Below are 57,671 nucleotides of genomic sequence, written 5' to 3'. Positions count from 1 at the left end.
TGGCGGTAAAAATCTTAATCAGAGCCGTCGCCCAACTTCCTCCTCCGATAACTGATATTTTGGTTTCCACAATTGTTAGCTATTATTATTTTGGGGCAAAGATACGAAAATAATGCTGTATTACCAAAAAGTGCCTACTAAAACCACAGACCAAACACACCAAAAGAGGAAATATAGCTTATGCTATATAAATTATGTGAAAATCAATTAAATCTGTTCCAATTTCTGTACCGCCAGGTGTATTTCTTTTTTTTAAGAAAATTTCGAGCCTTTGATTTAAGTTGTTACTTATTTTAAGTACAACAAATCTAACCAGTAGAACCAGTGATATGAGCAGATAATAGCACTATAAGTCCAATCAGTATTCAGTTAGTATTCCATTAATCTTCGGTTAGTCTTCATTGTAGAGCCACTGTAGAGCCACTGTAGAGCCACTGTAGACCCACTATAAAACCACTGTAGTTCCGCTTAAGGTTTGTTAAAAGTCCGTCATACGCCCCGCAGAGCAACTGCGCAAAATTATGAAGTATAGGTCAGTTCGAGACTTTCAGGTAGCTTGCTACTTATTTGTTTGATTTGTAAGATTTCTGTAGCGTAAGCTACACTCTCCTTACATCGAAAGTACTTCTTTTTTAAAAAATTTCTTGCCTTTGGTCTAAAAACCTCACATTTGTCAATTGTCAATTCTCAATTGTCAATTGAGCAATGTATTCTCCGTTTTTTTCTTCGATGTTGTATTGATGTTTTTTAGGATAAAGAAGTGTTAGGCGTTTCTTTAAGTTTTCAATGCCAATACCTGAGTTATACAAACTTTCTTGTTTAGGAATTATAGTGTTCTCACTTCTAAATATTACCTTATTCTCTACCACTCTCAAGCTAAACGACAATTCTGTTACCTCAGTCGCCGATACGCCGTGCTTAAAAGCGTTTTCCACCAAGCTGATAAACAGCAAAGGCGCTATGGTGAGTGGGGGTACTTGCTTCGGGAAATCTACCCGTACAGTAGTTTTATCAGTCAGGCGCAACTGCATTAAGCTGATGTACTGTTGCAAGAAATCTACTTCCTCTGCAAGGCTAATTTGCTTTTGGTCACTGTTTTGCATAAAGTGACGCATCAGCTTGCTAAGGCTATGCACGCTCTGTTGTGCCTTTTGAGAGTCAAACTCTATAAGCGAATAGATATTGTTGAGCGCATTGAAAAAGAAATGCGGTTGAAGTTGGTATTTCAGTTGGGTAAGGTCGGCTTGTAGTTTGTGCGCTTGGGCTTCTTTCTGAGCGATTTCCAAAGAAAAGTTGCGTTGTGCATAGCGTATTGCCATTGCAAAGACTACCGGCAATAGGTTTGAAAGGAAATCAAAATAGACAAAAGCGTGGAAAGGAGGCATCCTACGTCCATCTTTGCGGGGATTAAAGTACGAAAAAAGCTCATATTTGCTGTACGAAATACATAAAATGAGTGCCACTGCTACCAATATAAAAAGTATATATCGTTTTTTAAACCACAGTTTATCAATAAGCCAATAGAAACTGATGTAGAACAAAAACATCAAGAAAGGCAATGATATGAGCGAACGGTAAAGTGCCTCCTCAAATCGGTGATTGCCTTCGGAGATAAAAATAAGGGCAGGCAAAATACAAACCACTGCCCAAGCAGCTATGTGTGTTAAAAATTTCATTCTTTATACTTTGATATTATTTTTAAATAACTTTCTGCAAAACTCTTGAAGATTTCAGAAGAATAGTCTCCTCCTTTGGCATAAGAGATACCCATAACTTCTAAAGCTATAGTTTGGCACTGCTCATCATTAATAGTAATGGCTTTGCTATCTAATATTTCTCTAACAATAACCATACATTTTTGCAGGTCTTCTGTTGTAGCATAAGGAGGTAAAGTTATATTCATCTGTTTTTATTATTTCTAATTGCCTGTGCGGCTCGCATTATTCGTATCTAAGGGCGCTAATAGGTTCTAACTCGGCTGCTTTTCGGGCAGGATACCAACCGAAGAATACCCCTGTAATGGTACATACTAAAAATGATATTACAATAGAATACAAGGTGATACTCACTGGCCAACCTATAAACAGCGATACGCCTACGGTGGCTAATAAACCAATCACTACCCCTAATACCCCCCAGTGATGCTAATAAGCACCGACTCGATGAGGAATTGCGCCAAGATATCCTTGCCCTTAGCCCCAATAGCCATACGCAAGCCTATTTCCTTAGTGCGCTCTTTTACTGATACGTACATAATGTTCATAATGCCTATACCGCCCACGATGAGCGAAATGCTGGCAATAGCTACCAATAAAATAGTGAGCATCTCGCTGGTAGAGCTAAACGTACTGATAAGTTCTTGTTGCGAAAACACATTGAAATCATTCTCTTGTGTAGCCGAAAGGTTATGCGTGCGCTCCAAAATTTTCTTTACTTGGTTTACTGCATTCTCCGACTGACTTTCATCTATAACCGAAGCCACAATACTTTGCAAGAACGTTTGCGCCAAAATACGCTTTTGTACCGTAGTATAAGGGGCAATAATCACATCGTCTTGGTCTTGACCAAAGTTGCTTTCACCTTTTTTGGTAAGGATACCAATCACTTTAAAAGGGATATTCTTAAAGCGTATGGTTTGCCCAATAGGGTTTTCGCCATTAGTGAAGAGGTTCTTAGCCACCGTTTGCCCTATCACGGCTACTTTGGCAAAGTTAGTAATTTCATCTTCGCCAAACATACTCCCCTCAGCCACACTCCACTCCCGTATGGGCAAATATTCGGTATTCACTCCGTAGATAGAGGTAGGCCAGTTATTACCACCAGCTATACTTTGTCCGTTGCCACTGACTACCGGCGATACATATTTCAGTAGGGTACCTTCTTTTTTGAGGGCTTCGTAATCTGTCATTTTCAGCGATTGCATATCGCTCATACTCATACGCACACCACCCATCATACCCGCACCTGGACGGATATTGAGCATATTAGTACCCATTTTAGAGATATTCTCCTTGATGCTCTTTTTAGAGCCTTCTCCAATGGCAAGCATTGTAATGACTGAGCCCACCCCGATGATGATGCCCAACATTGTAAGCATCGCCCTTGTTTTGTTGAGCAAGAGGGCACGCCACGCTATTTTAAAAAGGTTTTGTATATTCATAATATTAATTAGTGAATTAGAAAATTAGCAGATTAGCAAATTCTGTGAGACTAGAAAGGTTCTCCTATGATACGCGTTTTGTACTCGCCTTTTACTATTTGCCAGCAGACCTCATAATGTATCAAAAACAAAGCGGGATAAAGTTATTTTAAGTTCTTCTTACTTTTACCTCTCTCTTTCAGTAAAATTAGCTTGCGACTTGTTTTTATACTTTATTTTATTGAAGATTCTCACTAAAAAACGCTTCTAACTTATCAAACGGAATTACTCCAGCTTGATTGTCGTAAAAATCGGTGTGACGTGCATTAGGAACAATCAACAGTTCTTTTTTCTCGCTTCCAATTAACTTATAGGCATCTTCACTCATATAGCGCGAATGAGCATTTTCTCCTGCAATCATAAGGGTTGGCACTTCTATTTCGTTCGCATAGGCTAACAGAGGGAAATTCATAAATGAAAGCAGTGTAGTAGCTGTCCAAACGTGATTAGAAACTGAACGCTCGTGGAACCCTCGTGGCGTTTTGTAAAACTCAATATAATCATTCAAGAATTCAGGAACTTTATCGGAAGGGGTATCGGGCATAGGGTAACCTGGAGTAGGGGTTCCTGTCTCGGCATCTTTCCAACGGATAGCATTGAGTGAACGCTTCATTTCCAAACGCATTTCGGGCGTATTGGCATCAAAATAGCCTTTGCTAAAAACACGCGACATATCGTACATTACCATCGTTGCCACTGCCTTAATACGTGTATCAATAGCCGTAGCATTCAGTGCAAAGCCTCCCCAACCACAAATACCGATGATTCCTATTTTTTCTCTATCTACAAAAGGTTGAGTTCCTAAGCAATCTACCGCAGCCGAAAAGTCTTCGGTATTGATATCAGGTGATGCTACATTGCGAGGTTCTCCACCACTTTCTCCCGTATAAGAAGGGTCGAAAGCTAAGGTTACAAAGCCTCTTTCAGCCATCGTTTGGGCGTAAAATCCTGAGGCTTGTTCTTTTACAGCTCCAAACCCACCGCAAACAGCAAGGGCAGCAAGTTTTTTATCTTCGCTGTTCTTTGGGAAATACAAGTGGCCAATAAGGGTGATACCATAGCGGTTTTTGAATGACACTTTTTTGTGTTCAACTTTATCGCTTTTAGGGAAAATCTTATCCCAAGAAGCAACATTTACAGGGTTTTCAGTGTTTGAACTCATATTATTGAAATTTTAGTTTATACGATTTATTCATTATGAATGAAGACACTCTTTACTTTTGCGTATTCTTCTTAAATACAAGCCTATAGCCAAATATATCAATGTTGGAATAAGACCAAAAAGAGGGGATACTAAAAGTGTTTTATCGGGTGAAATAACAGTAAATCCTTCTGAAATGAGAGGGTTAAGAGCGTCTTTCATTGAGTGCATCAAAACTACCAATAAAAGTGAACGCGAGAGAAAGAAAATTTCGGTGTACATTATTGTCCAAACAGCAATAACCACAAAACTCACGAAAACAAATAACACTTTGCTATAAGAGAAAAAGGTTGCCTGATAAGCATCGTCTAAGAATATGAGATTGTATGGCAGGTGCCATATTTGGCAGACGAATGCCACCACTACATAAATCACCCATTCGTTTTTGGTGAGTTGTTCCATTTTCACTGTAAGATACCCCCGAAAAGCCGTCTCTTCTAAGATATTTTTGATAAAAATGGGTAAGAAAGCAGTAGCAAAAACAGGGAGATAGGCAGCAATACTAAACTTGCTCACATCTACCCAACCTAATAGCTTGCCAACAAACAGTGTTATACCAACAACCACGGGATAGACTACAATAGCAAAGATATACCAGCGAGTGTTTTGCTTGAAACGAGGTTTTAAAGAGAAATCTTTCCAACCATCGCCACCGAAAAGGCGGAGCAAAATCATACACACAATAGGTGTAGCAATAAAAATCAACGACCCTAGTGACTCTAAATTAGAAGGCTCACCAAGTATCTGGTTTACCCCAACGCCTATCCATCCGCAAGAGATGGCTACCAAGCTAAATAGGATTACATTGCGTAGTGTTTTTTTATTGGTTCTCATATTCAAGGTAGGTTTATTTTAATATTTCTAAAATTTTATCTTCGTCGTAAACAAGCATACCAACTGCAACCAATGAGGCGATACCGTGTGCCAACATCCAACCTTTAGCAATGTCATTCTTCAGCTCTTCATCAGGTAGGTTTTGGCATTCCTCGCTATTTTTCATTATTTCTACAACTCGCTCACTTTCGGGAAAAATGTCAGTAAGTTTTACATTGGTAACATTATCCATATAAAAAGCCTTGAATAAGGCGGGTTCGGTGTGTGCCATCCGCACATACCCCAGTCCTAAATCTAAAAGAGTATTACCTGTTTTTGAGTAACTGAGCACTACACTTTGCAGGAAGGGCAGTGCTTTTTTGCAGATTTCAGCTTTAAGGTCATCCATATTTTTATAGCACCAATAGATGGGCTGAGTGGAACAACCTATTTGCTTGGCAATATTTCGGGCTGAAAGCACTGCAAAGCCTTCTTTTCGCACCATTTCAAAAGCGGTTCCTATAATTACTTCTTGCGTTATTATTGTTGATTTCGGCATAAAACTTTGTTATAACATATGTAATATAACATCTGTTATTTTTACAAAAGTAGTACATTTTTTTTAACCTGCAAATTTTTAATTAAAAAAGATTCAATCTGCGTCATTCGTATTTTGTCATTCATCACTTGTCATTCGTAATTGTGCCAGTTCTTCCTTTGCATTCAGTCTATCGGTTACTTCCTTATCACTGATGATATGTCCGTCTTTGAGTACAACCGTGCGCTTGCTGAAAAGGGCGATGTCGTTCTCGTGGGTTACAAAGCCTATGGTACTACCTTGGTCGTTAAGGCGTTGGAAAAGCTCCATTACCTCATAAGAGGTTTTAGTGTCAAGGTTACCGGTAGCCTCATCGGCAAGAAGTATCACCGGGTGGTTCACTAAGGAACGCGCAATGGCTACCCGCTGCTGCTGTCCCCCCGACAGCTCGCTGGGCAAGTGGTTCAATCGGCTTTCCAAACCTACGCTGATGAGAGCTTCAATAGCGCGCTCGCGACGTTCTTTAGCCGAGATTTTAGAGTTGTACATCAAAGGGAGCTCTACATTCTCGATAGCTGAGGTACGCGCCAAAAGGTTGTACGACTGAAAGATAAATCCTATCTTGGTGTTGCGTACCGTTGCGAGTTCGTTCTTGCTCATATCTTTCACCGAGATGCCGTCCAAAATGTAATCGCCTGACGACGGACGGTCTAAACAACCTAATATGTTCAATAAGGTTGATTTACCCGACCCACTGGGTCCCATAATGGTTACGAACTCCCCCTCGTGAATAGTGAGGTTAATGCCTTTCAGGGCGTGAACGATTTCGTTGTCCATCTTAAACTCGCGTTTCATATCGCGTATGTCGATGATTGCTTTTTTCATTTATTTAGCTTTTGAGTTATCACGACGAGGGCGTTTAGGCATAAACGGACTACCGCTGTCGTCGTTATTTTTGTCACCTTCTGCTACTTGAGGGCGATTGCTTTGCAGGTTGGTAGCTACTTTCTCTCCAACACTGAGTCCGCTTACTACTTGCACGTTGATACCATCATTACTGCCTATGGTTATCGCTTTTTGGGCAAGACTACCGTCGGTGTTTACCACCCACACGTGTTTGTTTTTACCGCGGGAACGTTCTGCTTTTGGAGTGGGGGCGTTAATGCCTTTCTGAGCGTAGTACTGCATCAGTAGGTCGATGTCTGGGGTGAAATTCATCGCTTTTGCAGGCACTATGGTTACGCCTTTCAGCTCATTAGTATAGATAGCGATGGTCGCAGTAAGCCCAGGTTTGAGCTTCTCGTCGGGGTTTTCAGCCTCTACTATCACCGTATAGGTCACCACGTTCGAAGTCGTAGTAGGTGATAGACGCACTTGGGTTACCTTCCCCGAAAACTCCTCTTGGGGGTAAGCATCTACGGTAAAGCTCACACGTTGCCCTACTTTCACTTGTCCTATATCGGCTTCGTCTACATCGGCTTCCACCTGCATACGCTTGATGTCTTTGGCTATCTTAAAAAGTGTAGGCGCACTCATCGAGGCGGCTACCGTTTGCCCTTCTTCTACCTCTTTGCTGAGGATAATCCCATCGATAGGCGAATAGATATTGGCATACCCCAAATTGGTTTTTGCTTGATTGAGGGTCGTAAGGCGTTGTGCTACATTTGTTTTCGCGTTGTTGAACTGATACAATGCCTGCTCGTAGTCCGATTTGCTAATCACTTGGGCATTGTACATTTTCTGTTGTCGTTCGTAATTCTGACGGTAGTAATTCAGTTCGTTGAGTGCCGATTGGTAATTGGCAGTAGCATTTACAACCATTTCTTGTAGGTTCGTCTTGTCGAGTTCCGCCAGTAGCTGTCCTTTCTTCACTTGGCTGTTGTAATCTACGTAAATCTTGCTTACCAATCCCGATACTTGGGTACCTACTTCCACCTCGTCCACTGGCTGTACGCTACCAGTAGCAGTTACTTCGGTAGTAACGTCACCTTCGGTTACCTTATCGGTTTGCAAGACGATAAAAGTAGGTTTTTCCTTCATAAAGAAGTGATACACCCCAAAAGCCACTACGGCTAATAGTACGATAATGATGATTTTCTTAATGTGCTTTTTCATTGTATTTAGTTGTTAGTTTTTAGTCATTATTTGTTAGACAATATTTTATAGATTAGTTTTTAGAAAGATGAGCATCGCTACATTCCCCCTCCTTGGGAGGGGGTTAGGAGGAGGACTCCCATATAAAACTTCAGCAACTGTACATACAGCGCCTGCATATACTTATTTTGCAAATAGGTTTGTTCCACGTTGAGGTAAGCGTTTTCGCTTACGAGAAGCTCGGTATTGGTAAGTCCACCGAATTCGTGCTTTTTTACTGCCAAATCGTATGCCAATTTAGCATTGTCACGAGCCGTGCGCGAAGCTGCTTGTTGTGCTTGGTAAGTGGTAGCATTCTGCCAAGCGGTTTCTATTTTGGTATAGAGGTCTTTTTCCGCTTGTTGTTCGTCGAGCACCGCTTGCTGTTGGGTAACCTTAGCCAGTTTCACATTGTTCTTATTTCTGAACTGCGAAAAGATAGGAATATTGAGCGATGCTCCTATGGTTTGACCGAAATTGCTGTCCAACTGCGTGCGATAGCTCAAATCGTTGAAGTTTGAATATCCTGTATTTACCCCTGCTTGTAGCGATAGAGTAGGGGCATAGCCCGCTTTGGCTATCTTGATATCCTTTTCGGCTATCTTTTGTTGTGATTGATAGATTTTTAGATTGGGAAGCTTTTGTTTGGCTTCCGCAAATACCACATCTTTATTAGGGATAATCGCTGTTTCATCATCTGCGGGAAGGTCGAGCGCAATAGCGAAATCACTATTAGGAGGAAGCTCCAACAGTTGTTTGAGGGTCAGTACCCTACTTTCGTATTCATTTTCTGCTTTGATAATAGCATACTCGTTGTTGGCGTGACGCGTTTCTATCTCAGCTAAACTCAGTTTAGCAATAGACCCATTGGCAAACTTTCCCTGTGCTTGCTTGAGTTCCTCACCCGAAGAGCGTGCCGTATTCTTAGCTACCTCTATGCCCTCATAGCTGTAAAGGGCTTGCAGATAGGCTTCAAGCACACTCAAAGTGATGTTATTTTTCGCCTCTTGCACGTACAGTTCATTCTGTTCGAGCAATAACTTACTGCGGTCTACTTGTAGGTTCAGTTTATTGCCCTGATAGAGTGGCATAGATGCCGATACCCCAAAGTTGTTGGAGAACGTACGGCGCGACACCCGCTCGTTAGAAATCTGATTGATTGCCGAACCGTAATTCTGGTTTGCCGAAGCCGAGCCACTTACCGTAGGCAAGCGGTTGCTCTTCGCCTGACTGTAATTGATTTCAGCCGTCTGCTGGTTCAGTTCCGTCTTCTTTACAGAAATATTGTTCTGTACCGCATAGTTGATACAGTCAGCCAGCGACCATTGTTTCGCTTGAGCCCCTGCTAACAAAGGACAGAGACACAAAAGAGATATGTACAAAGTTCTTTTCATCGTTTTTAGTTTTTAAGCAACTTTTTGTCATTTAGTTGCGACAAAGGTAGTGCAATACAGCCGGAGTCCGCAAAAATAATCGACGAAAAGCCTTATTTTATCGACGAAAAGCAATATTTAGCAGTTAATTTTTAGTTATAAGGGGTTAATTTTAGTCGTCAGAAACGTCCAATTGCTCTGCCTTATCCACCTTGTCCGCTCACTTCATCTTGTCTATCCTATCTATCCCGTCCTTCTTCTCCGCCCCATCAGCCTCGTCCAACAACTGCCCGTACATCTCCTTCCTCTAATAACTCTCGCAAGTTATCTTCCTTTTATCTCTATGTATTGTTCATTCAAAAATCTGTTATTCGTCATTTATCACTCGTCATTTGTCCCCCTGTCATTCCTCATTTCTTCGCCTTTCCGTCACCCCATTCCCCCTTTGAAGATAGCCAGCGACAGCTGGGTATGTGCCCCGCCAGAGCGGAGCTTCTGAATATAAAGAAGTTTTCATCATTTTTCAGTCGCTACACTCCCCCTTTGAAGGGGGCTAGGGGGATGTTTCATTATTTTTTCCGTCACCACATTCCCTTTTTTCCGTCATACTCCCCCCCTAGTGCCTATGGCCTAAGGCCTATCACCTCTTCCTCTTTCTTTCGCCTCGAAACCCCATTTTTACCATTTTTATACTCGCTGTATCATATTATGAATCAACTACTTATATACTCTTCCTATACCAATCGTCCAAGATTCGTATAAGCTTCCTATAAGCTCTCTATAAGCTACCCCCACCCTTCTCATAGCCTTTTTTCATCAAAATTCTTCTCAGCCCTCTTCCGTTCTTCTCCGTTTCCTTCCGATAGCTCCGATGTGTCACTTTTAGTGGCACACACTTTGCCAAAGATTTGAAACCAAAACTGTAAGGAAGATTTATAAAGTACTGATTTTTAACTATGTTTTTTTGTAGGAATACTGTGTAAGTATTATCTTTGCAAAAAAAAAGTTATGACCACTATAATAAAGAATAGAAAAAGAATTTCAAATATCTTTTCTAAGATAGAAGATAAAGAGTTAGAATTTCTTGTAAAAGAAACAGGAGTCGATAAATATAGCAAAAAACTTAAAGGAATAGAAATATTTAAGTTACTAATTTTCGGTACTTTGACAGATGATAGAGCTAGTCTAAGAACCTTTGAAAACTTTTATATCACGAATTTCTTTAAAATGATTGCTAAGATATCACTTACTAAAGTCATATCACACAGTAGCATTGCAGAAAGGATTGCTAAAATAAATGTAGTTTTCTTTGAAAGACTTTTTGCTTATTGCGTAAAGAAGTATGCACCTTTTTTAGAAGAAGGAATTACTTCTAAAATAAGTAGTTATGATTCTACAATAGTGAGTATCTCATCCAAACTACTCCATTTAGGAATGCAAAATGGACAGAAGAATAAAAAAGATGAGCAAGGAAAGCTAAGCTTAAAATTCACCATAGGATTTTCAAACTTACCATTCAAGTGTAAAATTCATCACCAGCAAGAAATGATAAGTGAAGATTTAGCACTTGGTGATATTCTCAAGGAACATACTGCTAATAAGGAAGATATAGCAGTGTTCGACAGAGGAATGAAAGACAGATTTGATAGAGGGTAGACTGCTAAAGAAGGATGAGAAGAGAGGAGAAATTAAAGAAGAGAAGATACTGTTTTTAAGTAACTTAACCGATGATTTTAGTGATGAGCAAATAGCCGGAATTTATAGAAATCGTTGGAAGATAGAGCAGTATTTTCGTTTTATAAAGCAAAAGCTTAACTTTAAACATTTCTTTTCAAGAAATCTCAATGGCATACAAGTAATGATGTATGTGATATTAATAGCATCAATATTACTATTGACATACATAAAAGAAGAAGGATTGAAAGGCTATAAAATCCCTAAAAGGCGATTTTGTTATGGTTTACAAGATGAAATAATTAAAGAAATTGTAATCCATTGCGGAGGAGATCCTTCAAAAATGTATTCTTATTCAGATAGTTAAAAATGTTCCTTACAACCTTAGTTTGAAACTTTGGCAAAGTTGATTGTTTGATATTATTGGCATTATTGGTATTTACCTCATTCCCAAATTTTCTCATTTTCTAATTCTCCCATTTTCTCATTTCCAAATTTCCAAATTTGTCCATTTGCTAATTACTTCGTACCTTTGCACTTTCATTACCTGTCACCTAATTAAAATGAACACTCTTAAACAATATAACACGGTTATTGAACAATGCCGTACGCTCTTTATCAACAAGATGAAAGACTATGGCTGTGCCTGGCGTATCTTGCGCCTCCCTTCTCTTACTGACCAGATTCTCATCAAAGCACAACGCATTCGAGGGCTACAAGAGAATACCGAGCATAAAATCGATGAAGACGAGACAGCCGAGTTTATAGGCATCATCAACTATGCCCTGATGGCTCTTATTCAAATAGACAAAGGAGTAGCTACCCAACCCGACCTTAGTCTCGAAGAGGCAACGGCTCTATACGACGCCAAAGTTGCCGAAGCACGCTCCCTTATGGAAGCTAAAAACCACGATTATGGCGAGGTGTGGCGCGAAATGCGGGTGAGCTCTCTTACCGACCTTATCCTGCAAAAGCTCTTGCGTGTAAAACAAATTGAAGATAATAAAGGAAAAACATTAGTTAGTGAAGGCATTGATGCTAATTATCAAGATATGATAAACTATGCAGTGTTTGCTCTCATACATTTAAACAATCAACATAACAACTAAATAACAACTTATATGAAATATCTTATCCAGCTTTGTCGCATATTATTAGGCGTTACTTTTATCATCAGTGGAATGATAAAACTCAATGACCCTATGGGTTTTTCATTTAAATTGGAGGACTATTTTGCTCCCGATGTGCTCAATATGCCCTTTTTTGTACCATACACTTTAACTTTTGCCATTTTGGTATGTATTTTCGAAGTAGTTTTGGGGGTAACCTTATTGGTAGGCTATAAAAAGAAGCTCACTTTGTGGCTTTTGCTGGCTATGTTAGTATTCTTCGGCTTCCTTACCTTCTATTCGGCTTATTTTCACAAAGTAACTGATTGTGGTTGTTTTGGTGATGCTATCAAATTTACACCTTGGCAATCGTTTACCAAAGATATGGTACTATTAGTTTTAGCTCTCATCGTCTTTTGGGGGCAAAAATATGTACAACCCATTACCAAAGGCAATTTACCTTTATTAATTACAGTAATCTCTGTGCTTTTCTGCATATGCTTTGTATATTACGTCTACAATCACTTACCCATAAAAGATTTTCGTCCATATAAGATAGGAACAAATATCCCCAAAGGTATGGAATTACCACCCAATGCCGTTACTTATTATTGGACTTTCAAAGTAAACGGCAAAGAAAAAGTGATTGTAACTAAAGATGCAAGTTTCCCAAAAGTAGATGGTGAATATGTAAGCTCTACCTCTACTACCGAATTGCCTCCTATACACGATTTTTATATTCAAGATAAAGATAGAGAAACAGACTATTTGCCACAATTTATGGCAGAAGAAAAGCTCTTGATGGTAGTTTCTTATCGCCTTGACCTTGCTAACCAAGAGGCTTTTAAGGCAATCAAAACAGTAACCGATAAAGCTCTTAAAAACGGATATACCGTGATAGGTCTTACCTCACAAATGGAGAAAGCTCCTTATATTGTAAAGAAATACGAACTCAATTTCAACTTTTATTATAACGATGCTACTACCCTCAAAACAATGATACGTTCTAATCCTGGACTTATAGTGCTTTCCAAGGGTACTATCATCGATAAAAAGCATTATAACGACAGCGAAAAATTATCAATTGATAAATAACACACCTTTTACTCACATTTCCAGCTATCGCTGGTTTTACCTTTTACCTCTTATCTTTTACCTAAAAACGTGTGGCGTAAAGTAAATACCGATTATCAGAATTATTTGCGATTACAACGTGGTTTATCGCAGAATACTGTTGTGTCTTATGGCTTAGATATTGAGAAACTCATAGGGTATTTGGAAAAATACAATATCACTGAACCCCCCGATACTATTCAAGTAGATACCTTGCGCCAGTTCGTATACGAAGTCTCCAAAGAACTCAATGCACGTTCACAAGCCCGACTCATATCGGCTTTAAAGAGTTTTTTTAAGTTTATGATTTCTGAGAAAGGACGTGAAGACTTCCCTATGAGCCTTATCGACAGCCCTAAAATAGGTGTAAAACTCCCCGATACACTTTCCTTAAAAGAAATAGATGCTATGCTCGCCTCCATAGACCTCAGCACCGATGAGGGGCATCGTAATAAAGCTATTATAGAAACGCTTTACGGTTGTGGATTGCGAGTGTCGGAATTGGTCTCTCTCCGTCTATCCGACTTGTTTTTTGAAGAAGATTTCATTAGAGTAATGGGGAAGGGTAGCAAACAGCGCTTAGTGCCTATTGAAAGCTATACGCAGAAACAAATTAACAATTATATCAATAACCAGCGCAAACAATTAAAGATAGCAAAAGGTCACGAAGATTACGTTTTCCTAAACAGAAGAGGAAAACAACTTACTCGCGCAATGATATTTACTATTGTAAGACAAGTAGCTGAAAACATAGGATTACAGAAGACCATTAGCCCACATACTTTCAGACATTCTTTTGCGACACACCTATTGGAGAACGGTGCGAATCTGCGTGCCATACAGATGATGTTAGGTCACGAGAATATTACTACCACAGAAATATACGTACACGTAGAGAAGTCATATTTGAGGGAAGCTTTGGTGAAATACCACCCACGCCATAAAATGAACTTTACCCAATAGCCTATTATGTCATCACTCTATTACAAACAGATGAGTGAAGTTTTACCTTATTAGTTTTTTAGCTATAGGTCTTCAAAATCAAGGTCTTTGTAAACACCATTACTATTGCTTACGCCTTCCAATCGTTCATTGTAATAGTTCTTTTTAAAGTCTTTTTGATGACGTTCAGAAATTACTTCCTCTCCTTTTTCATCAAAAACATAGTTAGTCATTTCGTTTAAAATATCTTTAAACATTTCAAAATCCTCTTTATACAGATAGATTTTGTGCTTTTTGTAGTGAAATGAGCCATCATCGTGAGTAAACTTCTTACTTTCAGTAATAGTCAAGTAATAATCATTAGCGCGCGTTGCTCTCACATCAAAAAAATAGGTGCGTCTGCCTGCTCTTAAAACTTTTGAGAATATCTCCTCATTGTCTAATATTTCTTTTTCTTCCATCGTTATGTACGTATTTTTAAATTATTCTGTCGGCAAAAGTCTTCATTTTTTATAGCAAGTGCAAATATTTATAGTATGAATTTTACTTTATTTCCTTATTTTAGTATAATTTTAAGGTTTCATACTTGAAAAAGACTACTAACCATAATTTTATCAAAAGAATATCACTTAAAATTTACCAATTAACTTCGCCAACACCTTCTCCTTCATCTTAGCTTCGCTTTACCTTCGTCTTAGGTTCGAATAAGCCTTATCTTTCAACCTAATTAAGTGCTACTTCCTTATCCTATTACGACTTCTCTCCCTTCAAGTACTATTTCAAAATCTCCCTCTGGACGCTCTTTCACGTATTGTATTTTACGAATTTTGGTGAGGTAACTATGCTGTGCAATGGCGCGCTTCTCGTCATCGGTGATAACGGATACCATTTCACGTTCAGGATAAGTGAGCAATAACAAAAAATCTAACTGACCATAATCATTGGTGATATGCAAAATACGCGTTTTTTCGGGTAATGAATGCACGAGTTCGTGATAGTGTTCGCGATGCTGCTGGTAATCTCCTTTTACAGCATTCACTACGTAATTTTCCTTGTATAAATAGTTTAAAAACAGTTTCTTCTTTAGGTAATCTACTCCTTCCAATCGCTTGCGCAAAGCGAGGAATTGCTGGCGGTAGAAAGCACCTATCTGTTTGGCTCGTTCGCGCGGAGTGTTGCCAAAACGTTCATCATCAGGTGTTATAGGGTCGCCTACTACTACCGTAATAGCACCATCGTAGATAATCACATCGCCTTTAGGTTGCACTTCCGAACAACCGTGAATATACACGGGCACGAGAGGCGTTTGGAAATGTTCGGCTATCAGGAAAGCACCTTTGTGAAAACGGTGTATTTGGTTAGTATCAGAGCGTTTGCCTTCTGGGAAAATCATTACTGAAATACCATTTTTCAAATTCTTTTCGAATAAGGGCATTCCTTTTTCTATACCTTCAGAGGCTGGAAAGAAGCCCATTGCCTGCACATAACGTCCAAATACTACCGAGTTATACACCCAATCATTTACCATATAACTAACGCGATGTGTGAAAAGCCCTATTGCCAAAGTATCAAGCCACGAGGTATGATTGGCAATCACTACCGAAGGAGTTGTAAGCTGTATATGGTGTGGGTTCTCTACCTTTTTACGCACAAAAGGATCGGCATAAAGCACTGAAGTAGTGAGCGAAGTAGCCAAACGTCTGAGCCACATAGTGTGTTTAGGAGTTATTTTAGCAAGTAGCCAACCTATATTGGAGAGAATTATAGACGATAGTGCATAATAGGTAGTTAGCAGTATGGATTGCAATAAAAGACGCAAACTCACTGGGGAACGACCCTTATCAGGACGGCGGAAGATACAAAACTTAAATATCGTAGGGTAAAATACAAAAGTTATTGTCAAAGCAGTGAAAATACCTATCACCGATACCGATGCAATTGACTTTAAGGCAGGGTGTTTGGCGAAAATAAGCGTACCGATAGCCAAAAAGGTAGTAATAGACGCCAAAAGTACTGACACTTTGTACACAGGAAGTTCATTTTTACCATCGGTATAGTCTTTTTGCAGTGCACAAGTCATAAAAATACTAAAATCTACCGAATGTCCTAATACCAAAGTGCAGACAATCATACTAAACACATTGAACTCTATGCCAAAAAAGTTCATTAAAGCGGACGTAACTATCCCTGTAACACCAATAGGGATAAGGGTGAGTAACACCAACTCTATCCGCTTAAAGAACAAGAGCAGTATGAGGAAAATAGCGATAGACGAATAGTTTACTAACAGCAATATATCATCTTTGAGTTTGCCTAAAAACGTTTCACTTAGGTTCTTGCGGTCGATAACAACAGTAGGCGTGTGTTTTTCTACTGAATGGATAAAAGGGTCACGCTCGGCAACAGTGAGTTTTACGAGATTGGCAATAGTATAAAAACCTTCTTTTTCGGTGATAAAATCTTCTAACGGAATAGCTGAAAGAGTTTTATAAGTATCAAGGTTTTTTATCACTTCAAAATCACCTGCTATACTTTGGTAGAAAGGTGCGTAGGTTTCTTCTTTAAAACCGACCTCATTTCCTTTTCCTATCAGTTGTTGTTTTAGAAATTGCTGTCTTTCGGCATTCCAAAAATCTTTCCATCGTTGTAAACGCGCTTCTTGTTCTTTTTTAGGCAATACAATCCCCCGATAGAACTGAATTGCTTGATACTATCGTGTGCTTTATAACTTTGTAACTGCTGATATAGTGTATAATTGCGCTCTAAGGCTTCCTCTAAAGAGTTGCCATAAGCAGCAGCGTAAAGTGATTTGTATTCACTATCGGTGATGTTCTCTAATTGATGTTCGGCTGCCTTATAACGTTCGTTTATATAGTTGATATTGGCAATATCGCCATTGAAACGGACATTATGAAAAGTAAAACAACTCACCGCTATCAGCAGTAAGCAAGCCCCTACTACCCACTTGTTGTGATGAAATGGATAAGCCCCTATACGGTCTAAAAAGGTTTTGCGCACCTCGATAGTGCGATTGCCACGATAAAAATGAGGCACGAGCACCAACGACAATATGGCTGATACCATTATGCCCACGAAAGCAAACACGCCTAAATCTTGCATCACCTCAGAATGCACAAAGAGCAAGCAGAGGAAGGAAATGGCGGTAGTGATACTGCTGAGCAAGATAGGCACGGTTACAGCACGGTACAACTCGGCGGTGTTTTTAGCTACCTTGTAATGAGTGAGGATATGCAGCGAATAGTCGATAGTAACTCCTAAGAGTACCGCTCCTAAACTGATAGAAATTGCCGAAATACTACCTTTGAGCACATAGAGTGTTGCCAAAGCGGAGAGCACCCCAAAAGCTGAAGGGATAAAGGCAATAAACGGGATATAGACACTTCGATAAAAGAAGACAAGCAATAAATAAAGTGCTGATAGTGAAATGAGTACTGTGGTGAGGATATCGGTTTTGATTTGAGAGGCATTACTCACCGAGATAAAGGGAGCCCCAAAAAAATCTACGCGCACTTTTCCTTGATACTGAGCGTTGAGATGGTCTTGCAACTTATCTAAACTTGCGACGAAAGCGGCATTGTGCTCACTGTCGTTGCCATCGTACTTAGGGTTAATAAAGAAGAGGATATGCTGCTCGTCGTTAGTAGTGAGGAAACCATTGGCAATCTTAAAATCGTTACCTGTATTGAGCTCTTGAAGTTTGCGCAAACCGCGAAAAGTGAGACCAAAAGGGTCTTTACGGATAAACTGTTGTGCCACCATACCCGCAGGAGTGAGCATCGTTTTGTACTGACTCTCCACCATTGATTTGAGACTATCGGGGGCTAAACGGCGTTCTAAATAAGCGTAATCTTCATCGTTTAGAAAAAGAGGTAGGTGGTCGTTTACAAACTGCCAAGTCTCGTCTATCTCTTCTTCGTTTATAATCCCCTGAATACTGGTGATATACTTCGTCATAGAAGCGTTGAGCGTATCTTGCAGATTTTCGGCAACTGTCTGCATATCGGTGAGTGTTCCGCCTTTTTCGGCTGTTACCATTACCGAGATTTTATCGGCGAAATTGAGTTGCTTAAGTACCTTGGAAGTGAGGTTCGTCTTATCGTTTTGAGGGAGTACTTTGGTGATATCCTCTTCAAACCGCAATTGACTCAAACCATAAATGGCAATGAGCGCCCAAGCGGTGAAGAATGAGAAGGTTGCGAGTTTATGAGTGGTGATATATTGGTAAATTCTGTTTAACATCTGCGCTTATTTATCGGACAAAAGTATAGAATAATTAGCAAATAGACAAATTTGGAAAATGAGAAAATTTGGAAATTTGGAAATGAGAAAATGGGAGAATTAGGAAATGAGAGAATTAGAGAATTAGAGAATTAGGAAATGGGGCGCGAGCTACAATAAATGACAGCGAAAAGATTGTCAGTTTATTCAACTTTGCCAAAGTTTCAAACTTTGGCAAAGTGTATACCCCTAAAAGTGACATAGCTGAGTTTTCGGAAGAAAACGGAAAATTTCATAAGGAGACTAAGAAAAATTTTGGTGAAAAAATGCTATGAGGAGGGTGGGGGTAGCTTATAGAGAGCTTATAGGAAGCTTATACGAATCTTGGACGATTGGTATAGAAAGGGTGTATAAATAATTGATTGATAATATAATACAACAGCGCTAAAAATGTTAAAATCGGGGTTTCGAGGCGAAAGAAAGGGAAAAGGCACTAGGCCTTAGGCCATAGGCACTAGGGGAAGTATGACGGAAAAAAGGGAATGTGGTGACGGAAAGTCGGAGAAAAAGAGGCTGATGAATGAAGAGATAATGAGCGGTGGGTGAAGGTAAGGCAGTGGAAAATGCTGTGAATTTTGAGATTTGATTTTAGTGATTGGGGATTTTTTGCGAAGGGTTGTACTGATTTTACCTAATAATTAGGCATTATTTATTGCTAATTACTTATAGTTTTGTACTTTTGCGCCCGAAATAACGAATATCATATGCTGAACGTTCACAACCTATCTGTTTCTTTTCAGGGCGAGTACCTCTTTGAGGACGTTGCTTTTATGCTCAATGCGGGCGACCGTGTGGGGCTTATTGGCAAGAACGGAGCGGGGAAATCGACGATGCTCAAATTGCTTTCACGCGAACTTAAACCCGATACCGGAGGCATTGCTACCGATAAAGATGTACGCATCGGATTTCTGAAACAGGATATTGATTTTGTGAAAGGACGTACCATTTTAGAAGAAGCCTATCAGGCATTTACTGAGATTAAGGCTTTGGAACGTCAGTTGGACGATATTCATCACCAGATAGAAACCCGCACTGATTACGAGAGCGAGGCGTACCACGATTTGCTTGATAAACTCAGCGACTATACGCATCGTTTCGACCTTATAGGAGGATACCAATACCAAGGTGAAACCGAGAAAGTGCTATTGGGGTTGGGCTTTCAGCGGAGTGATTTCGACAAGCTCACCGATAGTTTTTCGGGTGGGTGGCGTATGCGTATAGAATTGGCAAAACTGCTGTTGCAGAACAACGATATATTGCTATTGGACGAGCCTACGAACCACTTGGATATAGAGTCGATTATTTGGCTAGAACAGTTCCTCTCTACTTATAGCGGGGCGGTGGTAATTGTGTCGCACGACAGAATGTTTTTAGACAATGTGACCAATCGGACGATTGAGATTTCGGTAGGCAAAATATACGATTACCCGAAGCCTTACACTCAGTTTTTGGAACTGAGAAAAGAGATGCGCGAACTGCAACTCGCCTCACAAAAGAACCAAGAAAAGAAGATACAACACACTGAAAAGCTCATCGAAAAATTCCGCGCCAAAGCTACCAAAGCCTCAATGGCACAGTCGCTTATCAAGAAGTTGGACAAGATAGAGCGCATAGAGGTAGACGAGGAAGACAATGCGGTGATGAACGTGCGTTTCCCCGTATCGGTAACGCCAGGGAAGGTAGTGCTGGAAATAGACGATGTATCGAAAAGTTATGGTGAAAAAGAGGTGCTCAGCCACGTGAGTTTGCTTATAGAACGAGGCAGCAAAGTAGCTTTTGTGGGACAAAACGGACAGGGGAAAACGACCCTCGCCAAGATGATAGTGGGCGAAATACCCTATGAAGGAACTATCAGGCTGGGGCACAATGTACAGTTGGCTTACTTTGCTCAGAACCAAGCCGACTACTTAGATGGAGAACTCACCGTGCTTGATACGATGTTTAATGCAGCTAACGACAGCAATCGCACTAAAATACGCGACATACTTGGGGCTTTTCTCTTCCGTGGCGATGAGGTAGACAAGAAAGTGAAAGTGCTTTCGGGAGGGGAGCGCAACCGTTTGGCATTGGCAAAGATGCTCCTTTCGGACTTTAACGTAATGGTGATGGACGAGCCTACGAACCACTTGGATATCAAATCGAAGAACGTACTCAAACAAGCCTTACAGCAATTTGAAGGGACGCTCATCATTGTGTCGCACGACCGCGATTTCTTGCAAGGGCTTACCGATAAGGTATACGAGTTTAAGAATAAACATCTGAAAGAATATCTTGGGGACATTGATTTCTTCCTCGAACAACGTGCTGCCGTTAATTTTAGAGAGATAGAACAGCAGAGCAAAAGCACTCCTGTGCAGGTAGAAAAAGAACCGCAGAAAGAAGAAAAACTCTCGTTTGAGGAGCAGAAACAGCAGAAAGCCATTCAGAATAAGCTCAACAAGATAGAGAAGAACATTACCGCTCTTGAAGAAGAGCTTAAAGCGATGAATGAGCAGATGGGACAAGGCGTACAGAACGATGCTTTTTACAAGGAATACGAACAGAAAAAACAGCAGTTGGAGGATTTAATGACCGAGTGGGAATTATTAATGAGTTAAGTTATGCAACCTAAAAAAATCTTACTCTTTATTGTGGGGGTGCTAGTAGCCCTCTTTACAATGACCCTTTTCAGCAGTTATCACACCACCGCCAAAGGAATGGTGCGGGAGGGTATAGTGTTTGGTGACGCGATGTTGCGCTATCCGACCCCTGATATATTGGGAATGCTCTTTAAAGGGGAAGAGGAAAATAATAAAGTAGACGAACTTATTAAAGATACTAAAACCATTGTAGACGAAAAAACCGAAAATTTAGCAAAAAAGGATACTATTGTTAAGGACACGGTACAAACTTCGGAAACTAATATAGAAGGGAAAATATATTACCCGGGGAATCATACGGATTATATCAGAAGACTTAAAGAGAAACTGTGTCAGCCTACCTGCCAAATAGTGCATTATGGTGATTCGCAAATAGAAGGAGACCGCATCACCGGCTATGTGCGCAACCGATTGCAATTGGCATATACTGGCGGAGGACCGGGTTTTATCCCTATAAAAGTAGTGTATAGCCAGAACAGTGTGGACATTATTGCTTCGCCTAACTGGACGCGCTACGCTTTCTTCGACCGCAAACAACGCAAAACGGTAGCGCACGATAAGTATGGTTTGTTCTCTACCTTCTCACGTTTTACTAATTATGTGAGCAATACTGCTGATACGACTGCCTTACCCGTAGCAAAAGCCAGCTTTACGATTAAGCCTTCGGATAAATCGTATGCACGTTTAAGAAACTACACGCGCTTTGGGTTGCATTATGGCAATGCGATGGCAAAAGTGAAGATACGTGTGTATCAGGACGGGAATATTTTAAGAATAGATACTCTTATCTCAGATGGTAAATACCATAATTATAAGCTCAATTTCGCATCTACTCCTAAGGAGCTAAAAGTGGAATTGGAAGGCAAGGTAAGTCCGGATTTTTATGGGATTACTCTTGATGCGTCCTCAGGAGTGCGAATGGATAACGTAGCGATGCGCGGTGAAGCAGGACGTATATTTACACGAATGAATTACGAGCATTTCAGACAAATGAGTGCAGACCGCAAGCCTGATATATTTATCTTTCAGTACGGAGGAAATACAATCCCCTATATGAAAACAGACCAACAGCTTCAGGAGTATGTAAACGCGTTGATATTTAATATCAAATGGGTAAAGCGAGCCAACCCCAATGCAATGTTTATGCTTTTAGGTCCTGGAGATATGACAACTTCGCATAACGGGCAACTTATTACTTACCCTTTTGTACCGAAAATGAACAAGCTGATGAAGGAAGAAGCCTTGAAAAATGGGATTGCTTATTTTAGTATCTTTGAAGCAATGGGAGGAGAAAACTCGATGACAGCGTGGGTGAAGAAAGGAATGGCTGTTTCAGATTACGTACACTTTACGCCACAAGGGACTAAACTAATTTCGGAAGTGTTTTACCAATGCCTACTTAACGACCTTGCGACGGTGCAATAATAGCTATGATAGATTTCTTTAAAAACTTCTTTACCTTTGAGTCGGCTCACCCACTTACTTTTGTACGGATAGACTTTTGGATATTCTTTGCTTTAGTATATGCGGTGTTTGTGCTCATCTATAAGCGTAAGCACGTGCGCAACTTGTTTTTGTTGCTTGCCAGCTTTTACTTCTATTACAAGGCAAGTGGGCTTTTTGTATTGTTATTGGTATTTAGTACTGTTACTGACTTTTATTTAGGGCATTATATCTATAATCAACAAGAAGAGCGCCGACGCAAAATAGGGGTTACTATTAGCGTTTGTGTGAACTTATTGGTACTTAGTTATTTTAAGTATGCTTATTTCTTTACTGATACTTACAATGCGCTGTTTCACACTCATCACCAAACCTTTAACTATTTAGCCTATTGGGCAAACGGGTTTGACTATAACGGATACTTTTCAGTTGATAAAATTATATTGCCCGTAGGTATTTCTTTCTACACTTTTCAGACCATTAGCTATACAGTGGATATTTACCGCAGAAAGGTTGCACCACTGAAATCGATATTAGACTTTGGTTTTTATGTGAGTTTCTTCCCTCAGTTAGTAGCAGGTCCTATTGTACGTGCAGAAGAGTTTGTACCTCAAATTCTCAAAAAAACAGAGATTAGCAAAGAAGAGTTTAATAAGGCGATATTCCTTATCCTTAAAGGACTTATCAAGAAGATGATATTTGCTGATTTTATTGCGTTGCACTTTTTGGATAAGGTATTTGATGCTCCTGAAATGCACTCGGGCTTTTCTAACTTATTAGCTCTGATAGGTTACTCGCTCCAAATATACGGTGATTTTTCTGGCTATACCGATATAGCCATAGGGGTAGCGCTATTGATGGGCTTCCATTTGCCTGTAAACTTCAATTCACCTTATAAGGCTTTGAACTGTGGAGACTTTTGGAAACGCTGGCACATCTCGCTTTCTACTTGGTTGAAGGACTATTTGTACATTCCGTTAGGAGGTAACCGCAATAGCACCTTAGGAACTTTTGTGTTTTCCTTGCTTTTTGTAGTGATATTGGTAGTAGCGATTGGTAACCTCGCCTTTACTTTTATCACAGGGGGATTGCTGATAGCAGGTGCGGTAGTAGCTTTTTATTACAAACCTTTTGAGCGTTACTTGACTACCAATATCAACATTATGCTCACGATGCTCATTGGAGGATTGTGGCACGGAGCTTCGTGGAAGTTTGTTATATGGGGTGGATTGAACGGTTTGGGTGTGGTAGCTTATAAGTATTGGCGCAAGGTGAGTCCGTACGAGCAAAGTAAGCTGTGGATTACTCGCGCTTGGAAGATAGCCTTTACCTTTGCTTTTATTACCTTTACACGCATATTCTTCCGAGGTAATGATATGGAGAGTATAAACTTATGGTTCGCACAAGTGGCGAACAATATGAGTTGGGATACTGCTACCGAAGTGATTAGGCATAACAATATTCCATTAGGCGTTATCTTGATTGGTTATATTACCCATTGGCTACCACAGCATTGGAAAGACTATGTGGAACACGTGTTTGCCGAGAGCCATTACGCTGTGAAAATAGCGATAGCCTTAGTAGTAGTGCTTATTTGCTATCAGGCTTATTCTACCGATATTCAGCCGTTTATTTACTTCCAATTTTAGTTAGGTAAAAGGTAGGGGTAAAAGATAAAAGGGGGAGAAAACCTATTGGGAATTAGTGGCTATGAACACGATACAAGCAATAATGACTATGAGCACCAATGAAGTTACTACTGAAATAATAAGCCCTGCGACGGCTAATGTTTTAGGCTTCTTGCTCATTCCGATAATAGATAATATCAATCCGGTGAGCCATATGATAATGTTCACAATAGGGAGCAATACGAGGAATATTGCCACTACAGACGTTATGAACCCCACCAGACCTATGAGATTGTTATTTACGTTGTTATCGTTATATTGCCTATTGTGAATAAACGACCAGTCGTTTGGGGTATTTTGCTTGAATTCTTCCATCTTTATAAAACAATAAATACTCGATTTTAATGCTACAAATATACAACAAAGAATTTATACTGCAAGTTAAAAAAACTTTTTTATAGGTAAAAGACACAAGCCACGCGAGTAGATGTAATTAGCAGATTTGAGAATTAGCAAAAGGGAAGTAAGGCTTGAAAAGTTTTTATAGGAAAGAGAAGAGTTTAATAATTAAGAGCTGTTTGAAAGATGAGCGAAAGAATAGCTAACCTAAGGCGAAAGTAAGACGATGGAAACCTATGAAAAGTTTATGACAGAACAGTGTAAGAAGTGAAAAACAATTAGAGATTTAGCCAAACTCCTTTGTTATTTATTGAAAAGTTATTACTTTTGCCGTCAGAATTAGATAAGAAATAAGACGCGTTATGTATTCTATTAAAAAATTATTACAAGACGGAAAAAACATACAAGGAGAAATCACCCTTAAAGGTTGGGTGCGCACCTTCCGCAGCAACCGCTTTATTGCCCTGAACGATGGTTCTACAATCGACAATTTACAAGTAGTAGTAGATTTTGAAAATACCGACCCTGAATTGCTTAAACGCATTACCACGGGAGCAGCTATTGAAGTAAAAGGACGACTTGTGGAGAGTCAAGGTAAAGGGCAAAACGTAGAGTTACAAGCAAGTAACATCAGTATATTAGGCGATAGCAACCCTGAAGAATACCCTATCCAACCTAAAAAACACTCACTTGAATTCTTGAGAGAAAACGCTCACTTACGCGTGCGCTCTAGTACTTTTAGTGCGGTGATGCGCGTGCGTTCTACTTTAGCTTTTGCTATTCACAAATACTTTCAAGACAATGGTTTTTTCTACGTGAATACCCCTATTATCACGGGTAGTGATGCCGAAGGGGCTGGAGAGATGTTTCGTGTAACGACCTTAGATGCTAAAAATCCACCACTTAATGAAAACGGCGAAGTAGACTACAAGAAAGACTTCTTCGGTAGGGAGACAAACCTTACCGTATCAGGTCAGTTAGAAGGTGAGACTTTTGCGATGGCGCTTGGTAAGATTTACACCTTTGGACCTACTTTCCGTGCTGAAAACTCCAATACCTCACGTCACTTAGCTGAGTTCTGGATGATAGAGCCCGAAATGGCGTTCTATGACCTTATCGACAATATGAATTTGGCGGAAGATTTTATTAAATACGTATTGCAATATACCTTGGAAGTACGTCGTGACGACCTTGAGTTCTTGAACAAAAGATTTTTAGAAGAAGAGAAGACTAAACCACAGAACGAGCGTAGCACAATGTCACTCATCGAAAAACTTGAATTTGTAATTCACAATCGGTTTAAGAGGGTGAGCTATACTGAAGCGATAGATATTTTAAAGAATAGCAATCACAATAAAAAGAAGAAATTTCAATACCCTGTAAACGAATGGGGTGTAGATTTGCAAAGCGAACACGAACGCTATTTGGTGGAAAAACACTTTGAGTGCCCTGTAATTCTGTACGACTATCCAGCAAATATCAAAGCGTTTTATATGCGCTTAAATGAAGACGGTAAAACGGTGCGCGCGATGGATATTCTCTTCCCAGGAATAGGTGAAATTGTAGGAGGCTCACAACGTGAAGAACGTTACGATGTGCTCAAACAAAAAATAGCCGACCTTCATATGGACGAGGCAACTCTTTGGTGGTATTTAGACCTCCGTAAGTTCGGTACAGCAGTACACAGTGGCTTTGGTTTAGGCTTTGAGCGCTTGGTACTCTTTGCTACTGGAATGACCAATATCCGTGATGTGATACCTTACCCACGCACACCACAAAGTGCAGAGTTTTAATGTAAGTTACATCAGGAAATATAAAAACCGAGTTATTTTCGTAACTCGGTTTCCTTATGTAATTTTAAAAAATAAAACAATGACTAAGTTGCCATTTGGTATTTGTTTACTTTTTCTTTAGCCTTGATAAGGTCGAGATTCAAGCTGTTAATCTTTTGTTCTTTATTGAGGATTCTTCCCTTGAACTTAGCATCGTCTTGAGGAGACAGAGCTCCTTTGGCTTTCTTTAAATTATACTTGTTTTGTTCCTTAGCTAAATCAGTTTTAGCTTTGGTAATTTTAGCCTCTATTTTAGAAACCTCAGAGTTAGCTTTGGACAAGCGTTCTTGGTTCTTTTTAGCACGAGCAGCAGCTTTTTGTTGTTCTTTAGCGGCTTTTTCTTGCTCCTTAGCGGCTTTTTGTTCAGCTTTCACAGCCTTTTCCTGCTCTTTTTGTAATTTTTGTTGAGCCTTTAACTGCTCTTTTTGAGCTTTAAGTTCTGCTTGAGACTGAGCTTGAGTAGCTTCAACAGGAGCGGGAGCAACTACCGGAGTAGTGGTATCGGTCATAGTTCCCATTTCGTCTACTTGAGCAAATGACACTTGAGCTATGAATAGCCCAGCGAACAAAGTGAGTGTGTGTAATTTCATATCTGTTAAATTATTTAGTTTTCTTATAGGGTGCAAAGATAAGGAAAATATGCTTACTATTTGCATTTTTACAAAAGTTTAACACCAAAAAAGTCGCCTGCAAAGGAAAGAAGCGCAGGCGACTAAGGAGTAAATTAAAATATAAATAGTTATGGATTATTGAACATTTCCTCTGATACGTAAGCCTTTTACAGGGCTTGATTTGGCATTGGAGGTAACAGTAATAGTTTTGCTGATAGGTCCAACACGATTAGTATCGTATTTTACTTCAATTTTTCCTTTAGCTCCTGGTGCTACGGGTTGGTTTGTCCAAGAAGGAACGGTACAACCGCAAGAAGAAGCTACGTTAGTAATTACGAGGGGTGCTTTACCAGTGTTAGTAAACTCGAACACACGCACACCGTCTGCACCTTGTTTGATGTTACCGTAATCAATTTCTTCAGATTTAAAAGAAATCTCAGCGTCTTGGGCATAAGCCATTACACCAAAAAATGCTAAAAATACAAATGTTAAAAACTTTTTCATAGTATAAAAAATTAAAAATATAAGTTTGTTTTTACGGTTATAAATAGTACAACAACCGTGCCAAAGAGTATTTTTTAAGGTAAAAATTAAGATTTAATAGTGTAGAGTAAAAAAGGGTTTGAGCGAAGAGAAAACATTGTAAGTCACACAGATAAATTATTAGTAGATTGGTGGATTTGGATATTACGGTTAGCTTATACAAGTTTTATACGATATAACGGGCAATGAACTATGGGGGAGTGAAGCTAAGGTGAATCTGAGTCCAAGAAAAGTATTAGATTTTGAAAAACCTAAAGATTTATTCTATCAGAAAGTAATCTGAAAAATTGCACTTGATGGTGGAATGGGCGTTGTGTTAAAATTATCAATGGTTAATTGCTAATTGTGAATTGTTTTGTATCTTTGCCCTCTCACTTTAAATCTCAATAAAACTCTTACATACATATCCAGCTAACGCTGGCTTTACCTAAAAAATGTACTTAATATTCGATACTGAAACTACGGGGTTGCCCCGCCGTTGGGATGCCCCCCTTACCGATAGTGACAACTGGCCTCGTGCCGTGCAGATTGCTTGGCAATTGCACGACCAGTGGGGCGAGCTCATTGAGCATCAGGACTTTTTGATAAAGCCCGATGGCTTCGATGTGCCTTATGATGCCGAAAAAGTACACGGTATTTCTACCCAATTAGCAGAAGCACAAGGAGTGCCTATCGCTGAGGTGTTCAAAGCTTTCAACGAAGCACTCAGCAAGGCGCAATATGTGGTGGGACAAAACATCGGCTTTGATATCAATATTATGGGGGCTGAGTTTTACCGCTATGGGGTGGAGAGTCCGCTTACGCAGATGCCTGTAATCGACACTTGTACTGAGGCAACTGCCAATCTCTGCCAGATAGCTGGTGGAAAAGGAGGTCGTTATAAGTTGCCTACCCTCACCGAGTTGCACTCTTTCCTCTTTGGCGTACCCTTTGCCGAGGCGCACAATGCCACTGCCGACGTGGAAGCAACTACACGCTGTTTCTTTGAATTGATACGTCGTGGTGAAGGCTTCCAAGAAGGTACTTTCAGTAGCGACTATATCAAAGAATTTCAAGGGCATCACACCTCACCTATAGGGCTTATCGGACTCAAGCACGTGAACCTCAAAGAGGCTTCCGATGCCTTGCGAAAAAGCAGTAGCACTGCGCAAACTACAGAACCTCACGCCGATGCTTCATTGTTAGAAAATGCGGTGTTTGCTCACCTGCACAACCATACACAACACTCTATATTACAATCTACTACGTCTATAAAAGACCTCGTAAAAATTACTGCCAAAGAGAAGATGCCTGCCGTGGCTCTTACCGATAGCGGCAATATGATGGCTGCCTTCCACTTTGTGCAAGCCGTACAAGGACATAACAAAGAGGCGGAAGCTAAAAACAAAGAGGCTGAAGAAAAGGGCGAAACCCCTACCGAAACACTCATCAAGCCTATTATAGGTTGTGAGTTCAATATCTGCGAAAATCACTTAGATAGAAGCCGACAAGACAACGGCTACCAAGTGGTGATTTTAGCTAAAAACAAACAGGGCTATCACAATCTTACCAAGATGGCTTCTATTGCTTCTACCAAAGGGTTTTACTATGTACCTCGTATCGACAAAGCGATTGTAGAGCAGTATAAAAGCGATTTAATAGTGCTTTCTGGAGGTATGAACGGCGAAGTGCCGTCTAAAATATTAAACATTGGTACCAAGCAGGCGGAAGAGGCGCTCTTGTGGTGGAAAGAGCAATTCGGCGACGACTTCTATTTAGAGATGATGCGCCATAACCAAGAAGATGAAAATCGCGTAAACGAAACCCTTGTAGAGTTTTCCAAAAAATATGGGGTGAAACTCATTGCTACTAACAATACTTTCTATCTACATAAAAAAGATGCTAATGCCCACGATATTCTGTTGTGTGTGAAGGATGGCGAAAAACAGAAAACACCTATCGGTCGCGGTCGTGGCTATCGTTTTGGGATGCCTAACAATGAGTATTATTTCAAAACTTCAGCCGAAATGAAGGCGCTCTTCAAGGATATTCCTGAGGCAATTCTCAATATTCAAGAAATTATCGATAAGGTAGAACCCTACGGCTTGGCACGTGATATCCTCTTGCCTAAGTTTGATATCCCCGAAGAATTTCAGGTGGAAGACGACCCTACGGGCAAAAAAGGTGAAAACAATTATTTGCGCCATCTTACTTATGAAGGGGCTAAACGCAAATACCCCGAAATTACCGATGAGGTGCGCGAGCGTTTGGATTTCGAGCTTTCTATTATCGAAAAAACGGGTTACCCAGGGTACTTCCTTATTGTGCAAGACTTTATCGCAGCAGCGCGACGTATGAACGTATCAGTAGGCCCTGGACGGGGTTCGGCTGCGGGTTCGGCAGTGGCGTTCTGTTTGGATATTACCAATATGGACCCAATTAAGTACGACCTCCTCTTTGAGCGTTTCCTCAACCCCGACCGTGTGTCAATGCCCGATATTGATATCGACTTTGAGGACTCGGGCCGCCAAGATGTCATCAACTATGTGATTGATAAGTATGGCGAGAGTCAGGTAGCGCGGATTATCACTTATGGTAAAATGGCTGCCAAATCGGCTATCAAAGATACGGCTCGTGTATTAGATGTACCTCTACAAGAGTCGAATAGATTAGCGGGCTTAGTGCCTAATGGGGTGTCATCTTTAGGGAAGATGTTCGGTTGGGACGATAAAACCCTCAAAGAAAAAGTGCGCAGTGAAGAACTGCCAAAAGTAGACGAACTGAAACGCCTTTTAGCAGGAGAAGGGGAGGAGGAGAGTACCCAAACCATTCAGCAGGCAAATATTATTGAAGGTTCGGTGCGCAATACGGGTATCCACGCTTGTGGGGTAATTATCACCCCCGATGATATCACCAACTTTGTGCCGGTAGCTTTAGCCAAAGATTCCGACCTATTTGTGACTCAGTTCGATAACTCGGTAGTAGAGAGCGCAGGGTTGCTGAAAATGGACTTCTTGGGGCTCAGTACCCTCACACTTATCAAAGACACTATTGAAAATATCAAACAAACACATAATATAGAGCTGGATGCAGAGGCTTTCCCGCTCGACGATAAAAAGACTTACGAACTCTTCCAGCGTGGTGAGACGGTCGGGATTTTCCAGTACGAGTCCACTGGTATGCAGAAATATATGCGAGAGCTTAAACCTACCGTCTTTGCCGACCTGATAGCGATGAATGCTCTTTATCGTCCAGGCCCATTGGAATATATACCGAGCTTTATCAAGCGGAAACACGGTATTGAGCCCATTGAGTACGATCTCCCCGATATGGAGGAATACCTCAAAGAAACTTATGGAATTACTGTATATCAAGAACAGGTGATGTTACTATCGCAGAAATTAGCAGGTTTTACCAAAGGTGAAGCCGACGTGCTCCGTAAGGCGATGGGTAAGAAACAAATAGCCGTGTTAGCCAAGATGAAACCTAAGTTCATTACCCAAGCCTCCGAAAAAGGGCACGACGCTCAAAAACTCGAAAAGATATGGGCAGACTGGGAGAAGTTTGCCGCTTATGCGTTCAATAAATCGCACTCTACCTGCTATGCGTGGGTAGGTTACCAAACTGCCTACCTAAAAGCCAATTACCCTGCCGAGTATATGGCGGCGGTACTCTCTAACAATATGAACGACATCAAAACGATTACTTTCTTCCTAGAAGAGTGCCACCGAATGGGTATCAAGGTGTTACCTCCTGATGTGAATGAATCGTTGTATAAATTTACCGTAAATAAAAACGGTGATATACGCTTCGGGATGGGAGCTGTGAAAGGGGTAGGAAAAGCAGCTGTCGATACGATTGTTGAACAACGCCAAGAGCGCCCTTATACCTCTATTTTCGATTTGGCAAAACGCGTAGATTATAAGAGTATCAATAAAAAAGCCTTTGAAAGTATCGCTTTGGCAGGAGGTTTTGACTCGTTCACCAATGTACACCGTGCTCAGTACTTCCACGCTGAAGCCGATGGTATTCCATTCCTCGAAAAAGCCATTCGTTTTGGTACTAAATACCAAGAGAGTAAGAACTCCGCCCAAATGAGTCTGTTTGGTGGTGAGAGTGAAGTAGATATCCCTGAACCTGCTGTGCCTAAATGTGAAACGTGGGGTAACCTCGAGCAGTTGCGCCGTGAGAAGGAGGTGGTAGGTATCTATATCTCAGGGCACCCGCTCGACGATTTTAAGCACGAGTTACAAAACTTTTGCAATATCAGTCTATCGGAATTGCAAGACTTACAACCTTTTATTAACCGTGAACTCACTGTAGCGGGTATGGTAGCTGACCTGCAACATCGTACGGCTAAGAACGGAAAAGGTTACGGCTTTTTTACTCTTGAGGATTACGACGGCTCCTACGAGTTTAAACTCTTTGGAGATGATTATTTGAACTATCAGAAATATATGGTACCAGGGGCGTTTTTGTATATCAAATTTAAGGTGGTAGAAGGATTTCTCAATAGAGAAACCAACCAAAGAGGCGAACCTCGAATACAGTTTCTACAGATGATGCAGTTGCAAGATGTGATGGAAACCCTCTCTAAAAAACTTACTTTACACGTGAATATAGAGGAGATTAACCAAGATTTGATTGCAAAATACAAAGATTTACTACAAAAGCACAAAGGGAAACATTCTATTTACTTTGTTGTGCACCATCACAATGAAAATATTCACCTAAATATGGAAAATGGTAATCTAAAGGTGGCGATTACTAAATCTTTTTTAGATGATTTAGACGCTCTATTTGCAAAATATCATCTCAATGACCGCAGAATGGAGAAAATAGTTGCTAAAAAGACAGAAGATACTCACGACGACGAAGAAATGGCAATGGAGGATTTGGGATTATCGGAGTAGACAATTAGTTAATTTCTATTTTGACTGCTGACGGCTAACAGCTAAAAAAATCTTCAATCGTAACTCGTAGTTTGTAATTATTTTGTACTTTTGCACAACCACTTAAAAAGAAAAAGAAATGAGTGCATTGAGCGTTAATCACCTGTTGGGCATTAAGTATATCACCGAAAAGGATATACAGTTAATATTTGAAACAGCTGACCACTTCAAAGAGGTTATTAACCGTCCTATTAAAAAAGTGCCTTCGTTGCGCGATATTACTATTGCCAATCTCTTCTTCGAGAATAGTACGCGCACTCGTCTTTCCTTTGAATTGGCAGAAAAACGTCTTTCTGCCGATGTGATTAACTTTTCGGCTTCTCAATCATCGGTAGCCAAAGGGGAAACCTTAGTAGATACCGTGAACAATATCCTCTCGATGAAAGTGGATATGGTAGTGATGCGTCACCCGAACCCAGGTGCGGGAGTCTTCCTCTCACAACACGTGAAAGCCTCAATTGTAAACGCTGGCGATGGAGCTCACGAACACCCTACACAAGCACTTTTAGACTCGTATTCTATACGCGAACGCTTGGGAGATGTAGTAGGTAAAAAAGTAGTGATAGTGGGGGATATACTACACTCGCGCGTGGCACTTTCGAACATCTTTGCACTCCACAAGCAAGGAGCTGAAGTGATGCTATGCGGACCTCAAACACTTATTCCTAAATACATTCATAAATTGGACGTGAAGGTAGAAACCAATTTGCGCAAGGCTTTGAGCTGGTGTGATGTGGCTAATATGTTGCGTATCCAAAACGAACGACTCGACATCAGTTATTTTCCTTCCACCCGTGAATATGTACAACAATACGGACTCACCAAAGAGCTATTGGATAGCCTCGATAAAGAAATAGTGATTATGCACCCAGGACCTATCAATCGAGGGGTAGAAATTACCAGCGAAGTAGCTGATAGCTCCCAATCGATTATTTTACAACAAGTAGAAAATGGAGTAGCTATACGAATGGCAGTGATTTATTTGTTGGCAAGCAAGATTTAATAAGGTAAAAGATAAAAGGTAAAAGATAAAAGGTAAAGCCAGCGAGGGCTTACAGCTGGGTATGTGAATAAAAGGTAAAAGATAAAAAAGCGCGATGTTTACTATTTAAACATCGCGCTTTTTTAATTGTTAATTGTCAATTATTAAATTGCTGTTATCTTCTAATTCTGATGGTAATAAGGGCAAAGATAAAAGTGGTGAAAAAGGAGAATATGGCATACACAAGGGCAGGTTTGGTCATATCGGTATTGCCCATAAGGGTACCTGCTACCAATATCGCCAAAGCAGTGTTTTGTAGACCTACTTCTATACTGATAGTCGTTGCTTGTACACCCGGTAATTTAAAAGATTTCAGAGCTATAAAATAACTAAGTGTCATCGCGCTGAGGTGCATTAGAAGCGTAGCAGGCAAGAGTCGGAATATTTCATCTACTGAAATACCACTTCCTCCTGATTGTTTATCACCGAAAAACTTGATGAAGAATACAATTCCCAACAATATGGTGTTTGTTACTTTTAAAGGAAAACGGATTTTAAGAGATACATTAGGGAAAAACCGGTTGAAGAATAAGCCCAACAAAGCTGGTATTATAATGATTTTGGCTACTTCCCAGACCATATTGAATATAGGGAGCGACACTTCGGTATGACCCCCCATAAAAACTCCTACTGCCCAATTAGACAACACCGGAATGGTAAACAGTATGAGCAAGCTATTGATAGCGGTAAGAGCTACTGCCAAAGCGGTATCGGCTTTGATGAGATAACTAATGAAATTGGAGGTAGTACCTCCAGGACATATTGATACGATGATGAGTCCTACTTTTTCGGCAGGGGGTAAATTAGAAAACTCGGCAATGATAAAAGCACAGATAGGCAAGAAGACCATCTGCAAGAAAAGCCCTAAGTACAAGGGCTTTGATTTTTTGAATATGTTTTCGAAATCGGAGAAGCGCAACGAACTGCCTATCGCAAAGGTGATAAGCATAAGCACTGCCGAAAGGAGGTAATCTATAAACATCAGCGATTAGCTTTTCTAATAAGTATAGGTATAGGTAGCTTTATGAGCGTTGTTTTTCTTATATTCAGCGGACTTAGGTGTATTGTTGCTATTCCATTGATAGCTAAAAGTACGAGTGGCATTCTCTAAATCTTTATAGTCAGCTTGGGTGTTATTATGGAGGTTTTTAGTATAAGAAATTACATTGTGAGCGGCGGTTCTTATAAGAGGGTCTCTGTAATAATCGCCATAGTAGTTGTAATTACTTATCAACTCTATTTCAGCTAAATATTTAAAGAGGTCTCGCTGATAGATATTCGGTTTATTATCGTATTGGTAAGTACAAGTGCCTTTGGTATTTTGGTCAGGAACAGCCCCTACATAAGTTGCTTTTTCAAGAGAAGCTACTGTACCATCGGGATTGAGGGAATAAATATAATAGTCGTTAAAACCAGCGAATGAGCTATGAGCTATTATTGTTATTTTGTTTTTATCATAAGTGTAGCTATATTTATTTATTTCACTACCACTTTCAGTAGTTTTTTTGGATATCTTACCATTGGCATATTCATAACTTATCTTTTGAGCGTTATCATTACGGACAATTGATTGTAAGTGATTTCCGTTATAAGTAAAGTTATAGGTATAGTTTCTGTTGCTTTGAGAATTACTTTTAATACTGATAGCAGTTATCAACTCGCCGTTATAAGTGATGGTATAGACTTCATCAGTAGTGGGGGTACCGTTATCGACTACTTTTCTTTCAAAAGCAGTAATTTTATTACCACTTAACGTATAGGTTTCAGTGGTTTTAACAGTGCCTATACTACCAATAGTTTCCTCTACTATTGTTTTAGGAAAAGCACCGCCAGGGGTAGTTTCATCATTGTTGTCTTTTTTACAAGAAAGAAAGATAAGTGTAAGACCTATGGCTAATAATAATGTTTTTTTCATTGGTTATATACTTTTATGGCGACAAAGGTACGAAACATTTTTTAATTAACAATAAGAAGTGTGAGCCACACGGGCAGGGAAAAGATTAGCAAATTAGGAAATGAGAAAATTAGCAAATGTGAAGGGTTGAGGAGTTCGAAATATAGCGGAGGAGAACGAAAGAGAGCTGAGAGGAATTTTGGTGAAAAAAGGCTATGAGAAGGGTGGGGGTAGCTTATAGAGAGCTTATAGGAAGCTTATACGAATCTTGGACGATTGGTATAGAAAAGGTATATAAATAGTTGATTCATAATATAATACAACAGCGCTAAAAATGTTAAAAAAGAGGTTTCGAGGCGAAAGAAAGGGGAAAGGTACTAGGCCTTAGGCCATAGGCACTAGGGGAGAATATGAGGGAAAAGAGAAGAAATGACGAATGACCAGTGACGAATGACGAATATGGACTTTCTTTAAAGGGGAATTGTGGCGGCGGTAAGACGGTGCGTGCCATACGAGCAGGTGAAGAAGAGTAATAGAAGTTTGGGGAGTTAAAGGTAAAGAAAATGAGGAAATAGGCTTAAAAACAAAAAGGACTGCCAGAGAGTTTCTGGACAGCCCTTTTTAGTTTATTATAAAAGTACTATTTTTTGATATATAACCAGCCTACTTCAGATTGTTTATTATTATTCTGATCGTAGTATTCAATCACATAATAATAAGTACCTTGTGGGAGTTTATCGGCAGCTTCGACGGTTGCACGGGCGTCGGAGATTCCTCTAAACACGCGGGTTACGTTGTCGTAGCCACTTACCTCAAATACTTTCACGCCCCAACGGTTGTAGATACGTACCACATTGTTCGGATAGTTTTCTATACCACCAATATGGAAGTGGTCGTTTTTACCGTCGCCATTTACTGACATACCGTTGTAAGGTATGAGCTTATTCACTATATCAACCGTTACAGTAGCACTGCTACAGCCTGCTGAGTTACAAATTTCATACACAAAAGTATCGGTTCCTACAAAGCCTGTGTGAGGTCTGTATTCTACCGTATTATCGACATTTACAACTACTGTACCGTTTGCAGGTTGAGTTACTACATTAGGAGTAGTCGCTCCGTTGAGGGTATCGTTCGCTAACACGGCAATATTTACAGGAGTATTCAACGCTGTAGAAACCCTATCGTCTACCGCTACTGGCAATACTGTAGGAGTTACTGTTGTAGGTGATACAGTGATTGTTACTACACCTGTTACACAACTTGTAGGGGTTGCCGTTGTACATACTTGATAAGTAATAGTGTATGTACCGCTTGCTGTGCCGGTTGGAACGGTTACTGTTCCATCAGGATTCAAGGTTGGAACGGTTCCTCCTGGTACTTGTGGCGTTGCTGGAGTTACTACGGTGATAGTAACGTTACCTGTTGGGCCTGTAGTAACTGATTGAGTTCCTACAGTTCCTCCTGTGGTGATATTTCCAGCTGTAGTTGTGGTTGTATCGGTGTATACCATATTGTTGTTTGGCAATATTGGTACGGGTTGTCTCACCGTTACTGTCACTGTTGCTTCTGTACTGCAAGCTGTAGGTGTTGCTACTGAACAGATATGATATGTATATGTGTAAACTCCTGGGATTGCATTAGCTGGTACCGTTACCGAACCGTTGCTTCCTATTGTAGGTACTCCTGTACCTGTTGGCGCAGTAGTTACACTTACTGTTACATTAGTAGCTGTTGCTGATGCAACTCCATCGACAGTATCATTACTCAATATAGTTCCTACTACTGTTGCTGTACCACTTGTTGGCACATCGTAAGTATTATCACCTGCTGTAGGTGTGGCTGTTGCTGTAGGTGATACAGTGAGTACTGTTGTACCACTTACACAAGTACTTGGTGTTGCTGTTGTACAAACATCGTAAGTAATTGTGTAGACTCCTGGAAGCAATGTGCCTGGGACTGTAATAGTACCATCAGGATTCAATGTAGGAGTAGGAGCTCCAGGTGCTGCACCTGGTGTTACTACTACATTGGTAATAGTTACATTACTTCCTGTTGCAGAAGTAGTGGTACCGTCTGGTTTCACTATATCATCATTGTTCAAGATACTTGGTGTTGTACTAGTACCTGTTTGCGTTACTGTAAGGTTTTCAGGACGGATAATAGGTGATGGCTGACTTACAGTAACTGTAAGGGTACCACTTGTACAAGCTACAGGTGTAGCTGTTGTACATACATCATAAGTGATAGTATATACACCTGGAGGTGTGGTAGGTGGTATTTGTACATTACCTGTAGTTGGATCTATCACTGGTGTATTAGGTGTGATAGGACTTGTTATAGTAATAGTTACATTTCCACCAGTACCTGCCGTTGCTGACTGAGTACCTACTGTATCGTTTGTCAATATATTACCTATTGTACGGGTTGTTGTACTTGTAGGTGTTGATGGTACTATTGGTAAATTATCTGGTGTAATTACTGGAACCTCGCCTACTACTACTGTAGCGGTTGCTGTTTTACAGTTAGAAGGATTCAATACTTCACACACTCTGTATACTATATTATAAGTACCTGACTTAGTACCTGTTGGTACAGTTATCTTACCTGTAGTGGTGTTTAAAGTAGGTGTAGGTGTACCTCCTAAGCTTGTTGCTGGAGTTACTACTGCTATAGTTACAGCTGTTGAACTTACTGGGTTTCCACCTAAAGTTGCCGTATCTATTACAGTTTCTGTTGAAGTAGTTCCTGGTGCTAAAGGATATACTTTAGAAGGTACTACTAATTCAGGGGCACCTACAGTTACCACTACAGTGCGTGTTCCTGTACAGTTAGTTGGGTTCAACACTTCGCAGTAGTTATACGTAATTGTATAGTTACCTGCTGGGGTATTACCCGGTACGGTTACTTTACCTGTGTTTGGATCCATTGTTGGTACTTTGCTACCACTTGGATTATGAACCGTCATTGTTACATTACCACCAGGGCCTGCTGTTGGCGTTGTTACTCCGCCTATGCTATCGTTATCGAAAATGCTTGGCGTTGTTTGAGTGCTGGTGCTTGGCGTTACTGTAAGTGTTTCTGGCACTACTGTAAGACTGGCTGAACCTACGCTGATTACTACTGTTTGTGTTTGGCAGTTGCTGCTTGGGTTCAAGCTTTCACACTCTTTATAAGTAATGGTATATGTGCCTGACTTAGTTCCTGCTGGTACAGTTACTATACCTGTGTTTACATCTAAGGTTGGGGTTTTACCTCCTCCTATCGGCGTTGCTGGGGTAACCACAGTGATGGTTACGCTACCTGTTGGGCCTGCTGTTGGAGTATTGCCTCCTAAATTGTCGTTGGTAAGGATATTACCCGCTGTTTGGGTTGTTACTCCGTTACCTACAGTAAAGGTATCGCTTGCTACTGTAAGAGTTGCTGCACCTACAGTTACTACTACAGTGCGCGTTCCTGTACAGTTGGTTGGGTTCAACACTTCGCAGTAGTTATACGTAATTGTATAGTTACCTGCTGGGGTATTGCCCGGTACGGTTACTTTACCTGTGTTTGGATCCATTGTTGGTACTTTGCTACCACTTGGATTATGAACCGTCATTGTTACATTACCACCAGGGCCTGCTGTTGGCGTTGTTACTCCGCCTATGCTATCGTTATCGAAAATGCTTGGCGTTGTTTGAGTGCTGGTGCTTGGCGTTACTGTAAGTGTTTCTGGCACTACTGTAAGACTGGCTGAACCTACGCTGATTACTACTGTTTGTGTTTGGCAGTTGCTGCTTGGGTTCAAGCTTTCACACTCTTTATAAGTAATGGTATATGTGCCTGACTTAGTTCCTGCTGGTACAGTTACTATACCTGTGTTTACATCTAAGGTTGGGGTTTTACCTCCTCCTATCGGCGTTGCTGGGGTAACCACAGTGATGGTTACGCTACCTGTTGGGCCTGCTGTTGGAGTATTGCCTCCTAAATTGTCGTTGGTAAGGATATTACCCGCTGTTTGGGTTGTTACTCCGTTACCTACCGTAAAGGTATCGCTTGCTACTGTAAGGGTTGCTGCTCCTACAGTCACTACTACAGTGCGCGTTCCTGTACAGTTGGTTGGGTTCAACACTTCGCAGTAGTTATACGTAATTGTATAGTTACCTGCTGGGGTATTGCCCGGTACGGTTACTTTACCTGTGTTTGGATCCATCGTCGGTACTTTGCTACCACTTGGATTATGAACCGTCATTGTTACATTACCACCAGGGCCTGCTGTTGGCGTTGTTACTCCGCCTATGCTATCGTTATCGAAAATGCTTGGCGTTGTTTGAGTGCTGGTGCTTGGCGTTACTGTAAGTGTTTCTGGCACTACTGTAAGACTAGCTGAACCTACGCTGATTACTACTGTTTGTGTTTGGCAGTTACTGCTTGGGTTCAAGCTTTCACACTCTTTATAAGTAATGGTATATGTGCCTGACTTAGTTCCTGCTGGTACAGTTACTATACCTGTGTTTACATCTAAGGTTGGGGTTTTACCTCCTCCTATCGGCGTTGCTGGGGTAACCACAGTGATGGTTACGCTACCTGTTGGGCCTGCTGTTGGAGTATTGCCTCCTAAATTGTCGTTGGTAAGGATATTACCCGCTGTTTGGGTTGTTACTCCGTTACCTACCGTAAAGGTATCGCTTGCTACTGTAAGGGTTGCTGCTCCTACAGTCACTACTACAGTGCGCGTTCCTGTACAGTTGGTTGGGTTCAACACTTCGCAGTAGTTATACGTAATTGTATAGTTACCTGCTGGGGTATTGCCCGGTACGGTTACTTTACCTGTGTTTGGATCCATTGTTGGTACTTTGCTACCACTTGGATTATGAACCGTCATTGTTACATTACCACCAGGGCCTGCTGTTGGCGTTGTTACTCCGCCTATGCTATCGTTATCGAAAATGCTTGGCGTTGTTTGAGTGCTGGTGCTTGGCGTTACTGTAAGTGTTTCTGGCACTACTGTAAGGCTGGCTGAACCTACGCTGATTACTACTGTTTGTGTTTGGCAGTTGCTGCTTGGGTTCAAACTTTCACACTCTTTATAAGTAATGGTATATGTGCCTGACTTAGTTCCTGCTGGTACAGTTACTATACCTGTGTTTACATCTAAGGTTGGGGTTTTACCTCCTCCTATCGGCGTTGCTGGGGTAACCACAGTGATGGTTACGCTACCTGTTGGGCCTGCTGTTGGGGTATTGCCTCCTAAATTGTCGTTGGTAAGGATATTACCCGCTGTTTGGGTTGTTACTCCGTTACCTACCGTAAAGGTATCGCTTGCTACTGTAAGGGTTGCTGCACCTACAGTTACCACTACAGTGCGCGTTCCTGTACAGTTAGTTGGGTTCAACACTTCACAGTAGTTATACGTAATTGTATAGTTACCTGCTGGGGTATTGCCCGGTACGGTTACTTTACCTGTGTTTGGATCCATTGTTGGTACTTTGCTACCACTTGGATTATGAACCGTCATTGTTACATTACCACCAGGGCCTGCTGTTGGCGTTGTTACTCCGCCTATGCTATCGTTATCGAAAATGCTTGGCGTTGTTTGAGTGCTGGTGCTTGGCGTTACTGTAAGTGTTTCTGGCACTACTGTAAGACTAGCTGAACCTACGCTGATTACTACTGTTTGTGTTTGGCAGTTGCTGCTTGGGTTCAAGCTTTCACACTCTTTATAAGTAATGGTATATGTGCCTGACTTAGTTCCTGCTGGTACAGTTACTATACCTGTGTTTACATCTAAGGTTGGGGTTTTACCTCCTCCTATCGGCGTTGCTGGGGTAACCACAGTGATGGTTACGCTACCTGTTGGGCCTGCTGTTGGAGTATTGCCTCCTAAATTGTCGTTGGTAAGGATATTACCCGCTGTTTGGGTTGTTACTCCGTTACCTACCGTAAAGGTATCGCTTGCTACTGTAAGAGGTGTAGCTGCTAACTTAATAGTTGATGTTTTAGTAGTTACATTACCAAAGGTATCTTTTGCTACAAAGGTAACTGTGATAACGCCACCAGGTACAGTACAAAAGTCAGCTGGGGCATTATAGTTATTTGTAATAGTTGCTATTGCACCACAAGCATCGGTGGCAGTAGCCGTACCGAGCCAAGTGTTGATAGCTGTAGTAGCTGTAGTTGAGTTACACAATATATTCAAAGCAGATGGAGCATCGAAAGTAGGTGGTGTGGTATCGTTCACTGTAAGGGTAACGGTTACGAGCCCACTAGTACAGCCGTTGTTATTGATAGCTCGTACATAGGCTGTTGTAGTAGTACGAGTAGTTACATTCGTATTGATAGTAGGAGCTACAGTAGTGCTTGCAGTAGCTGTAGGGGTAGCATACCAACGCAAGGTAGTACCTACTGCAGGGGTTACATAATTATCAAACGATACAATATTACTATTTGCTGTAGGGCAAAGCGTAGTAGTACTGCTTACTGTTGGCATTGCCGCTGCAGTGTGTACAGTTATCACAGCAACTGTACTTGTGATAGTATTGCCACAAGTGATGGTAAATACCACACGATAAGAAGCTGTTTGGTTATACGGACTATTATTAGTATTGAGCGTAAGAGTAGCCGTACCATTGTTAGTAGCTACCGCTGAACCTATATTCGTCCAAGCACCACCGCCCACTTGTTGTTGCCATTGATAATTAGTATTTCTTACAGAAGCTACCGCTGTGAGGGTAACAGTTTCGCCTTTACAAACTGTTTGAGGTACTGGGTTAGTAGTTACACTGAGGGTAGTAGACGCTATAGAAGTAGGGCACAATTCTACTACATACCCACCGGCGCTACTGTTATCAGGGTCGGTAAGGGTGAGTTCGGTGAACGGTTTATCAGAGGTTACGACTACTTTTGCTTGAGTATACACATTGGCTTGGTGTGATACTTTTCCACCAACTACGGTGAGTTTTCCAGCATCGGTACCACAACCTACTGCGTTTACTGCTACTGTGCCACCACAGTTTACTGCAAAGGTTACGCTATCGGCATTGGCAACACTAGGGTTACCACCGAAACCTGAAAGCCATACTTGTACAGAGGTTACAGGTTTGCTAAATGTATACTTAATAGTTGCTTGTCCACCTTTCATTATAGGATAGCCTGCCAATATAGTGCTTTGGCACATCTGTCCTGAATCATAAGTATAGGCGTCAAAAAACTGTGGAGTTCCTGTAATAGTTCTGTTTACTGTTAGTCCCCCTATTTGTGCTGCTGCAGTAGCTGTTTTAGCAAACTGAGGTGATGGGAAGCTAGTACAAGCTCCTCCTGCTTTACCTACTTCTACTAAATAGTTAGTAGTGAGGGTACAAGTACCGTTGGCTACTTGTGTAATTGCCAAGGTAGCCGTAGCAGTTTGTCCTGGTTTAGATATTGTTAAAACTCCTCCTGGTGGTATAGAGGCAGCTGTAGCTGTACCATTATTGAATTTGTGTAGCAACTGCGTACCTGGAACGCCTTTAATAGTATATACTACATTGGTAGCCCCAGTTTCATTGAGTGTTGCAGGAGTAGCATAAAACTCAGTAATGTTATTGAGTACTGAAGCTTTAGTAACGGTAAATTCACCAGAGTATGCAGAGATATCATCACATAAACCTATGAGGTCTACAGCATAGCGCACTCTGAACTTACCACCATTAGCCACATTGGCAGTATTAATAGTAAAGACACGAGTAGCCCCTACTTTTCTATTATTGCTATAGATTTGAGCAGCTCCTCCATTAGGGAGCACATAGGTTACCCAATTGGCAGAATTATCGGCTTTGTACTGCAATTCATAAGCGAATTTATTACCACTTCCATCATTAGCTATAGTACCTGTAGCTACTGTAGCTTGCGCATTGATAGTAAAGCTAGCATCTGTACATACTACTTTATCAGGATAAGTAGTAGGGTTGATAGTAAGCACATCGGTAACAGTGAGAGCCGTAAATTTAAATATATTAGAATAGCTTTCTCCACCGCCACATACTGAGGCATCGGAGGTATACTTCACACGGTAATAACCTGTGTTAGAAGCTACATTCTCTATTGTAAGTATTCTTTCTGCTCCACCTGCTACAAGCGTATGTTTCTGAGTAGCGCGATCTACCCAAGTACCGGTAGCTGTAGGGCGATATTGTAACTGATAAGTAACCTTTGAGCCTCCCATACCTGCATTAACGGTTGCCTTAGCGGTAATAGTAGTAGTGCCAGTAGCACTTGCACATACAGCTACATCAGTATAAGCAGGTGCATTTACTGTAATTACTGAAGATACTGCATTAGCTACTAATTTAGTAGCATTAGTAGTAAGCGACATCGTTCCACAGAAACTACCGGCGTGGGTATAAGTATATGCTACACGGTATAGCGCATTGTTATCAGAAGTAGTAGGCGTAAAGCTATAGGTGACATTAGCACCTGAAGTTGCACTACCACTTTGTCCGCTTATATCGCTCCACGTAGTACCATTGTTAGTAGACTTTTGCCATTGGTAACTGAGACTACCACTGAAAGGACTGGCTAAAGTAGCTTGTGTAGTAAGGGTAGTGGTAAACCCAACACAAGCAGTAGTTGTAGCGGTAAGTTGCGTAGTAATGGTTACCGCATCGGTATTACCAGTACCTTGCTTTTTGATTGAAGCAGGACAAAGTTCTACTAAGAAACCTCCAGCAGTACTATTATCATCGGTAATGGTAAGTTCAGTAAAAGGTTTAGTGGCAGTTACTTTTACTGCTAAATCTGTACCTATGAGATTATTTTCACTTACAGTAGTTCCATTAATCGTAGCTGTACCTTTACAATCAGCTACTAAACTCAGAGTAGGATTTCCGCAACCTGCGTTGATACTGAATTTAGCTTTATCAACAGTACCTACTGCTCCTTTTCCCATTATCAAGAGCCATACCTCTACATTATTCACAGGTTGGCTAAATTTATAAGTAACAGAAGTAATTCTATTATTTGCTTTTTGCAACCAAGGATAATTAGAATTAGCAGGATATACAGAACAATATTCAGTTGGATCGTTTAAACTACTTGTTAAGAAGTTATTAGGTGTTGTTCCACCTACATAGCTACGAGTAACAGTAATATTATTAATAGTATAAGTAGCATCATTAGTAGTTGCAAACAAGCTATTAGGCTTAGTTGTACAAACAGCATTATTAAAAGCTGCTGTTACTTGTACTTGTTTATTTTGAGTAATATTACAAGCTCCTTTTTGTACACGTGTTATTTTAAAAGTAGTAGCTTGTGAAGTAGGGAGGGTTACGGTTGCTACCCCTGAATTGTTAAGCCCCACTGTTTGAGGTGTACCTCCATTTACTTGGTAAGTAACTGTAGCATTAGAAGTTCCTTCTATTCTATACGCTACATTGGTAGTAATTCCTTGTGTAATAGAAAGAGGAGTAGCTGTAAGTTTTGTTACTTTTGCTTCACTTACAGTTAAGGTAGCTACATTGGAGTAACGCACAATCTCTTCAGAGAACTCAGAAGGATTTTTATAAGTGTACTTAACCCTGATATTAGCTTGATCATAAGGTAATGTACCTAAATTAGCTTCTACAAAATTAATATTAGTACCACTTGTTTTATTATCTTGTGTTGCAATAGTTAGCCAAGAACTGCTTCCACTTTTCTTAGCTTGTAACTCATATTTAAAGGAACCTCCATTGAATTTTGAAGTAGCTTGTGCTTCATAAGAAGGAGGAACTCCTGTCATAGTGTCCTCACATACGCTTTGTGCAGTAAGAGTTTTATCTATTGTAAAAATATCATCATCAGTAGCTTTGACGATAGAAGTAGGACAAAGAGCCACCAAATAGCCCAATCCTGTACTTCCCACATCAGTAATCGTAATTTTACTAAACGGCTTGCTCGAAGTTACTTTTATACCCACATCAGTAGTGAGTTTTCTATTACTAACACTCTCTACTACGTTATTATTGATCGTAGATACTATAGGATTACAATCATAACTTTTAGAAAGAGAGATAGCACCTCCTCCATTTACTTCAAATTTTGCTTTATCGAAGGAATTAACTTGTGTATTATCACCAAAGGCAAGTAAGAAAATCTCTGCACTTTTAACAGGAGTACTAAACTCATACACTATTTTCTTACTATCTTTCAGCAAAGGATCTTTGCTTGGATATGTTTTAGTTGAACCACAATGAGAGCCAGGAAAAGAAACAGATTTATTAACACCACTATCTGCTTTTCGAGTAACAGTCATTCCTGCGACAGAAACTGTTTGATTAGGAAAACTATTAAATGGATCTCCTATAGTGGGTGGAGTACAAGAACTACTTTCTATAGGTGTAACAATAGATGCTAGACAAATTTCCACAAAGAAACCATAACCACCTGTTTGTCCAGAAGGTTCTAAAAATTCTAAAGTAAGTTCTGTAAAAGGTGCAGAAGAGGAAATACCAACTTTTGCGTCTGTAGTTTTTTTATCTTCAGAAGATACTTCAGCTCCTGAAATAGTAACTGCACCAGCTGTACAACTAGAACGTAAGGCTAAGTTTATTTCCCCATTGTTCACGGTGAATTTTACAACATCTTTGTGAGGTTTATTCTGTTTCCACCATTCTCGTTCCCCATTATACCCAAAAGCAGCTAAGAAAACCTCAATATCATTTACCGGCTTACTAAACTTATAGGTAATTTTGCTTACCTTATTAGAGTCCATAAAGGGATACTTCTTATTTCCACCTTTAAAAGTTGTTTTACGATCTTTACCACAATAGGTTTCATCAGGTGTATTATCATCAGTAGCATACTGAATATTATCTATACTTCGATTTCCTGCTTCTAAAACACGCTCAACCCGTACCCCTCTAATAGTAGTAAACTCTGTTACTTTCTTATTAGTTGGAGTTCCAACCTGTGTGTAACTCACAGGTTCAGGCATAGCATTACAAGATTGCACCTGTGCTTCTATCTCCTCAAAAGAGATTAAGAAAAATGTTATAGCTAATAGGATTTTAGTGATATTTTTCATTCTTGTTTTATAAAAAGACATTGTTAGTGATTATTTGGGTGCAAAATTAGTAAAGATTTTTTACATCTCTCTATACTAAGATAATAATTAACACAGTTTTAACAAGTTTAGGGCTAAAAACAACAGATTTTAATTCTTTTTAAATCTCTTCTTCTTTAAACTTTCTACTCTTTACCTTTCCTTACTTGTGTAAAAAATAACACTGTTATATCTTCTGTTTCTGCTGTAATCTGTTTTCTCTTTCAAAGGGAGGTAGGAGCTATAAGAAACGCACCAGCGGAGGTTGCTTCCTATTTCTTAATCTGTTAATTTGCTAATTGTTTTGCTTGTTGTGTTAGGACTTTTTTTGTATCTTTGTCCCCTCATTTCACTGTTAAAACTATGTTTCAAGGAGTACTTCAGAAAATGCTTACCGAATGGGCTGACCCCATACGGTATTATTTGCCAATGGAAGGCGATTTTGTGCTGATGAACCAACTCATCGGAAAGGAGATAACGCTCCAATTTGTGCGCTTTCAGTGTATGAATTGTGGCGAAAATAAGCCTATCTTCCGTCAGGGTTATTGCAAAGAGTGCTTTTTTGAAGTCCCTCAAACCGCCGATTGGGTGATGCACCCCGAACTTAGCAAAGCGCATTTAAACATCGAAGAGCGCGATTTAGGCTATGAGCAACAAATGCAGTTACAACCACATTATGTGTATCTTGCCAATTCCAGCGACGTAAAAGTGGGGGTAACACGCAAATCACAAGCTCCAACCCGCTGGATCGACCAAGGGGCGCACGAAGCCCTTATACTTGCCGAAGTACCCAATCGCTATTTGGCAGGCATTGCCGAAGTCGCTCTTAAAGCTCATATAGCCGATAAAACTAACTGGCGCAAAATGCTCACCAACCAAATCACTCCCGTAGATTTATTGCGAGTAAAATTAGAGGTGCGCGACTTTGTCCCCGACCAAGTACAACCTTACATCACCGAAGATATCACCCCTTTGCACATTCATTTCCCCGTAGAAAAATACCCTACCCAAGTACGCTCTCTGCAACTGGTGCAAACCCCTACTTATAGTGGTAAACTAATGGGCATCAAAGGGCAATACCTTATTTTTAGTGACAATACCGTCTTTAATGTACGAGGTAACGAAGGACTGGTGATTCAATTAACAATTGACAATTGACAATTAACAATTAACGATGAAACACTTTATTCTTTATATATCACTCTTTATTATACAAATAGTCAACTCTCAGGAAATTCCTACCTTAAAAGAACTTTTCTTAAAAGGAAAGGTAAAAACAGTCAATATCCAAATTTATGCGGTATTTGAGAGTACAGAAAAGCAAACAAAATGGATAACTACTCCAATATTTGAACAAGAAAAAGCAATGGATATTTCAGTAAATAACAAAGGCTTTATTACTGAATATACTACAAATGATTTTATTAAATATACTACTAAAATTACTTATGATGATAAGGATAGACCTATCAATATAAAGGAATACAAAAGAGGGGATTTTTTAAGATACGAATATACTTTTGTCTATGACGATAAAAATAAAACTCGACAAGAATATATATATAACGGAGAAATAAAAGAAAAACGCCTTTTGAGCACTTGCTCTCTGAATAAAGATAACCAACCGACCTATTGCACTTACTATGATGATGAGGGTAAGGAAAGAAGTACTTCTACCTATCAATACGATAAAAAAGGTAACAAAATCTTTAATAGAGTAGCCTACTACTTTCAAGAGTATGAATATACATCTGAAGGATTCTTAAAACGCCATATTTTAACAATCAACAAGAAAGGAATTGAAGGTTTTGAGTTAAATTATACGTATGGTAATGGAGATTTTCCTGAAACATTTACTGTAAAACAAGAAGAATACCAACCCCCAAAAACATATACTTTTAAGTACAAATTAGATGAACAGGGTAATTGGGTACAAAAAACCGTCTATTATGATGGAAAAGAGGTAAATATCATCGAAAGAAGGATTACTTATTGGTAAATACCTCTTATTTCTTATCTTACAAATACCAAGTTATTTCCTTTCGAAAACTTTTCTGAAAACGCATATCCATCAGCGTTAAACCCTTTCAAATCTTCTACTGAGTGAATCTCGTTTTCTGCTAAAAAACGCACCATACGACCCCTCGCTTTCTTCGCATAAAAACTAACGACTTTCAGCGTGTCTCCTTTATAATCCTTGAAGATAGGTGTAATCACGGGCACTTTTAGCTTTGTGGTATCAATTGCTTTAAAATATTCTTCACTGGCGAGATTGATAAACAATTCTCCTTCTTGCAATTCGTCGTTTAATGCCTGAGTGATTTTGTCTTTCCAAAAAGCATATAGATTTGTAGCCTTCCCTACGGGTAGTTTGATGCTCATTTCTAACCGATAAGGCGCGATAAGGTCTAAGGGTTTAAGCAGTCCGTACAACCCCGAGAGAATACGCAAAGACCTTTGTAACTTGTCAATTTGCATTTTAGAGAGTGAATAGGCATCGAGTCCCTCATACACATCGCCATTGTAAGCAAAGAGCGCCGGACGCGCATTTTGTGGGGTAAAGGGCAACGAGAGCTGTTGGTGTCGTTGCCAATTCAGGTCGGCGAGCTTTTGGGAGATATGCATTAGGTTTATAAGTTGCTTTGGAGAGAGTGCTTTAAGGGCAGTGCTTACCTCGCCAATTTCCTTTGGAAAAATAGCCGAAGAGTGTACGGTAGTAGGTAGGGCTGATGTTTCGTTAATGGTTTTGGCAGGAGAGATAACGATTTTCATAGTGATATATAATTAACGGGGCAAAGTTACAAAACAATTGACAATTCGCAATTGATAATTGACAATTGAATAGGGGAGAGGCATTAGATAGACTTTAAACGGAACTATGATGGCTTTATAGTGGGTATTCAGTGGGTATTCAGTGGGTATTCAGTGGGTCTACAGTGGGTCTACAGTGGGTCTACAGTGGGTCTACAGTGGCTCTACAGTGGGTCTACAATGAAGACTAACCAAAGATTAATAGAATACTAATAGAACTTACAATGTTGTTACTATCAACTGTATCTCTCGTTCTGTGGGTCGAACTTGCCTGACCTAAAATAACTAACTACTATTTTTCATTGTTATTTAAAAAGAAATGCTTATCTTTGCGCGAATAAACACCCGTGTAACTTACACTATGAAATACATTATTACCCTTATGGGATTATTTACTTTTGGAATGACTCACGCTCAGATTCAGCGTGTAGAACCGCCTTTTTGGTGGGAAGGAATGCACTACAGCCAAGTGCAGGTATTGCTCTATGGCAAAAACATCGCTCAGTACAATGTGGAGAGCGATTTGCCTATTGTAAACATACTGAAAACAGAGAACCCTAACTATCTGTTTGTAACTGTTGATACCAAAGATAAAAAAGCGGGCAACTATACCATTTCGCTATTGCAAAAGAAAAAGAAAGTGGGCAGTGTTCGCTATGAATTAAAAGCGCGTCGTGAGGGCTCGGCTTACCGCAAGAGTTTCGACAGCAGTGATATGATTTACCTGATTATGCCCGACCGCTTTGCCAATGGTAAACCCGACAACGATTCGCACCCCGCACTTACTGATAAGCTCAACCGCTCAGATTCTTTCGGTCGTCACGGGGGGGACATTCAGGGGATTATCGACCATTTGGATTATATACAATCCTTAGGTGCTACGGCTATATGGAGTACGCCCTTATGTGAGGACAACGAACCACAACATTCTTATCACACTTATGCCCAAACCGATGTGTACAAAATAGACCCGCGTTATGGTACTAATGAAGAGTACCGACAGCTCTCAGCGGCTTTGCACAAGCGCGGAATGAAACTCATCAAAGATTATGTAACCAACCACTGGGGCAGTCAGCATTGGCTCGTGAAAGACCTGCCTTGCTACGACTGGTTACACCAATTTCCTGGTTATGGACAGAGTTCTCTTAAGATAACAACTCAGATGGACAGCAATGCCTCGGAATGGGACAAAAAGTACTGCGAAAAAGGTTGGTTTGCACGTTCTATGCCCGACCTCAACCAAGCGAACCCATTGGTACTAAACTACCTCACCCAGAACGCGATTTGGTGGATAGAATACGCCGACCTCGACGGTTTGCGTGTGGATACTTATCCGTATAACGACAAAGCAGGCATTGCCCAATGGACGAAAGCTATTACTGATGAATATCCTTATTTCAACATTATGGGCGAGGTATGGCTTACTCAGAGCGCACAAGTGTCGTATTGGCAAAAGGATAGCCCTATTAGTGCGATACAAAGCTATAACACTTACTTGCCTACGGTAATGGACTTCCCGCTCTTCGATGCAATAGGAGAGGCTTTCCGTACCACACCTTCGTGGAACAAAGGGATGATGCAACTCTACGACAACTTTGCGAACGACTTTCTGTATAAAGACATCAACAATCTGCTCATCTTTGCAGAAAATCACGATACGGCACGTATCAATCACGTATATCCTAAGATAGAGGATTATAAGATGATTATCACATTGCTAGCAACGGCACGAGGCATTCCACAACTGTACTACGGTAGTGAGATAGCAATGACAGGCGACAAGAGCAAAGGCGATGGCGATATACGACAAGATTTCCCTGGTGGCTGGGCAGGCGATACGCAGAACGCTTTTAGCGCTTCGGGGCGTACGGCTACTCAGAAAGAGTATTACGATTTTACGGCTAAACTCTTCAATTGGCGTAAGGACAAAACCGTAATTCACTACGGGAAGACCAAGCAATACTTACCTGAAAATGAAGTGTATGTCTATTTCCGCTACAATGATACCGAGACCGTAATGGTAGTGCTCAACAACAGCGAAAAGAGCCAAACGCTCCACCTAAACCGCTTTGCCGAGAGTTTGGCGGGATTTTTGAGGGGGAGAGATATTATCTCGGGGAAAGAGATTGTTTTAGGGGATACTTTGGAAGTAGCAGGTAAGACAAGTCTTATTATAATGATGAATCATTAATGGTTAATAGTTGCTCCAAGATTGCTTTAAGTAACCTCTCTCCTGTGACTTTTTCAACTTTGCCAAAGTTTGAACTTTGGCAAAAGTTTGTGATGCAAAGAAGACACTAATGCTATGGATAAAATACTCAAATTAAACTTATGAAGAACATCATTACAATAGGATTGCTAATAGGGTGTGTGTTCTTTGGGAAAGCAGAGAGCGAGGCGGATAAATGGCTAAAAGCAGTATCGGCACAACAGGGTATTGCCATTGAGTGGCAGGAGCGCAAAACCTCTCTTGCCTCAGAGGGAATTCGCTCTTTTGTGGGTTACTACCAAGACAATTTTGTAGCGACCCTTTCGGTAGGAGGACAGAGCGTGTCGGGGAGTTTTCACTATGGAGATACATCGTATGAGATAAACGAGCAAAAAGGACAATTGGTCTTTTCGCCTAATAAAGATTTCCGATGTGGCACTACCGATACGCCTCATTCGCACCCAAGCCGTTCGACAGCACGTCCTACAATATTAGCCGAAGAAACCACTCCTACCATTGCCAACACACAAACACTAAGAATATACCGCTTGGCAATGCATATCCCTTATAGCACCTTCAGCACAGAACACTTAGGGAAAAACATACAAAAAGTAAAAACGTTTTGGGCAGATACTGAAAACTTCCTGAATGAAGTGTACCTACGCGATTTGGGAGTGCGTTTTGAATTGGTAAACGATGAGCGTCTCATCATCAAAGACGAAAGCAAAGAGACTTTTGCAAGCTATCGCGATGCCAATTACGTTAAGGATAATTCAACAAGGATTATCAACGAACTTATAGGGGAAAATAGTTATGACGTGGGTATCTCTCTTGCATATACCGCTTCCTTAAAAAAAGGAGTAAGAGGATTAGCTTATCTTAAAGGTGTTTATCAGGCTAATACCAAAGCTGATGCCGTAGCAGTACTTACCAAAGAAGTCATAGCTCACGAAATCGGACACTTATTCGGGGGTAAACACACTTTTGGTAGCTATAAGGGCTCAGAAGCCTACGATAGTGAAAAGACTGAGTATGACAGAGGTACTTCGGTGATGAGCTATGGCAGTCCGCGTGACTTTTTCTCGCTGTCGAGCATTCAGCGCATACGGGAACTATTGACGAAAGTACCCGTGAAAGCTCACGACAAGACTTTCACTACTCAAGCTCCTCGCATAGACCACAGCAAGATTAAAAGTCATTATACGATTCCCAAGGGTACTTTCTTTCAATTCTATATCCCTGCTATTGACCCCGATAGTGCAGAACTGCTATACGCCGTAAACCAACACGATGTACGTAATGGAGATGAAACCCCTATAACGCAATACATTATCTACAAACCTACTCCTGCTAACCCTGTAACTATTAAAACAGAGTACCACAAAGACTCAGGTAGTGTAATAGCCAATAGTGGCTTAGCACAACAAACTACGGGTACTTTTACCTTTTGGCTGGGAGTGAGCGATGCCCCACTCCAACCGTCAGCCGACTATATAGTACAATACGATTTGGCTGAAACCAAAGTAACAGTAAAAGACGGTACCCCGTTCAAAATTACGACTACCCCAAAAAACGAATACAAAGGAGGCGCTCAACTCACCCTTAGTTGGAACGTAGATAATACTATTTTCAAAGACACCAAAGTGCGTATCCTGCTCTCAGATGATTTAGGTAAGACGTTTAAACATATGGTAGTAGCAGAAGCTGATAACAACGGCAGTAAAGAAATTACCTTGCCTAATATCAGCACTACCCAAGCCGTCTTAAAAGTAGAAGTAATCGATGGTTTAGCCTTTGACCTTACTAACTACAACCCTAAAAGCGGTGGTTTTACCATTGAAAAGAACCCCGCCCTTCCCGAACCTCTCCTTTGGGCATCACTCCCTAATCATCTTACCCTTTCGTGTGAGCAATCTATTCCAGCAGTAACACTTCCTACTGTTACAGGTAGTTGTAATCCTGTTGTTACTCTTCAAAAAGAAGAACGCATCAAAGGTAATTGTGACTATACTTATACTCTCAAACGCATTTTTATAGCTACCGACACTTGTAACCAAACGCTTACTTATACTCAAACTATTAACGTAATAGATAAAACTCGCCCTACTTTTGTAGAGGCTTTACCCCAAAATATGAGTATTAAAGAAGGTGAAACAATCCCTACCCAAGTAACGCTCACCGCTACTGATAATTGTGGCACCGCTACTGTTACGCCTTCTCATAAAGAAGTAAAAACTAATGGAAAAGTCTCTCAGCTTATCTATATGTGGGAAGCTAAAGATGCTTGTGGCAATGTTACTACCCACCAACAAATTATTACCATTGTGCCCAAAACAACTCCTATACCTCTCACTTGGGCAACACTTCCTAACAATATAACCGTTGATTGTGCCAAAGCTATTCCAGCTGTGCAACCCCCCACCACACAAGGAGGCTGTGCTAAGGTAGTGATTACTCGCGCAGACAAGGAACTCAATAAGCGATGCCTCAACAACTTCACGTTAGAGCGTACTTTTACCGCTTCCGATGGTTGCACAACTCTTACCCATACCCAGCTTATTACCGTAGCCGATACCACCCCACCTACTTTTGTAGGGACTTTACCTCAAGACCTCACGATTAAAGAAGGGATACCTGTCCCTCAACAACAGAGTATTTCAGCAGAAGATACTTGTGCAGGACAACCTACCGTTACAATGTCTCCAAAAGAAGAAACCCTCACTAACGGAAAGCTCTCTAAAGTCGTTTATAGGTGGGTAGCGCGTGATGTGTGTGGCAACGAAAGAGTGTATACGCAAACCATTATCATTACCCCAGTAATACCACAGCCACCTACACCGCCAATAGTTCCTTCTGTTAAAGAAGTGGTGATTTACAATGCTGTTTCTACTGAAAAAGGCTCTGATAACTATTTCAGAATAGAAAATACAGATGAAAACCGACCTATTACCTTACTTATTTTTGATGAAATGGGCTTGAAAGTATATGAAAGTAACCATTATCAACAAAAAGGTGAATATTTTAGAGGCTATCCTAATGTAAAAGGAGTGATAGGTAGCAAACGCTTAGCAGGTACTTATTTCTATGTGGTTACCTACTATTTCAAAGGACAGCAAGAAACAAAAAAGGGATTCCTATATGTAAGATAACTTGTTAAATTTTGCTTGCTATTTGTTAATTGTTTTGTACCTTTGCGCCGTTTTTTAAAACCAAACTAATGAAACATATATTACACTACTTACTTTGGCTATGCCTAAGCATAGAGGTAGCCAATGCACAAACTAATATCCAAAGTGTTATAGCTATTTTTGCTGAAAAGCCTTCTGTAGAATGGGCACCCCCTATTCCTAACTCATCTTCTATGCTCGTACAATGGCAAGCGCGAACTACTTCTAAGGAATTTCGCTCGTTTGTAGGCTACTACCAAGACCATTTTGTGGGCGTCATCAGCTTTGACAAACAGCAGTTAAGCGGTGAAGTGTTTTACAGAGGAAACTCCTATGTGTTGGGTACTTCCCCCCAAGGAATGCTTACTGTTGAGGCAGTAACCGACGAGCACGATTGTGGTGCGAGTTCTTTGGGAAAACAAGCCCTCAGTGCACGCAATTTCTTTCCCGAAAGCGATGAAGATAAGAATGACCCTCCTATCGAGCAACCCGAGATTTACAATTCACTTTATCCTAAAGCGCTCATTCACACCGATGGAGTGTTTAGGCATTACCGCTTGGCAATACCAGTAGATTATAGTTATTACAACTCTAAGCGTTTCAATAGAGAGATAAATAAAATCAAAACGTTTTGGTATGCTACTATTACCTTTTTGAATGAGTTATATCGGAATGATGTGGGGGTGGATTTTACTTTGGTAGATGATGAGGCGCTTATCATCACTACCCCCGAAAAAGAAATGTTCCGCCGAGGCACTCCTGCTAATGATGTGGTGAATGACGGTACTATCACTCTCAACAAACGTTACGATAAAAACAAATACGATATAGCGGTGATTATCACCGATTATCGCGAGAACTACAACGGTTTGGCAGCGGTTTATGCGGCTTATGAACAACACCAAAAAGCTAATGCGGCAGCACGCCCCATAAAGCCTTCTACCATTGCCCACGAAATAGGACATATGTTTGGTGCAGACCATACATTCTCTAACGGAGGACAGTATTCTAGCAAAACTGAAACTGGCTCGGGTCAATCGATTATGAGTTACGGTCACGAGCACCCACGCGATTTCTTTTCGCTTATAAGTCTGCAAGAAATACGCAAATTCTTGGGTAACTCTATGGCGTATTATGCCGATGAAGCGCGTACCCAAGAGGCAGGCAAGCGTGTAGAGGGAACAGGCTCTAATCTTGTTTATGGAGTAAAGAGCAACAACCGCCCCCCAGTGCTCGATAGAACGCATTTAAAGAAAACTTATACCATACCCGAAGAAACATATTTCCAATTCTATCTCAACGCTACCGACCCCGAAGGCGATGCGCTTACTTATATAGCTCACCCCGCTGATAGGCGTTTTCACTCTACCAAATCTAACGCTCGTTTTATGACCTACAAAGGAAAATCTGATGGTAATATATGCTTTGAAACCACTTGGTTTGAGAGTGAGCGCAATACCTTTGTACCTATAGGAGCTGCCGATTCTTACAAAAAAGGTACTTTCACCTTTTGGTTAGCTGCCGCCGATCATAACAAAAGCGATAGCAACCACGTAGTGAAATACGATGTAGAAGAGGTACAAGTGAAAATAGCCAAAGGTAAACCTTTTGAAATACAAAATTTCGACAATGGTAGTTGGGAGCAGAACAAGACCTACAAAGGAGGTCAGACAATTTTGCTTCATTGGCAGGTAGACGAGGCTATTTTTACCAAAGATAGTAAGGTACGTATCCTTCTTTCAACCGACTCTGGTAGAACCTATAAGTATGTATTGAAAAAAGAAGTAGCTAATAATGGCACTTGCCAAGTAGAGCTTCCCAATATATCCGTAGGTACTACTCGCGGACATTTTGGCAAACAAAGAGGACAAGGCATCATCAAAATAGAAGTGATTGATGGCTTGGCTTATGCATTGTCTTGTACAAAACCTTATCACGTAGGAGGTTTTATGATACAAAAAGACCCTACAAAACCAGAAGCTACTCCTGACCCTGAGCCACAACCAGCCCCACAGCCTAATCCTCAGCCGAGTCCACAACCCAAACCAACCCCTCAGCCACAGCCACAACCAGCCCCACAACCAGCCCCACAACCTAAACCAACGCCCCGACCCAACCCCGACCCGTCTGATCCGTCAGCCCCGTCAGCCCCGTCAGTACCACCCACTCCGTCTCAATCACCTATTATATATAATGGTGTCTCCATTTCTAACCCCGAGAACTATTTTAAAATAGAAAATGCTGACGAAGATCGCCCTATCTCGGTGCTCATCTTCGATGAAATGGGACTCAAAGTATACGAGAACAATTATTACGGCAAAAACGGTGAAGTGTTTAGGGGCTACTCTAATCTAAAAACTATAAGTAACAAACCTCTTGCAGGTACTTATTTCTATATAGTTGCCTATTATAAAGATGGTAACTTAGAAGAAAAGAAAGGATTCCTATATGTAAGATAATCACAATTCTTACCTGTTAACTAATACTAACGACTAATAACTAACAAAAAATGAAAATATCACGACTTTTACTACTCTGGTTCTTCGTAGCAGGAACCACAAATGCACAACAAAAAGCTACTGAGGTCATACGCCTTTTCGGTACAAACACCTCAGTACAATGGAATGTTCCTATCGAAGGAAAATCTATATCGTTCGACTGGCAAGCACGCCCCAATAGCCTTGCCCAAGAAGGCTTCCGCACTTTCGTTGCCTATCACAATGGCAATTTTGCAGGAACACTCTCAATGAATAAGAGTACCCTATCAGGTGAAGTATGGCACGATGGTCATTCTTATTTCATCAATACTGAAAACGGGATACTGAAAGTTACTACTGATAAAGAATACTTCACTTGTGGCACTTGCGCCGATGGGCAATGCTCCCAAGCTACAACGCTCACTTCCCAAAGACTACCTATGCAAATAGTACCTACTAATGCAATGACTGCACGTGGGGCAATACTGCACGAAGAGGCACTTCCGTCTGACGACAAAAAAGTGCTTTACAATACCAATGTACTCAGAACCTATCGTTTGGCAATGCTCATCGATTACAGTTTCTACAAAGAACGTTGTTATGGTGATAT

Annotated in this window: 35 protein-coding genes and 2 pseudogenes (2 of these 37 cut by a window edge); 18 read left to right on the top strand and 19 right to left on the bottom strand. The window is 40.6% G+C overall.

The window, feature by feature from the left end; all coding sequences use genetic code 11:
• The 10 genes and pseudogenes from AM608_RS05500 to AM608_RS05455 form a co-directional block, all read right to left on the bottom strand.
• A protein-coding gene (locus AM608_RS05500; protein ID WP_053581025.1) for an NAD(P)H-dependent glycerol-3-phosphate dehydrogenase crosses the window boundary here: on the bottom strand, positions 1-70 show its beginning. The gene continues 926 nt to the left of window position 1, outside the view; 70 of the gene's 996 nt are visible here — the first part of the coding sequence; the start codon lies at positions 68-70; its stop codon lies off the left edge, out of view.
• Positions 71-680: 610 nt separating this feature from the next.
• Entirely contained in the window at positions 681-1,676 is a 996-nt protein-coding gene (locus tag AM608_RS05495; RefSeq protein WP_053581024.1) for a sensor histidine kinase, read from the bottom strand.
• Entirely contained in the window at positions 1,673-1,903 is a 231-nt protein-coding gene (locus AM608_RS05490) for a hypothetical protein (protein ID WP_053581023.1), read from the bottom strand. The genes AM608_RS05495 and AM608_RS05490 overlap by 4 nt, the downstream gene beginning before the upstream one ends.
• A 37-nt stretch (positions 1,904-1,940) precedes the next feature.
• Positions 1,941-3,160, bottom strand: a pseudogene (locus AM608_RS05485) (ABC transporter permease).
• Between the two features lie 217 nt (positions 3,161-3,377).
• Entirely contained in the window at positions 3,378-4,361 is a 984-nt protein-coding gene (locus AM608_RS05480) for an alpha/beta hydrolase (protein ID WP_053581022.1), read from the bottom strand.
• Between the two features lie 33 nt (positions 4,362-4,394).
• A complete protein-coding gene (locus AM608_RS05475; protein WP_053581021.1) occupies positions 4,395-5,234 on the bottom strand; it encodes a type II CAAX prenyl endopeptidase Rce1 family protein in 840 nt (279 codons plus the stop codon).
• Between the two features lie 13 nt (positions 5,235-5,247).
• Positions 5,248-5,772, bottom strand: a complete 525-nt coding sequence (locus AM608_RS05470; protein WP_053581020.1) for a TetR/AcrR family transcriptional regulator — start codon at positions 5,770-5,772, stop codon at positions 5,248-5,250.
• Between the two features lie 117 nt (positions 5,773-5,889).
• Positions 5,890-6,636, bottom strand: a complete 747-nt coding sequence (locus AM608_RS05465) for an ABC transporter ATP-binding protein (protein ID WP_053581019.1) — start codon at positions 6,634-6,636, stop codon at positions 5,890-5,892.
• On the bottom strand, positions 6,637-7,866 hold the full coding sequence (locus tag AM608_RS05460; protein WP_053581018.1) for an efflux RND transporter periplasmic adaptor subunit: 1,230 nt from the start codon (positions 7,864-7,866) through the stop codon (positions 6,637-6,639).
• A gap of 77 nt (positions 7,867-7,943) precedes the next feature.
• A complete protein-coding gene (locus AM608_RS05455) occupies positions 7,944-9,278 on the bottom strand; it encodes a TolC family protein (RefSeq protein WP_053581017.1) in 1,335 nt (444 codons plus the stop codon).
• A 987-nt stretch (positions 9,279-10,265) separates the two neighbouring features.
• On the opposite strand from AM608_RS05455, the gene AM608_RS05450 reads away from it, so the two are divergent.
• The 5 genes from AM608_RS05450 (at position 10,266) to xerD (ending at position 14,116) form a co-directional block, all read left to right on the top strand.
• On the top strand, positions 10,266-10,913 hold the full coding sequence (locus AM608_RS05450; RefSeq protein WP_053581016.1) for a hypothetical protein: 648 nt from the start codon (positions 10,266-10,268) through the stop codon (positions 10,911-10,913).
• Complete coding sequence (locus tag AM608_RS05445; RefSeq protein WP_053581015.1) at positions 10,900-11,298, top strand: transposase; 399 nt, start codon at positions 10,900-10,902, stop codon at positions 11,296-11,298. Before AM608_RS05450 ends, AM608_RS05445 begins: the two co-directional genes overlap by 14 nt.
• A gap of 196 nt (positions 11,299-11,494) precedes the next feature.
• Positions 11,495-12,040, top strand: coding sequence for a DUF1599 domain-containing protein (locus AM608_RS05440; protein ID WP_009419216.1), 546 nt, complete (start codon positions 11,495-11,497; stop codon positions 12,038-12,040).
• Between the two features lie 12 nt (positions 12,041-12,052).
• A complete protein-coding gene (locus AM608_RS05435) occupies positions 12,053-13,135 on the top strand; it encodes a BT_3928 family protein (RefSeq protein ID WP_053581014.1) in 1,083 nt (360 codons plus the stop codon).
• A gap of 69 nt (positions 13,136-13,204) precedes the next feature.
• The gene (gene xerD / locus AM608_RS05430; protein WP_009410370.1) at positions 13,205-14,116 is read left to right on the top strand and encodes a site-specific tyrosine recombinase XerD; all 912 of its coding nucleotides are present in this window, start codon (positions 13,205-13,207) and stop codon (positions 14,114-14,116) included.
• A 62-nt stretch (positions 14,117-14,178) separates the two neighbouring features.
• Here xerD and AM608_RS05425 read toward each other — a convergent pair whose 3' ends face one another.
• Entirely contained in the window at positions 14,179-14,556 is a 378-nt protein-coding gene (locus tag AM608_RS05425; protein ID WP_009410371.1) for a PUR family DNA/RNA-binding protein, read from the bottom strand.
• Between the two features lie 281 nt (positions 14,557-14,837).
• Positions 14,838-18,355, bottom strand: a pseudogene (locus AM608_RS05420) (efflux RND transporter permease subunit).
• A gap of 743 nt (positions 18,356-19,098) precedes the next feature.
• Between AM608_RS05420 and AM608_RS05415 the strand changes: the two are divergent.
• Genes AM608_RS05415 through AM608_RS05405 form a run of 3 tightly spaced genes read left to right on the top strand, consistent with a single transcriptional unit; the run spans position 19,099 to position 24,125 of the window.
• The gene (locus tag AM608_RS05415; RefSeq protein WP_053581013.1) at positions 19,099-20,991 is read left to right on the top strand and encodes an ABC-F family ATP-binding cassette domain-containing protein; all 1,893 of its coding nucleotides are present in this window, start codon (positions 19,099-19,101) and stop codon (positions 20,989-20,991) included.
• Between the two features lie 3 nt (positions 20,992-20,994).
• On the top strand, positions 20,995-22,458 hold the full coding sequence (locus AM608_RS05410) for a lipase (RefSeq protein ID WP_053581012.1): 1,464 nt from the start codon (positions 20,995-20,997) through the stop codon (positions 22,456-22,458).
• Between the two features lie 5 nt (positions 22,459-22,463).
• Entirely contained in the window at positions 22,464-24,125 is a 1,662-nt protein-coding gene (locus AM608_RS05405) for an MBOAT family protein (protein WP_009417436.1), read from the top strand.
• A 42-nt stretch (positions 24,126-24,167) separates the two neighbouring features.
• Here the strand turns inward: AM608_RS05405 and AM608_RS05400 are convergent, their stop codons facing one another.
• On the bottom strand, positions 24,168-24,479 hold the full coding sequence (locus tag AM608_RS05400) for a hypothetical protein (RefSeq protein WP_053581011.1): 312 nt from the start codon (positions 24,477-24,479) through the stop codon (positions 24,168-24,170).
• Between the two features lie 386 nt (positions 24,480-24,865).
• Here AM608_RS05400 and asnS point away from each other — a divergent pair, with 386 nt between their 5' ends.
• Positions 24,866-26,296 (top strand): asparagine--tRNA ligase, encoded by a 1,431-nt coding sequence (gene asnS / locus AM608_RS05395; RefSeq protein WP_053581010.1) that lies wholly within the window; start codon positions 24,866-24,868, stop codon positions 26,294-26,296.
• An 83-nt stretch (positions 26,297-26,379) separates the two neighbouring features.
• Here the strand turns inward: asnS and AM608_RS05390 are convergent, their stop codons facing one another.
• Together AM608_RS05390 and AM608_RS05385 are read right to left on the bottom strand one after the other, a co-directional pair.
• Positions 26,380-26,991 (bottom strand): hypothetical protein, encoded by a 612-nt coding sequence (locus AM608_RS05390; RefSeq protein WP_053581009.1) that lies wholly within the window; start codon positions 26,989-26,991, stop codon positions 26,380-26,382.
• Between the two features lie 90 nt (positions 26,992-27,081).
• Complete coding sequence (locus AM608_RS05385; RefSeq protein ID WP_002673576.1) at positions 27,082-27,450, bottom strand: DUF1573 domain-containing protein; 369 nt, start codon at positions 27,448-27,450, stop codon at positions 27,082-27,084.
• 473 nt (positions 27,451-27,923) lie between these two features.
• Between AM608_RS05385 and dnaE the strand changes: the two genes are divergently transcribed.
• Entirely contained in the window at positions 27,924-32,381 is a 4,458-nt protein-coding gene (gene dnaE / locus AM608_RS05380; RefSeq protein ID WP_053581008.1) for a DNA polymerase III subunit alpha, read from the top strand.
• 118 nt (positions 32,382-32,499) lie between these two features.
• Positions 32,500-33,423 (top strand): aspartate carbamoyltransferase catalytic subunit, encoded by a 924-nt coding sequence (locus AM608_RS05375; protein ID WP_053581007.1) that lies wholly within the window; start codon positions 32,500-32,502, stop codon positions 33,421-33,423.
• 154 nt (positions 33,424-33,577) lie between these two features.
• Here AM608_RS05375 and AM608_RS05370 read toward each other — a convergent pair whose 3' ends face one another.
• The 3 genes from AM608_RS05370 to AM608_RS05360 all read right to left on the bottom strand — a co-directional run bounded on the left by AM608_RS05370 (position 33,578) and on the right by AM608_RS05360 (position 46,379).
• The gene (locus AM608_RS05370; protein WP_009417426.1) at positions 33,578-34,444 is read right to left on the bottom strand and encodes a bile acid:sodium symporter family protein; all 867 of its coding nucleotides are present in this window, start codon (positions 34,442-34,444) and stop codon (positions 33,578-33,580) included.
• 15 nt (positions 34,445-34,459) lie between these two features.
• A complete protein-coding gene (locus tag AM608_RS05365; protein WP_053581006.1) occupies positions 34,460-35,377 on the bottom strand; it encodes a hypothetical protein in 918 nt (305 codons plus the stop codon).
• Positions 35,378-35,996: 619 nt separating this feature from the next.
• A complete protein-coding gene (locus tag AM608_RS05360) occupies positions 35,997-46,379 on the bottom strand; it encodes a gliding motility-associated C-terminal domain-containing protein (protein ID WP_157466265.1) in 10,383 nt (3,460 codons plus the stop codon).
• 381 nt (positions 46,380-46,760) lie between these two features.
• Here AM608_RS05360 and AM608_RS05355 point away from each other — a divergent pair, with 381 nt between their 5' ends.
• Together AM608_RS05355 and AM608_RS05350 are read left to right on the top strand one after the other, a co-directional pair.
• Positions 46,761-47,555 (top strand): DUF2797 domain-containing protein, encoded by a 795-nt coding sequence (locus AM608_RS05355; protein ID WP_053581004.1) that lies wholly within the window; start codon positions 46,761-46,763, stop codon positions 47,553-47,555.
• Between the two features lie 16 nt (positions 47,556-47,571).
• A complete protein-coding gene (locus tag AM608_RS05350; protein ID WP_053581003.1) occupies positions 47,572-48,396 on the top strand; it encodes a hypothetical protein in 825 nt (274 codons plus the stop codon).
• A 14-nt stretch (positions 48,397-48,410) separates the two neighbouring features.
• Here the strand turns inward: AM608_RS05350 and yaaA are convergent, their stop codons facing one another.
• Positions 48,411-49,169, bottom strand: coding sequence for a peroxide stress protein YaaA (gene yaaA, locus AM608_RS05345; RefSeq protein ID WP_053581002.1), 759 nt, complete (start codon positions 49,167-49,169; stop codon positions 48,411-48,413).
• 120 nt (positions 49,170-49,289) lie between these two features.
• Between yaaA and AM608_RS12700 the strand changes: the two genes are divergently transcribed.
• The 5 genes from AM608_RS12700 to AM608_RS05325 form a co-directional block, all read left to right on the top strand.
• Positions 49,290-49,421 carry a hypothetical protein gene (locus tag AM608_RS12700; RefSeq protein WP_256379127.1) on the top strand — a complete coding sequence of 44 codons (132 nt, stop codon included), beginning with the start codon at positions 49,290-49,292 and terminating at the stop codon, positions 49,419-49,421.
• Between the two features lie 106 nt (positions 49,422-49,527).
• Positions 49,528-51,399, top strand: a complete 1,872-nt coding sequence (locus tag AM608_RS05340; protein WP_053581001.1) for a glycoside hydrolase family 13 protein — start codon at positions 49,528-49,530, stop codon at positions 51,397-51,399.
• A 140-nt stretch (positions 51,400-51,539) separates the two neighbouring features.
• Positions 51,540-54,566, top strand: coding sequence for a reprolysin-like metallopeptidase (locus tag AM608_RS05335; protein WP_053581000.1), 3,027 nt, complete (start codon positions 51,540-51,542; stop codon positions 54,564-54,566).
• A gap of 68 nt (positions 54,567-54,634) precedes the next feature.
• Positions 54,635-57,043, top strand: coding sequence for a reprolysin-like metallopeptidase (locus tag AM608_RS05330; protein ID WP_053580999.1), 2,409 nt, complete (start codon positions 54,635-54,637; stop codon positions 57,041-57,043).
• Between the two features lie 50 nt (positions 57,044-57,093).
• Positions 57,094-57,671, top strand: partial view of a reprolysin-like metallopeptidase gene (locus tag AM608_RS05325; protein ID WP_053580998.1) — the 5' portion only. Its footprint extends 2,485 nt past the window's final position; the window shows 578 of its 3,063 coding nt (coding positions 1-578); its start codon is at positions 57,094-57,096; its stop codon lies off the right edge, out of view.

The sequence above is a fragment of the Capnocytophaga sp. oral taxon 323 genome (assembly GCF_001278825.1).
GTDB classification, from domain to species: Bacteria; Bacteroidota; Bacteroidia; order Flavobacteriales; family Flavobacteriaceae; genus Capnocytophaga; species Capnocytophaga ochracea.
The sequence above is the reverse complement of the archived record's forward strand: the minus strand, read 5'-3'. Positions and strand labels throughout refer to the sequence as shown.

What these genes read in the sequence shown, in the direction of transcription:
- AM608_RS05435 (WP_053581014.1), top strand. Translation starts at nt 12,053, where the DNA reads ATGAAATATCTTATCCAGCTTTGTCGCATATTATTAGGCGTTACTTTT.
- AM608_RS05405 (WP_009417436.1), top strand. Translation starts at nt 22,464, where the DNA reads ATGATAGATTTCTTTAAAAACTTCTTTACCTTTGAGTCGGCTCACCCA.
- AM608_RS05450 (WP_053581016.1), top strand. Translation starts at nt 10,266, where the DNA reads ATGACCACTATAATAAAGAATAGAAAAAGAATTTCAAATATCTTTTCT.
- yaaA (WP_053581002.1), bottom strand. Translation starts at nt 49,169, where the DNA reads ATGAAAATCGTTATCTCTCCTGCCAAAACCATTAACGAAACATCAGCC.
- AM608_RS05375 (WP_053581007.1), top strand. Translation starts at nt 32,500, where the DNA reads ATGAGTGCATTGAGCGTTAATCACCTGTTGGGCATTAAGTATATCACC.
- AM608_RS05350 (WP_053581003.1), top strand. Translation starts at nt 47,572, where the DNA reads ATGAAACACTTTATTCTTTATATATCACTCTTTATTATACAAATAGTC.
- AM608_RS05390 (WP_053581009.1), bottom strand. Translation starts at nt 26,991, where the DNA reads ATGCAAATAGTAAGCATATTTTCCTTATCTTTGCACCCTATAAGAAAA.
- AM608_RS05495 (WP_053581024.1), bottom strand. Translation starts at nt 1,676, where the DNA reads ATGAAATTTTTAACACACATAGCTGCTTGGGCAGTGGTTTGTATTTTG.
- AM608_RS05425 (WP_009410371.1), bottom strand. Translation starts at nt 14,556, where the DNA reads ATGGAAGAAAAAGAAATATTAGACAATGAGGAGATATTCTCAAAAGTT.
- AM608_RS05490 (WP_053581023.1), bottom strand. Translation starts at nt 1,903, where the DNA reads ATGAATATAACTTTACCTCCTTATGCTACAACAGAAGACCTGCAAAAA.
- asnS (WP_053581010.1), top strand. Translation starts at nt 24,866, where the DNA reads ATGTATTCTATTAAAAAATTATTACAAGACGGAAAAAACATACAAGGA.
- AM608_RS05415 (WP_053581013.1), top strand. Translation starts at nt 19,099, where the DNA reads ATGCTGAACGTTCACAACCTATCTGTTTCTTTTCAGGGCGAGTACCTC.
- AM608_RS05365 (WP_053581006.1), bottom strand. Translation starts at nt 35,377, where the DNA reads ATGAAAAAAACATTATTATTAGCCATAGGTCTTACACTTATCTTTCTT.
- AM608_RS05330 (WP_053580999.1), top strand. Translation starts at nt 54,635, where the DNA reads ATGAAACATATATTACACTACTTACTTTGGCTATGCCTAAGCATAGAG.
- AM608_RS05335 (WP_053581000.1), top strand. Translation starts at nt 51,540, where the DNA reads ATGAAGAACATCATTACAATAGGATTGCTAATAGGGTGTGTGTTCTTT.
- AM608_RS05360 (WP_157466265.1), bottom strand. Translation starts at nt 46,379, where the DNA reads ATGAAAAATATCACTAAAATCCTATTAGCTATAACATTTTTCTTAATC.
- AM608_RS05465 (WP_053581019.1), bottom strand. Translation starts at nt 6,636, where the DNA reads ATGAAAAAAGCAATCATCGACATACGCGATATGAAACGCGAGTTTAAG.
- AM608_RS05340 (WP_053581001.1), top strand. Translation starts at nt 49,528, where the DNA reads ATGCTTATCTTTGCGCGAATAAACACCCGTGTAACTTACACTATGAAA.
- AM608_RS05470 (WP_053581020.1), bottom strand. Translation starts at nt 5,772, where the DNA reads ATGCCGAAATCAACAATAATAACGCAAGAAGTAATTATAGGAACCGCT.
- AM608_RS05480 (WP_053581022.1), bottom strand. Translation starts at nt 4,361, where the DNA reads ATGAGTTCAAACACTGAAAACCCTGTAAATGTTGCTTCTTGGGATAAG.
- AM608_RS05455 (WP_053581017.1), bottom strand. Translation starts at nt 9,278, where the DNA reads ATGAAAAGAACTTTGTACATATCTCTTTTGTGTCTCTGTCCTTTGTTA.
- AM608_RS05460 (WP_053581018.1), bottom strand. Translation starts at nt 7,866, where the DNA reads ATGAAAAAGCACATTAAGAAAATCATCATTATCGTACTATTAGCCGTA.
- AM608_RS05475 (WP_053581021.1), bottom strand. Translation starts at nt 5,234, where the DNA reads ATGAGAACCAATAAAAAAACACTACGCAATGTAATCCTATTTAGCTTG.
- AM608_RS05410 (WP_053581012.1), top strand. Translation starts at nt 20,995, where the DNA reads ATGCAACCTAAAAAAATCTTACTCTTTATTGTGGGGGTGCTAGTAGCC.
- AM608_RS05370 (WP_009417426.1), bottom strand. Translation starts at nt 34,444, where the DNA reads ATGTTTATAGATTACCTCCTTTCGGCAGTGCTTATGCTTATCACCTTT.
- AM608_RS05355 (WP_053581004.1), top strand. Translation starts at nt 46,761, where the DNA reads ATGTTTCAAGGAGTACTTCAGAAAATGCTTACCGAATGGGCTGACCCC.
- AM608_RS05385 (WP_002673576.1), bottom strand. Translation starts at nt 27,450, where the DNA reads ATGAAAAAGTTTTTAACATTTGTATTTTTAGCATTTTTTGGTGTAATG.
- dnaE (WP_053581008.1), top strand. Translation starts at nt 27,924, where the DNA reads ATGTACTTAATATTCGATACTGAAACTACGGGGTTGCCCCGCCGTTGG.
- AM608_RS05440 (WP_009419216.1), top strand. Translation starts at nt 11,495, where the DNA reads ATGAACACTCTTAAACAATATAACACGGTTATTGAACAATGCCGTACG.
- AM608_RS05400 (WP_053581011.1), bottom strand. Translation starts at nt 24,479, where the DNA reads ATGGAAGAATTCAAGCAAAATACCCCAAACGACTGGTCGTTTATTCAC.